The following is a 57,671-nucleotide window of genomic DNA, read 5'->3' on the forward strand; positions in this document are numbered from 1 at the left end:
GCCGCGGATGCGCTGGCCGTAGTTGTCGCCCACGTTGGAGGGGGCCTCGAACAGGGCCAGCTGGCTTGTCTTATTGGGGGCCTTGCTCACCGGGATGTCCTTTACATTGTGGCTATGCACGCCCTCCCAAAACTCGCGAATGATGGAGCCAGCAGTATAAGAGCCCGTGCTCACAGATGCAATTGGAGTAGTGGTTACATTTATTGTACCCATTGGGGATAGCCTGTTGCCGGCGATCGGTCGCTCCATGGTGCCGTTGGGCAGCTGCCAGCCCACGGCCAGGTTGTCGCCGCCGCCGCCCTCCAGGTGCAGGGCCTCGATGTAGTAGCGCTTGCCCGCCTCCAGGCTCACCCTGGCCGACTGCTGGGAGGCGTGCTTGTCCCACTCGCGGCTGTTGGTCCAGCTCTCTACGAAGGCGATGCGGCGCTTGGCGCCTGCCTCCTCGGAGGTGCTCAGGTAAAGCTCGGCCTTGTCGTCGGAGGCGATCCAGAAGGTGTACTGCCCGCTCACCGGCGCCGTCACGTAGCCGCGGATGCGCTGGCCGTAGTTGTCGCCCACGTTGGAGGGCGCCTCGAACAGGCTTAAGGTTGTCTGGCTACCTGGGGTACTGGCTGTTGGGATCTTGCTCAGGTCAGAACTGTGTACTCCGGCCCAAAACTCGCGTGTGATGGAGCCAGTGCCGGCAGGAGCCTGTGTCAGGGTAGGTGTAGCTATGGAAGTTTGTACCGAAACCTGCACATTGATGGCTGCAGATTGAGCAGACGCTCCTTGGTTGTCAAATGCTTTGGCTGTCAGGCGGTGGGTGCCAGCAGTGGCTTTGCTCCAGGTAAAGGTGTATGGTGCGCGAAGCGCCTCTCCAATCTTCGCTGTGCCCAGGTAAAACTCTACTTTTGCAATGCTGCCGTCAGCATCAGTGGCATTGGCCACAAGGGGTATGTTAGCGCCTAACACAAATGTTGCGTTGTCAGAAGGAGAGGTGAAGCTGATTTTAGGCTGCAGGTTTGCAGGGGCTGTAGTTCCTGAGCCACCGGGGCCAAGCTTCACACTGTGCCGCTGCAGCTTCTGTTGCCATCTGCCCAGTTCGTCTTTCTCAGACTGTACTGTAATTGGGTTTGGCAAATGTGTGTTGTTCTTGAAATCAGCATTCTGAGCGACCGAAACATCATTGCGGTTGTCTTTATACCCCCAGGCCACAATACCCACCACGTTATTGTCGATGGAGTTGGCGAAAGTAGTGTTCAGGTGATAATAGTCTTTGCTCCAAAGGCCTGAGGTATACATGTTGTACTTCGACCCGTTGCTGAAAGTAGCCGCGTTAATGGCTCTGTTGTGGTGGTAGCGGATGTTGTTGCCGCCGGCGATACCCATAGAGTAGTTGCCAAGCCCCACCAGGTGGTTCTCAAACGCCTCAATAAAAGCCGGGCAATCGTTTATACCTGCGTCACCGTCGGTAATAATACCGCCCCCGGAGTATTGCGTACCATTAGCACTGAAAGGAAAAGCACCCTGGATGTAGTTGTTATGGATACGGATAGGAGAGTCTATAGTACCGCGGGTGTTGTAGATGTTGATGTTATCCTCTACCAGCGATTTGTCTGCCTCATTCATCACTTCATTCCAGGCTATCTCTGCATTTCTGATTGCCCCCTTAAAGTTGAATTGAACAAACTGCGAATGCTCTTTAGCGCCACCATACACACGCCCATCGATGTTTTTGACGATGTTGTAACGAATGCGGATTGTTTCTTTCGTAGAACCGTCACCTTCGTAGCGCGTGCCGGCATAAATGCCTGCTGTGCTCTCCAGGTAGCAGTTTTCCACCACCAGGTTCTGAAAGTTATTCAATGTTACGAAACGACGCGGCTTCTTGTAGTTGCTGTAAGGGGTAGGCGTGAGACCATACCCCTTGGTGTGTCGCACCGTCAGGTTAGCAGAATAACCCCAGCTTTTGATCAGATACCCGGCACCGCGGATGCTTGAGTTCTCGATGATAACCGGCTCCGATGTCCGGATCTCTACGGCTGCCTCTTCTGAGTTCCTGGATTCCCAGTTACCGCTATAGGTTCCTCCCTTTGTAATAACCAAAGGGCCGCTGTAGCTCTGTGCCAGCGCGGATGATGTGAAACCCAAAAACAGGAAGAAAATAATGATTTGAGCGGACAAATTCCACCCAGCCCTGCTTTTGCAGAGCAAGTTTGATAATTTCATTTACTTCGGCTAAAAGTTGAAATTGTACTAATAAGGTGATTTATTACATTATTCTTAAGGGTAGGCATTCGTTGGCGCGACCGCAAACCCTAAGCAAAACAAGTAATATAATCGTTTGAAGTTGCTCTTTTTGTTAGAACTCTGATTATAAGTTATTGCAAATATAAAGATGTGATTTAAATAATAACCCTATACGTATAGGTATTTATGAAACAAAAAATAACTTTCAGGAATAATTATATGTCATTTTTTGATAAAACATTCTTTTAATCGTTCAAAAGGGAAATATAGTGCTCTTGAATAGGTTTCAAAAAAAAGAATTTTATTTGAAAAATTAAATTTTGTAGTTATAAGAGTCGTGTTGTTTAAATTGTATAAGCAGAGCAGATTAATTATGTGTGTCTCTTTGACTACTTAGTGCATAATAGGACTTAAGAGGTAAGAACGGATGCCTTCTAAGGTTATTGCATCTGAAGACAAAATAAATCAGCACGAGGTTATGTGTTGACAATAAGCAGGTTATGTGCTAGTTTGAGGTGAGGGCAAAAATAGCGTGCTCAAAATTAATTGAGGAGCAGCAAATCGTGCTTCAGAGAGCATTAGAAGGAATAGGGGTCAATTACGGGTAGGTGGTTTTAGTATTTGGGACCAGGTGTAATGCTGTGTCGCTTTAACTTCTGCTTCCAGCGCAAATACTCCCTCTCTTCCAGGTCTTTGGTGACGTCAGTTGCCAGGATGGTATTAGCAAAGGTATCGGCGGCCACAAAGGTGCTGTCCATGATCTCGTTGCGCCAGGTGCCATCCTTTCCCACAATGCCCAAGGTATTGTGGTGTATCTGGTTGGCAAAGGTGTTCCCTGTTTTGTAATAGTCCTTTGCCCAGACACCACTGGTCCAGAATGGATAGGGAGACTGGTCTTTGAAACAGGCTGCCACCAACGCACGATTATGGTGCATGTTAATGTTGTTGCCGCCGGCTATGCCTAAACAGTAATTGCCGAGGCCCACTAACTGGTTTTCATAAATAGCTATGTGAGCGGTGGCTTTCAGCGAGTCTGCCTCAGGGGAATCTGTAATGATGCCGCCGCCTGAATAGTTGGCATCGTGGACAGAAAGCGGGAAAGCCCCTTGTATGTAATTGTTGTGTATCTGGATAGGAGCGGTAGCGGTGCCTCTGGAATTGTATAAGCTGATGTTGTCCTCCACCGCTGATCTGCCCGGTTCGTTGATCACCTCGTTCCAGGAGATCTCGGCGTGCGGCACCTCCCCGCGGTAATTGAGCTGCACGAACTGTACCTTATCCTGCCCCTCAAAAACGCGCCCATCTATGTTCAGTACTTTGTTATACCGTATGCGGATGGTGTTTTCAGGGGTCTGATTTCCTACATAATCAACCCCTAGGTATATGCCGGCTGTATGCTCCAGGTAACAGTGCTCTACCACCACATTCCGGAAAACATCCACCGCCACAAAGCGTCGCGGCTTTTTATACTCCTTCCAAGGGGTTGGAGTGAGGCCATACCCCTCGGTGTGCCGCACAGTAATATCCGCTCCGTGGCCCCAGCTCTTAATCAGGTAACCTGCGCCCCGGATAACCGAGTGCTCAATAATCACAGGTTCTGAGGTGCGAATCTCAACCGCAGCAACTTCTGAGTCCCGGGATTCCCAGTTTCCGCTATAGGTGCCGCCCTGGGTAATAATAATGGGACCTTCAAAAGCCTTTTGAGGTGGCTCAGAAGCAAAAAAAGGTGTTTGCTGCCACAGGCTGAACACCGTAAAGGCAATAAGCACCAGCGCTGCCATGGCTAACCAACCTTTGGCAGCAGACGGGGAGAGGAATGCTATGGTATAACTGCCATGCATCTACTTTACCAAATACCCGATAATTCTGCGCGCATAGCCATTTGCCAGGTAATAGGGGATGTATGGCGGGGGACAGTTCTTCAGAGTGAAGCGGGTGAAATCACGAAGGTTTCCTCCGCCTTTAATGTCAAACAGGTGGTTGTAGAAGTTCTTGATGCTCTTGTTTTGCCTGTTTTTGCGCTCGCCACTTTCCTCGGGGTAGGTATAAAGCCTGGCGTCGTAGTTGCAGTACAGCTCAAAACCGTGGCGCAGGGCCGTATGCGTGAAATCGTAGTCCGCCACGTAGTGCGGGAACCTATCCTGATCGAACAAGCCAATCTTCTCGAACACCGCCTTCGGAATAAGAAGACCACGGCCTGGGAGCTGCGATACCTGGTGCAAGCCAACCTGTTGCTCTTTCGGAAGCTCCTGCAGCACATGGCGCACACTGTTGGTCTTAAAATCGATGATTTCACCGCCATAGGCTGGTTTACGGGTGGCGGCGTCCATCTCCAGTGCCCCAATAATGGCATCAGGTTTGGCGGCAATCCATTTGTAAGTGTTTTGGATGAAGTCGGGTGCTACCTCCAGGTCGTTGTTGAGCGTCATGACGTAGGAGGCGCCGGATTGCAAAGCATGCCGGATGCCGAGGTTCACGCTGGCGGTCCAGAAGAGGTTTCCCTCTGTTTTCAGCACGGTTACCTCCGGGAAGTCCTGGCGCAGCATTTCCGCCGTGCCGTCCGTGGAGCCGTCGTCCACCACGATTACTTTGTACTGCTGGTTGGTACCGCGTTGTAACGACTGCAGGCAGGCTTGGGTGAAATGCTTGCGGTTGAAAACAGGTATAACGATATAGATCATGTGATTGTAAAGACTTAGTTAAACAGTGAGTTCTTCAGGGCTTCGGCTTACCTGGGCGTATTTACTGTAGAACGCATGAATGTGTTGTGTTTTGCGCGACCAGGTTTGCGTTTTGGAAAAAGCATAGCCCGCTTGGCCCATCGCCCTACGTTGTGCCGGGTTGTCGTGCAGGTGCTCTACTGCGCGGGCAATAGCCTGTACTGTGGCCTCCGGGGTGCTGACAGGCACTTTGATACCGGCATCGTCGGGCACCAGGTTTTTGCCTCCGTGCAGGTCCAGGGTGATGATGGGCAAGCCATATGCCATGGATTCCAGGAACTGGGCAGCGCTGGAGTCGCGGAGGCTGCAGAACAGGAACAAGTCATTCCGGGTGTACTGCCGCTTGACTTCCTCCCAGGGCACCTGCCCTTTCCAGTCCACCTTACCCTGCAGCTTGTATTGCTCAATCCATTGGGGTATATAATCGTGCATGTGGCCGTCGCCAAGTACAGTTAACTCAAATGCAACATCCGGGCGCACCTGGCTCAAGGCCTCCAACACCAGCGGAAGCCCTTTGCGCGCAAACAATCGGCCTACCCACAGAATCTTCAGCACGGGCGCTTTCGGGCGTTCCGGGTATACCTCCGGGTAAAAGCTCTCCGGCAGGCTGGTGTCCAGGAACATCTGCGGATTGCGTGCTCCAAGCCCCTTGGCCATCTGGTATGTGTCTTCGTTGGTGGTGAGCACCAGCGAGGCGTGGCGCATGGTTTTGCGCACGTCTGGGTTCAGGGCCAGTAATACCTTGCTCGTCCAGGAACGGATTACCTCTATCCGCCACCAGTTGTAAAAATACCTTTTAAAAGCTTTGGGCGCTCCCTGGCCACCTCCGGCGGGGCCAAAGATCAACGGCTTGCGCAGGCGCCATAGGGCGGTGCCGAGCTGTAGGCTGCCGATCGTGGCATGGTGCACCAGGTCAAAATCAACCTCTTTGTCTAAGGCCTTGGCCTTGCGGTACGCATACTGCTGCCATGCAATGTAATGCAGGTAAAAACCCAGGTGGTACTCAAACGCTTTGTCGATGAGGCGCGGGACGTGCACAAACACAATGTGCAGGTTCGGAAGCTGGAGCCTTTCTACCTCTGCCTCGATGCTGGCCTTGCCTTCTATGGTAGTCAGGCACCATACCTCGTGGCCAAGCAAGGCGGTATTCAGCGCCCAGTTCCACCCGTTCCCCAGTTCTGTGCCCCGATGGGGCTCGCAGGCATACGCTGATAGAAGTATCTTCATGGATCTGCGGGGTTAAAGGCTGAAACTGAAGATGCTCTTTAGCTTGGCGCTTACCTTGTTGCGTAGCAGATAGTTGAAATTCCGCTTGTCCGATTCAATGTCGCGGATAACAAAGCGCGGATGCCGCAGCGGAAAAGCCATTTCCTGCTCCTGTACATAAGCATTCTTATCGTGCAGGTTAAAGGTATGGGTGGCGTCTTCGCCAAAGCCGATGTTACGCACCAGGTTAACCTCCGGGATGATACAAAGGCCGGAGTTGCTGTAAACGGTGAATTCCCATTGGTAGTCCCATACGTCGCCCTTCTGAATGTTGGCATAGGTTTTCTCTAGCTGGCCCAGGCGGTAGGCCTGCTCAAACTTGTTCAGGAAAAGGCCGTTGAGGTAGCCTTTCTCCTTTATTTCCGGATAACTCGCGATATTGAAGTCAAAGAGCTGCCAGGCGCGTCGCCAGGTGGCCCAACCCCAGGCATTCACCTTGTCGGAGAAGTAATAGGAGTAGTCCTGGTCGCGGCGCCAGCCGTTAAGGTAGTTGTTGCCGCTTACGTGCATGATGCGGGTATCGTGCTTGTAGCGCTCCAGCACCTCTTGGCAAAACCAGAAAAAGCTTTTGGAGGGCACACAGTCATCCTCCAGAATAATGCCGGTTTCCTCATGCTCAAAAAACCAGGAAATTGATTGGGAGGGAGCGATACCACAGCCTTGGTTCTGTTCGCGGAAAAGCGTTTTCACTTCGCAGTCCCAGTCCACCTGGTCGAGGATGCGGCGGGTTTCTTTGCAGCGTTCCTGGTCGGCGGCAACGTGTGGGCGCGGACCATCGGCGGCTACATAAAGTTTCTGTGGCCTCACTTGCCGAATGCGGTCAAAGACCTTCTGGGTGGTATGGGGCCTGTTAAATATGATCAACAACACCGGGGTGTGCAGTGGTTCTGTAGGAGTACTCATACAAGTAATAAGGGTTTGATATATTATAGTACTGCTATTCTCTGAAGAAGTTGTAGCTTATTTGTGCAAAAAAAGTTGGGACGCTGCGGCCTGCAACCGACGGGCGTGCAGGCGTTGGCCCGATAGGCGGATGAAGGATGGCGGAAGTACGCGCTCCTCCTCAATGGCGGCGATGCACCAGCCGAGCACCCCATAAAAAAACACGGGCAGCACATAAGAAACACCGAATACAAACCCGCTGCTGATAAACGAAACCAGTATGATCTGGTTAATGGTCAGGACGCGGGTGCGCATGGCTTTGATGATAGGGTATAGCGCCAGGAACAGGTATAGGATAAACCCTACCAGGCCGGCGTAAAAGAAAATCTCCACATAAAAGCTGTGGAAGTGGTGGCCGTTACCGTCCTCAAACACTGGGATATCCAGGTCGTCGCGGTAAAACTGTATGGGCAGCTCAAAGCCATCGAAGCGCATGCCCAGCAGAAAGTTTTCCTGGATGAAGGGCAGGTACGACATCCATTGCTGGTATCGCCAGCCACCCGTACCCTGGCTTTCAAAGTTTTCGATGTCGGAGAAGCTCTCCTGCACTTTCTCGATGATCTCGGGATGGATGGAAAGCACAAAGCCGCTGATGACTATACCCAGCACGGCCACAATGGTGGCGATAGGGAGCAGCTTGGTGACGAAGCTGATCGGTTTGTCGGTTTTCATGCGGATGAGCAGGTAGTATACTGCCAACACAAAAGCGGTGGAGATCCAAACGGTGCGGTGCTGAAAAAAGAAAATGGTGAACAGTACAAAGAAAGCCCAGAACAGGCTAACGAATTTCCCTTTGTAGAAATACTCACTCAGGAAAAACAGAAAAGGCACCACCAGCATGTATACCGAGGTAGAGTATACCCCGCGCTCATGGCTTGTGAAAGAGGAGATGCTAAGCGTATGCGGGTTGATAAGAAGCACGTTGAGCCAGAAACCTGCCATGATAAAGAAAACAGCATGCCCGAACTTTAAGTGATAAGAGCCTTTGTAGAACGTGTAGACAAAGTAGCTGTAATAGAAAATGAACACCTTCACGAACACGTGCGGGTAAATCATGAAGCTGCCGTATACGTATTTCGACTCAAACACCAGCGCCAGCACGTAAAGCGTGGTCAGGAAAAAGGCCAGCTTCATGAACTTGGACATGCGCCGGAAGTAGAGCAGGCAGTACACAAAGGAAATGCCGGCCATGCCTTTTACGATCAGGTTTAGCAGTGCGCCCTGGGCTTCTTCACTATTAGGCGCCATGAGTTCCACAAACATCTGGTCCATGATCAGGATGAGTGCCAGCGGAATCACAAACAAAAAACTATAGTTCAGTTTCATCGGTTGCTATTGGTTTACAGCCCGCACCCCCATCAGCGCATGCTCCTGCCGGATACGTGCAGTCGGTTGCAGCGGCTTTCCCATTATTTCAGCATAATATGCCAGGTGCTGCTCAATTATCACATTCTCGGAGTAGTTACCATACGCAAATGCATAGGCGTGCTCTAACAGGGTCTGGCGGAGGGCATCGTCGGAGAGAATTTTCAGCACTGCGTCAGCCATCTCCTCCACAGACTCCACATCGCATAAGAGGCCGGCCCGGCCCTGGTCAAGCAGGTAAGGCACGTAACCACTATGCTTGCCGCCTACAACCGGTGTTTTGGCCACCATCGCCTCTAGCAGCACCATCCCGAAAGACTCTTCCCGGGCGGGGTGCAGCAGCAAGGAGGCCGCCGCTATTTTATCCATTACCTGGTCGTGCGGTATAGCGCCGATAAAACGAACGCCCTGTGCTAAGTTATTGGCTTGGGCATACTGGTGCGCCAGACCCCCTTCCTCCGTTTCAGCGCCTACCAGGTGGTACTCCAGGTCTGGGTATTTTTTGCGGATGCTGGCAAAAGCCTGCAGCGCGGTACTGATGTTTTTTCGGTGCGAAAAACCCATGGCAACGGTTGTGATGTAGGGTTGCTTTTGCGCCGGGGTATGGAAACTCTGCTCGAAATCGGCTGGGAAGAAATTGTTGATGACACGCGCTTTTTTGCGTGTGCTGCGGTCTAGCAGGTTATAGGTATAGGTAGAGTTGGCCACAATGTGCTTTGCCCGCAACACTACCACGTAGTTCATCATCCAGCGTATCAGCCGGAACATGTCGCGGTGGTTGAGCAGGATCTGCCAGGCCACGTCGTGCAGGCAGACCGCCGTCGGGATGCCTGTAGCCTGCGCGGCCCAGGCAAACTCATACGACCAGAAAGCACTGATGAAGTCTGCAGGGTGCGCCTGGATCAGCTCCTTCATCTCCCGGATCTCGAAGCGGTAAAAGCGCCGGCCGGGCTGGGGTTTCTGCCTTCCTATACATACCTTCAGTTGTTTTCCTTCATAAACGAGCGGTTCCGATATGGTGCTTGAGTTAGTGTAAGCAATTACGTTATAGCCTCGTTTAAGCAGCGCATTGATAAATTGTGAGGTTAGCGGGAAGGCATTCGTTTCCGGAAAATCGCTTCCTTTCAATTCCCAATCCAATAGCTTCAGGTCAACGGGGCCGCATACTCCTATAGTCATAGTGATAGTCTTTGTGCACTTGCAGGAGCCCGTATCAGGCTTCCTTCAAGATGTGGGTTCGGTACTTGTGTATTATCTTGTTATAAGGGTTGTTCTCGTTATTGCCAAGGCCAACGCGCTGCAGAACGGTACGCAATTCGATCCGCAACAGTTTGTGCGGAAACAAGAGCGTCAGGAGCAACAGCAGCACAGCGCCCGTGGCTACCTGTGCTGTAAGGATAGCCCATGCCGGCAGTTCGGTACTACGCAGCAACGTGCTCACCAGATAAATGCCAGCCGCCACCAGCAGTCCGTTCATAACCCCAGGCACGTAAATAGAGAGCTGCTTCCGGTACTGCAAGTGCAATATCTGGTGCATTACCCGTTGGTACATGCCTATACGTACAAGCTCTCCTAAAAAGATAGCCCCGGCAAAGCCAACTAGTCCATATCCGCGCAGCAGGTAAAAAAACACACATATTGCCACGATAAAAACCGCCGTGAGCTTAATCTTGATGTTTAGAACGGCTTTGGCATCGCACACAATACCGGCAAACATGGTAATGAAGCTGAGCGGGATGGCCAGGCTGAGCACTTGCAGCACCGGCACTGAGTCGCCCCACTGCTCGCCCAGCAACAGCCGGACAATCTCGGGGGCCGCCACCATGATGCCCATACAGGCAGGTATCACGATGGCGGCCAGCAACGTGATGCTGGAGAGGTATACCCGGCCAAGCTTCTGAACGTCATTCTGGATCTTACTGAATGAGGGGAAAATGACTTTGGTAAGCGTGCGCGTGAGCATGTACATAGGCAGGTTAACCAGCATGTAGGCCCTGTTATAAATACCCAGGCTGTAGGAGCCCAGTACGCGGCCAATCAGAATGGTGCCCATCTCCTGGTGCAGAAACTCCATAAAGCTGATGAACGACATTTTGCTGCCGTAGTTAAACAAGGGCCTGTAGGGCTCCCACTGAAACAGGAACAGCACGTTGTGTCGGATAAAGAGGTATGAGCCCAATGCCATCAGCGTGGCTTGTGCCAAAGAGGCGTAAACCAAACTCCACACCCCGAAATCGAGGTAAGCCAGCACCACACCCACGCCCAGGTAGGAGATCACGTAAGATGCAGTCTCCAGGATGCTGACGTTTTTGAAGAGCATGTTTCGCTCCAGCAAACTCACTGAGGTAGCCGACAGTCCGTTGATCAGGAAAGAAATCGCCATGACCCGCACAATAGGGGCCACGTCGGGGTTCTCAAAAAAATCAGCGGCAAGCGGAGCCAGAAACCATGTTAGGACGGTGAAAAACGCACCGAGCAGTGCAGAAGACGTAAAGGCAGCCCGGATGTTTTCCTGGCTTAGCTCTTCTTTTTGCACAATGGCCTTGTTCAGGCCTAGGTTTGCAAAATAAGCTCCAAAGCGGAGAATGACGCTGGAAATCGCGATGAGACCGAAAGCCTCTGGTGCCAGCAGGCGGGCCATTGCCGAGGTATAGCCGATTTGCATTACGGCGTTCGCCACAGTGGCCGCCGACCCCCATTTCAATCCACTAACAGCTTTAGAGGCGATGTTTTTACTCATGTAAGGTAATCAAAGGGCTTTAAAAAAGGAGCTGAACAAACAGATGCACCAGCTCCTTTGGAAATTTAGTAGCAGATAGCGTATTCGGCTAAGCGTAATAATAGCTGCCTTTTTTCTTGTAGCCGTACTCGTATGTTTTGTTGTAGTTCAGGTCGTTGATAACGGTGAAGATGTTCTTTAGCTTCTTGTCGGCATACAACTCGTTCACTTGGCTCAGCATGTTGCGGTCGGTGTACTTGTGCTTCACCACATACAGGTTCACATCCATGTGCTGCATCAGCACGAAGTACTCAGACACAAACCCGATCGGAGGGGTATCGATCACCACGTAGTCATACTGCTCTTTCAGCTGTTCTATCAACATATGCATCTTAGGCTGCTCCAGCAACTGCACCGCACTGTTCGGGATAGGGCCACACGAGATGATATCCAGGTTTTCGACCTCTGTTTGCTGCACTACATCCTCCAGTTGCAGGTCTGAAGACAGGAAAGAGGAAAGCCCCTTTGCCTCGGATACGTTGAAGTACAGCCCAAATGTTGGTTTGCGCATATCAGACTCGATCAGAATTACACGCTTACCCGACAGGGCAAGCTCAGAGCTGAGGTTAACGGAACAGAAAGTTTTTCCTTCGCCCGATACTGATGAAGTTACTCCCAGCACTTTGAATTCCTTATTTGCCATCAGGTACTGCAAGTTAATGCGCAGGGACCTGAAGGACTCAGCGATGGCTGAGCGTGGGTTGTTAAGCACAGCCAGCTTCTGGCCTTTGTCGCCATGCGCCACCACACCCAGGAAAGGAATATTGGTGATGTTGCTCAGGTCCTCTTTTCCTTGTATGGTGTTATCGGCATTGCTCATCAGCACGATCAGTCCGGCAGGTATGGCTAAACCGAGCATCAGTGCCAGCAGGTAAATCATCTTGGGCTTTACATTCACCGGTGCATTGCCGTTCATAGAGGCATGGTCTACAATCTTTTTGTCGGTGGTGTTGGTGGCTAGCGATATGGCTGCCTCTGCGCGTTTCTCCAGCAAAAAGTCATACTTCTTGTCGATGAAGTCTGATTGGCTCTGCAGGTCGGTCAGGCGGCGCTCGTTCTCCGGCATCTGAGCAATGGCGCCCTCTATTTTGGTGATGCGATCGTTTGCGTCCGCAATGGAGATATCAGCAGAACGGATCAGGTTCTTGAGGTTGGCTTCGATGGCTTTACGCGTGCTGTTGATCTCGCTTTCCAGCTTCACCAGCTTCGGATTGTTTTCCGTGGCATTCACCTGTATACCCGCCTTCTCCTTGTTGAGCTCTGATAGTTGGATGAACAGGGTGCTGAGGATCGGGTTCTGGATGCCGGCTACAGAAGGAGACACTGACTGGGCAATGCCGTTTCCGTTCTGTACCTGGTCTAGTATCGTCTGGAAATAGGCCTTATCGGTCTTGAGCTTCGCCTTTTCAGACTCTAGCGCCGAAAGTTTCTCAAAATTGATGTTAGACTGCATGCCCACATCCGAGATGCGCTTGTTAGAGCGGAAAGAAGACAGGGCCTGCTTGCTCTGGTTAAGCGAGTCTGAGAGCGAGGCCAACTGGCTGTCGATAAACTCAAGGGTTTTCTGTCCGTTCTTGTTTTTCTCCTCTAAGTCGTTGGCCACGTACTCTGCCAGCAAGGTGTTCAGGAAGTTTGTCTGCTTCTCCGGGATACTTCCCTTTGATTTGACCAGCAGCATCCGTGACTCACGCTCGATAGGGCTCACCTGAAGTGTTCTTTTATATTGCCCCACCAGGCTGCTCAGGCTGTTCACCACGAAATAGTACTTTTTGCCCGGAGCCAAGTCAGCTGTATTGCCGCGCTCCAGGGTAAAGTTCATGTACTTGTCACGGTATGGTTCGCCAAACTTCAGCACTTTCGTGAATTTCACCTCCGGCAGTGACTCTACGATGGTATGGTTGCCCAGATTGTAACGGGCCACATCTTCGCCCTCGGCAGTCAGTTCGTATTCTTTGTCGTTGAGCACGCGCACCTGCAACGGCAAGTCGACCAACTGGAAAGAGCCTGAGTCGAGTTTTACGGTATAGGGAACCGCCTCATACTGCTCCTCCACAATCATGTTGCCGAGGTTGTTCAACCAATGGTCGGTTACTTTGTAATAGGCCACGGTATAGTCGAGTTTACGTAGCGCCTGCTTCACCATCTCATCAGACTGCAGTAAGCCAATCTCGTCCTCAACCTTAATGCCTTTGCTTTGCACCTGAAGTACTTCCAGTAATTCCTGCGCTTTTTTAGAGCCTGTCTGCTGGTCGCCGAGCAGCAGGGTGGCACTGAATTCATATACCCGTGGCGATGTTTTTACATAAACATATGCTGCTGCCAGGGCTAAGAGCGTAAATGCTAGAAAAAGGTACCAATTGGACCTGAATTTGAACAACCAGCTTTTTATATCAATCTCGTGTTCTTTCTTATTTCGTTTCATTCTTCTTTATTTCACAAAAAAGTTAACCAACAATGCTGCCGTAGAAATCACTCCTAATACTGCGCTCACAACCACCAGGTTGTCACGCTTTAGTTGTGTGTTGCGAGGCTCTACATACAACACGTCGTTGGGCTTCAGGTAATAATATTTTGATTGTACGAGGTTAGGGTCGGTCAGGTCTACCAGCACTACATCGGAGCCCTCGGGCGTCTGGCGAATGAGCTTTACATTTTGGCGGTTGGCCCCCTTGGTCAGGTCCCCGGCCATACCTAAGCCCTCCAGGAGGTTTGCCCGCTCGTTGTATACATAAAAGTAACCGGGCTTGGCTACCTCCCCTAATACGCTGATCTTGAAGCTGATCAGTTTTGCGATAACAGTGGCATCGTTTATATAACGACTCAGGCCACGCTGGATCAGGTCCTGGGCTTGCCCTGTCGTGAGGCCGGCTACTTTCAGCTTACCTACCGTTGGCAGGTTAATGTTACCTTCATCGTCAATTGAATAGCCACTCAGGAACATGCTGCCTGGGTCGGCCACACCGAATGCACTGGAGGGGTTGGTGATGTTGAACAAATCGGACATCTCCGGGTCTACGCTCAGCACTTTGATGGAGATTACATCATTAGCCTGCAGTTTGTAAGTGTCGTAAGGGGTGTTGAAGGAGGTAGGGGTCTGCTCTTTCAGGTTGTTGTTTTGCATATATACCAGCTCCTTTTTTGTAAGGCACGAGGTAGTGGTCACAAGCAGAAACAGGAGAAAATAACTTATACTTCTCATTTTTAGCAATTAAGGGTGAAATCTGGGCATGCACACGAAGTTGTGTGCTGATAACGGATACTATACGGGTTAACAACAATGACAGGTGTCAAAAATTTGTTTAGGCATATATACTTTTACTTGACTAAAAGGATACTGATTTGGAAAAATTATTTTGCAGAATGTATCCTGCGTTTTCTCCCTCAGGCGATACGCTTTACAACAAGGTGAGGTATGTTGTTGACAATGAGGAGACAATTACTGAAAGTGTATCAGCCTTTCATGAAAGCCACTGAGTTAATTGCTGCGGGAAAGGCTGTAAAAAATTGTGCTGTTTTGGAAAGAAGCGGGAAAGTAGTGAGCTCCGGGGCTTTGCAATTATAGCAAAATCTGGCTAACCTAGCGGCTGTTTATCGGCGGGGTTAAAGTTCGATGGGTTATGATGCAGGGAAGGAGTGAGGCTGTTATGAGCAGTTGCAAAAAGCAATTAAAAAAGCCATTTACAGGTTACCGTGGAGAATAACACTGAAAATGGCTCACACTTTGGCTAAAAAGTCTTCTATATCTGAGGACTACTCAATCCAGCGGGTGCGGCGCTGGCGAGCAGGTGCTTCCACAACTGGCTTAGCGCGTTGCTGCTGCATCCGCACTACATCTTTCGGGTGTCTGATCAGTTGCTGGGCATATCCATCCATGTGCTCTAAAATGGCTCCTTTCAGCTTCCAACCCTGAGGTATAAAGCTGGCTACTTCAGATGCTAATACTTCTAATGTAGGGGCGATGATGATGTTGTATTCCATGTAACTATTTCTTTACGATAAGGCTAAGTTAAGGAATATTAACATATGTTGTATGCCGTTGCTACGAAAAAAATAATATTTTGGCTAAAAACACCTAAAATTTGATAGATAAGCCTGATTTTTTGATCAAATAATAATTTTATACACGTTAAAAAATTGTTTTAATAAAAAAACAATAAGATTGTTGCGATGAGCTGTCAACTGTCTAGCCTTTTATGGGGTTCAAATAAAGGTTTTATCATAAAATTATTTAAAGTGCTAAAAGTTAACTGATTGCATCTTTCTAATCTAAGTTTTTTAGCGATTTATGGCGTTTAAGCGCCTCGATGTAATAGTAGTCGCCATAGGTGAGCGGCACATCTACTTCAGTGCCAGCAGGCAAGTGCCCAACACCGTGCAGCAATACAAAACCGCCGTTAGTACCCGGTGCTGCCCTGTAAGTTTCAGAGGAGAGGCTTCGGAGGATGGTTTCGGCTGCCTGGGTATAAGTGGCCGCCTGTGCAGGACTGACATAGCTGCGCAACTCCAGCAAGGCAGACGCAACTATGGAGGCTGCCGAAGCATCGCGGAGAGCATCCGGTATACCGGGGGCATTAAAATCCCAGTATGGCACTCTGTCAGCTGGCAAGTTAGGGTGAGTTAGTATAAAGTCGGCAATGCGCTGCGCCTGTTGTAGGTACTTGTCGTCTTCTGTTTCGCGGTAGGCAGCCACATACCCATACAGGCCCCAAGCCTGTCCTCGAGCCCACGCCGACTCGTCAGCCGCTCCCTGAGCGGTTTTCCGTTGCTGCACAGCGCCCGTCACAGGGTTGTAGTTTACAACATGGTAAGAGCTATGGTCGGGTCTGAAATGGTTTTGCAGCGAAGTGTTGGCATGCGTCACAGCAATGTCATAATATGAGGAGTCGCCGGTAACTTCTGTGGCCCAGAAAAGCAGCTCCAGGTTCATCATATTATCAATGATCACCACAAAATCGCCTGGAGCAGAGTCCCAGGAGCGGATGGCCCCAACCGCAGGGTTAAACCGGGTAGCGAGTGATTTGGCGCTATTCAGCAGAACCTGCCTGTAAGCCGGCTTCGGAGCCAGCCGGTTCGCGTGCCCGTAACTGTCGAACATCATGAAGCCCAAGTCATGGGTGCGGGTATTGTACTGTTCCTTCTCCAGCAAGGCCAGCGTGCGGAGGGCTTCCTGGTAGAGCGCGGAATCGCCGGTTTCCTCGAAGAGGTATAGCAGGGAGCCGGGGTAGAATCCGCTTGTCCACCACTCCGAAGCACTGGTTTCCAGGCTATCGTCGGCAGCGTGATAGGTTTTCGGCAACCTGCCCGCTGGCAACCGGGACATGAGTACCTTATACTGCGCAGCGGCATCGCGCAGCAGCGCATCCTCGTTTAATGTATTGTTCGCGCGCGTACTCACCGATTCCGGGGCGGTTTGATTAGAGCTGCTGGTGCGGCAGCCGGCAGAGAGGAAAAGGCTGCCGAGCAGGGCAGCAATGCTAAAGAACTTTGATGGCATAGCGAAGGCTTCGTGTGGTTTGATAAAATTTAAGGCATGGAAAGAACTGGGGCGAACCTGGCTCACTTTGGTATGCAAGGAACTGTTGAGCAAGGCTAACCAATAGCAAAACTCAATATACTGTTTTCTAGAAGCTTTGCGCAGGCGCAAGTGCTTTTTTTGATGATCAGCCTGTACAAACCCGGCAAAGACAAGGGCAGGAGCGTAGCACATTTCCGCCTATCTTTTATTAATTTGCCTCAAACCGTAATACTGAGCACATGACCTATAGCGAAAAATTGGCTGCCATCCGCAGCCAGATGAAGGGAGAAGGGATAGCTGCATACATTATTCCCTCTGCAGACCCACACATCAGCGAGTACCTTCCGGACAGATACAAATGCATTGAGTTTGCCTCGGGCTTTTCCGGCTCGGCGGGCACTTTAGTGATAACCGAGGACTTTGCAGGGCTCTGGACCGATGCCCGCTACTTTGTACAGGGAAAAGAGCAGTTAGCTGGCTCTGGGTATGAACTGGTGCCGCTGCAGCAGCAGCACGCGCCCGAGTACATCAGCTGGTTGGCGGATCGCTTGCCCGATGGGGCCACTGTGGCGTTTGATGCAAAGCTTATCTCGGTGGGGCTGGCCCAACTGCTGGAGCAGCACTTTAGCCCAATGGGCATCAAACTGAACAGCGACCGTGACTACCTGGACCCTATCTGGACAAACCGGCCTGCGCTGCCTGCGGCTCCCGCTTTTTTAGTGAGCGAAGACACGGTGGGGGAATCTCTCCACAGCAAGCTGGCAAGGCTGCGCGCTGCGCTCAAAATGCAGCGGGCAGAGTATCACCTTATTTCCTCGCTCGACGATATGGCCTGGTTGTTCAACATGCGGGGCGCCGATGTGAAGTGTAACCCGGTGGTCTTGAGCTTCGCGCTCATCAGCCAGGACAAGGCCATGCTTTTCGCTAACGCCACGAAGTTCAACGCCGAAGACCAGCAACAACTGGCGGCGGCAGGCGTGGAGTTAGAACCATACGACCTGATTGAGAAGGCTATCACGAACATACCTCCCGGTGCCAGCATTTTCATCGATCCTAAGCGCAATTGCTATGCTTTATATAAAGAGTTGCCTAAATCTGTGCGGGTGATTCAGGATACCAACCCAACCACATTCTTCAAAGCCATCAAAAATGAGGTGGAGGTAGCGAACACTCGCAAAACCATGGTGAAAGATGGCGTTGCCCTTACGCGCTTCTTTAAGTGGCTGGAGGAGAACATTGGCAAAACCCAGATCACGGAATTATCTGTGGCCGACAAGGTGCAGGCGTTCCGGGCCGAGCAGGAGGGCTTCGTTGGCGAGAGCTTCGACACGATTGCCGGCTACAAAGCGCATGGGGCCCTGCCACATTACCGCGTCACCGAGGAAAGCAATGCCACCCTTGAGCCAAACGGACTTTTTCTGCTGGACTCGGGCGGGCAGTACAAGACCGGCACCACCGATATCACCCGTGTGGTTTCGTTGGGCAACCTGACCGAGGAGGAGCGGGTGGATTATACGCTCGTGCTGAAAGGAATGATTGACGGTTCCACGGCCCGCTTCCCGAAAGGTACCCACGGCTACCAAATCGACGCCATCACGCGCAAACCACTCTGGGACCATGCCCGCAATTATGGCCACGGTACCGGGCATGGAGTGGGTTTCTTCCTGAACGTGCACGAAGGGCCCCATGTGCTGAACCCATCGCCCACAGCGGTAGACATTGAGTTGGGTATGATTTCTTCCGTGGAGCCAGGGATTTACCGCGCAGGCAGGCACGGCATCCGAATCGAGAACCTGGTACTAACGGTGCAGGATGAGCAAAACGAGTTTGCCGAGTTCTATACCTTTGAGCACCTGACACTGGCCCTGATCGACACAACCCCGGTAAAAAAGGAAATGCTTGAAGCGCACCAAGTCAAATGGCTGAATGACTACAACCAGCAGGTAGTGGCGCAGCTTGGGCCGCACCTGGCTGAAAGCGAACTTACCTGGCTGAAGGAAAAAGCCAAAGCCATTTAATATTGCTCGGCCAAATTGCTTTAACATCACCGGATCCCGCCAACCTGATGCAGTTGGCGGGATCCGGTTTTTGGCAGTATATGCTGATGGGGGGTAGGGGATGGAGTAATTGCTAAGCCAGCTTTTATACTTGGCTTAATTATCAGTATCTTAAAGCCGTGAGAGACTATTTGCTGTTTATAGATACTGAAACCACTGGTATCCCCCTCGATTGGAGTGCACCCTATTCTGACCGCGAAAGCTGGCCCTGCTCTGTACAGGTAGCCTGGGCCATTTATTCCAACGATGGGCGCGAGATAAAGTCGGAGAACTTTTATGTGCGCGACGACACTTTCCAGATTTCGAAAGCTTCCATGAAGATACACGGTATCACCCCGCAATTCCTACAGGAACATGGCATCCGGCGTGAGGAGGCTCTGGCACAACTGACAGCAGATCTGGACGCCTATCAGCCCTTGGTGGTCGCCCACTTTATGCAGCTGGATTACCATATGGTAGCGGCCTGTTATGAACGAGCCACGATGCCTAACCCATTGCCGGAGTTGCCGCTCTTCTGTACCCTGCTCGCCAGTACAGGTTTTTTGTTGCAGCCACATCAGCGTTACTTGCGTTTAGGGGAGTTGTACGAGCGCCTGTTTGGGGAGCCGCTGCAAAATCAGCATAATGCTATCTACGATGCCAAGGCAACTGCCAGGTGCTTTTTTGAGCTGGTGCAGCGCGGCGACATCAGCGATGACCTGATTGATAAACAGGAAGCCGTAAAGGTGCATACGCCTCAAATACAAACACAGAAAGGCTGCGGGCTCTCGCTAATGGCCATGGTGTTAGTTTCAATTTTGCTTAGCTACTGGATCTGATGGACAAATTAGAGTTTTTGAAAACAGTGAAGCCTTTCCATGAGCTGTCTGAGGATGTGCTGCTGGGGGTGGCGGAGTTGCTGGAGGAAGTGCGCTATACCAAAGACACGCCAATATATCACCAGGAAGTAACTAAAATGCGCGGCGTGGATATTATCGTGGCCGGCGAGTACGAAGCCTTTTTCTACGACAGCGAGCATAACAAACGGGTAATCGAGCTACACCATCCGGGCTATTGCTATGGTGGCGTATCGGTATTGCTCAACCGCAAAAAGTCACTCCGCTCAGTTATCGCCAAGAAGGGCACCGTGGTCTATTTCCTCCACCGGCGGCATTTCCGGGCACTTTGCCAGACCAATGAAGAGTTTTTCCAGTTTTTCACAGGGGAGTTCGGCAAGCGCATGATGGATGACGAATATTCCCATTTTGTAAAAAAGCCAACCAATTTTGAGCGGAATTACATTGCTTCCGATGAACTCTATTCCCGAAAAATAGAGAACCTGGAATACCGTGCCCTGGCAAGTTGCCCCGCCACTGCGCCAATTTTTAAAGCGGCACAATGGATGGCGGAGCAGAAGGTGAGCTGCCTCTTCGTAAAGGATGAGAAGGAAAAGATTGTGGGTTACGTGACCGACATTACGCTGCGCGACAATGTGGTGGCGCAACAGGTAGACGTGCACCAGCCCATCAGCAGCATCATGGACAACCCCATCGTGTCCATCAGCACGCAGGATTATGTGTATGAGGCTATCTTGCTGATGTTCCGAACCCAGACGCGTTATTTGCTCCTGGAAGAGGCTGGAGAATATGTCGGATTCATCAGTCGCAATAAACTCCTGAGCGAGCAGGCGCAGTCTCCCTTCATGTTCATACAGTCAGTGAAACTGGCCCGCTCGGTGCAGGAACTACGGAAGCGCTGGCAGAAGGTGCCAGAAATAGTGTACCAGCTGCTGAACAGGGGAGTGAAGCCGGAAATTGTGAACCAAGTAATCACCACCGTGTCCGACACGATCGCCTTAAAAGTGATTGAGAGTGTGATTGACGAGATGGGGACCCCGCCGGCTAAGTTTGCCTTTATCGTGCTGGGCAGCGAAGGTCGCCAGGAGCAGACCCTCAAGACAGACCAGGACAATGCCATTATCTACGAGGACAAAGCCAACGAGCAGCGGGAACTGGTGCGGGATTACTTCCTGAAATTCGCGGACCAGGTATCGGAGCGGCTGGATAAGATCGGGTTTAGTTTCTGCACAGGCGGATACATGGCCAAAAACTCTAAATGGACGCACTCGCTCTCGCACTGGAAGCGCAACTACGTGAGCTGGATGAATGAGCCGGACCCGGACCGGGTGATGAAGTTTGCCGCTTTCTTTGACTGCCGCTATATCTATGGCGAGGAAAGTATCATGGAGGAGCTGCAGGAGTTTCTGGACGAGGAGCTTCAAAAGCCGTTGGGGCGCTTCCTGTACCACATGGCCAACAACGCCATGCAGTATGAGCCGCCGCTTACGTACTTTAAAAACATCAAAACATTCACTGTCGGGACGCAAGAGGTATTTAACATAAAAAAAGCAATGACGCCTATTGTGGACCTCGTGCGGGTATATGCTTTGCAGAACCGGATTTTTAAGACCAACACCGGCGAACGCCTGGAGGCCTTGATGCAGCAGGGCGTGTTTAAGCCCCATGAGTACAATGAGCTGATGCAGTCGTACTATTACCTGATGAGCATGCGCCTCCGCAAGCAGGCCGTGCAGATTATCAACGACAAAGTTGCCCCCGAGAACTTCATCGACATCCGCAACCTGACGAAGATTGAACAGGTGACGCTCAAGGAGATATTCAAGACCATCGCCAATTTCCAGACCAACATCAAAGTGAAGTTCACTAATGCCCTGTTTGGATAGGACATGTTAATGCCGCACGGTTATAGGGAGCAGGGGTATAAGGTGGTATAAGCCTCAGATGCCCCTGCTTTTTTAGTAACCTTTTCACCTGAATTGCATAGAGGTAGTAGTATCGAAACCCTTTCTTATGAAAACCAGACAATTTCTACAGCTGCCCTTTTATACCTTGCTGGCAGCTATTATACCCTGTATGGCGCAAGCACAGGGCACCCCGCCTCCGGCTTCTGTTACAGTTAAAATAGATGTACCCGCAGAAATGCGGAATGCTCCTTTTAATGTGGATCGTTTTGCCACCGTGCCGCCAAACTTCGAGCTGGAGGTTTACGCCCGGGTGAGCGGTGCCCGCTTTATGGCAGTGGCGCCCAACGGAGACCTGTTTGTGTCGATGCCCTGGGATGGTAAAGTGCGTATACTGCGGCCGGACACAAATGGCAAGGTGATCAGCTACGATTTTGTGCAGGGGCTACAGCGGCCACACGACATCGTGTTTCATAAGATAGGGGAGAAGCAATACGTTTACATCGCCGAAAAGAACCAGATCAACCGGTATGAGTACACCAACGGCGATCTGCAGGGCCGCAACCGCGAGGTAGTAATCGCTAACCTGCCTGACGAGAGCCTGTCGGAGCTCAACGGCTCCTATGGCCATGTGCTCAAGAACATCGCCCTGGACAAAAACCACAAGCTATACGTCTCCATCGCCTCCACCTGCAATGCCTGTGCTTCGGATACGCAAAGCGACCCAAAGCGAGGGGCCATTTACATGTATGATGCAGACGGAAAAAACCGGAAGCTGTTTGCAGAGGGGATCCGCAACGCCGAAGGGCTGGACTTTGTGCCAGGCAGCACTGACCTGTGGGTAACCATTAACCAGCGCGACAACGTGGCATACCCCTTCGACGATAACACCGGGATGTATGGAAAGGTCGTGCAGTCCTATGTCGATAACAATCCGGTGGAGGGCTTTTCCCTGATCCGGGAAGGCGGCAACTATGGCTGGCCTTTTTGCAACCCCGATGCACGCGCGGGCATGGACAACATGCCGTTTGTGAAGGATTACCAGCTGAACCAAAACGGCGCCGTGGATTGCAGCACCATGGACCCTGTCAGCAAAGGCATACCCGCACACTCGGCACCTCTGGGTTTTAACTTCACACAAAATACCAAGCTGCCGGAGGCTTACCGGAACGGTGCGCTGGTGGCGCTGCATGGGTCGTGGAACCGCTCGAAGGCAACAGGCTACAAGATCATCTACTTCCCGTGGGTTAACGGCAAACCCGGTAACCAACTGGACTTAGTGGGAGGTTTCCTGAACAGCGACTCAACAGAAGCCTATAGCAGGCCTGTTGACGTGGCGATTGGCAATAACGGAGAACTGTACATCTCAGATGATGCGGCCCACGCCATTTACAAACTCTCTTACAACGCGCCGCTTGGCACTAAGAACGAAGCGCTGGAAAAAGCCATACAGGTATACCCTGTCCCGGCTACCGGAGGCAACCTGAGAGTAACCTGGGGCGGGCTGAAAGGCCGCGAAGTGCAGTTTGTGCTCACCAATGCCCAGTCCGCTAATGTGCTGGATGTGCGGCGGCCAATCCGCAGGGGCGAAGACGAATATGTGCTGGATACCGGCAACTTAGCTCCTGGCGTTTACTTTCTGCGCATCACAAACGGAGAAGCCCAGGTGGTGAAGCGGGTAGTGCTGCAGTAATTACTCTCAGGATTTTAAGGATGCGGGCCGTACCTTTAAGGCTATCAAAAGCTGCAACTCCCAGCCACATCATACATGAGTAGTCTCCTGTTGCTGATCGGGTGCCTGGCCTTGGGTATCGTGTTTCAGAAAGTGCGTGCGTTCCCCATCAACTCGCCACTGGTGCTTAACCAGTTTATTATTTATGTCTCGTTGCCTGCACTGGCGCTCTTCTATATTCCGGAGATAAAGCTGGATAGCACGGTGCTGCTGCCTGTGGGAGTGGCATGGATCTGCTTTGCTGCTTCTGCCGCTTTTTTCTGGAGTATAGGTAAACTACTGGGCTGGTCTGGTAAACTGATTGGTTGCCTGATCCTGACGGCCGGACTGGGGAACACCTCCTTCATCGGTTTTCCGGTGATAGAGGCTATTTATGGTATAGATGGCCTGAAAACAGCGATTCTAGTGGACCAGCCGGGTACGTTTGTGGTGCTTTCTACCTTTGGGATTGCGCTTGCGGCCCTGTTCTCAAAAAGGCAACCCAATGTTGGGGCCATTACACGGAGAATAATCTTCTTCCCGCCTTTCCTGGTTTTCTGCCTGGCGCTTTTGCTCAATGTGCTGGGTATACATCTGCCTGCAGCCGTGAGCGATGTACTGCAGCGCCTGGGCAGTACCGTTACGCCCCTGGCGCTGGTTTCGGTGGGGATGCAACTGCGCATAGAACGGCGTAGCAAGCACTGGCAATTCCTGGCACTGGGCTTGCTTTTTCAGCTGATGCTGGCCCCTCTGCTGATTTATGTGCTTTACATCAAGGTGCTGGGAGCCAAAGGGCAGGTAGCCCAGATCTCAGTTATGGAGGCGGCGATGGCCCCCATGATCACCGCCAGCATTGTGGCTACTTCCTATGGCCTCAAACCGCGGCTCGCTAACATGATGGTCGGATTCGGGATTCCGCTCTCCTTCCTGACTATGATGTTCTGGTACTGGATGATCCGTGGCATATAAGTGATGTTTCATATGAAGGGAATGCCCGCATCGCTTCGTGAGGATGGCATTGAAACATGTTAAGCCGTATCTCATTCTAAAAACGGGGCACACACACGGCTACAGATCATCCCGCTTTTAGAAAAATGAACAGCCGGAAACGATTAAAGGTCTAGCTTTATGTTCTCGATCAGGAGGTGGTTTTAGAAGGGGAAGAGGGGCGTTTCCATTTCAGCTTTTTTGGCCATGAGGGAGGTTACTTCTTCATCAGAGGGTTGGATCACAGGGCGAAGACGGTATAAACTGTCCTGAAGTTGGGGTATAGCTCCATCAATGTGCGCCTTCATACCTGGGGGCTACGCGGTAGCGACACTCTGTCTCGGTTCCTGAATATAGCGCCCCAGAAACTCCACCATGTGCAGGTATTGTTGGGGCGGTTCCAGGTGAAGTTGGTGTTACAGCGGCGTCAGCGGTAAGTGTTGCTCTTCCAGCCGTGCCTGTCCGTGACAACTCATGTCTTTTTCAGCATGGCTGCCCTTTGGCACTTCGGGCGGGTAGCCAATCGGGTGAGTGCTATCGGGCTCTTGTTCTGCCCTATGAACGTTTTGCTTCCCTGAGCCGCTTATAAACCCGGATGGCCAGCATGAGCATAGCTGAAAAAATAATAAGCCCTAAAATCCCCCACAGCATGCTAAGAGAGCTTTTGAGCACCACCAAGAACACGATGCTGATGAGGAAAAGCGTTGCTACTTCGTTCCAGATGCGGAGTTGGGTAGAGGTATACTTGAGTACGCCCTGCTGCTGCTGCTTAAAGATGCGATGACACAGGTAATGGTATACGTACAGGCCCGCCACAAAGCAAAGCTTCCAGACAAGCCAACCAGGTATGGAGCCGTATAGGTGCAGCATGGTCAACCCAAAAATCAGGGTAAGCACCGCCGATGGCCATGTGATGCCGTACCAGAGCCTTTTCTGCATCAGGGAAAACTGCCGCTGCAAAATAGAGCGTTCCGGCTCAGGCTTTTTGGAGGCCTCCGCGAAGTAAATAAAAAGGCGCACGATGTAGAACAACCCCGCAAACCAGGTCACTACAAAGATGATGTGCAAAGCCTTGACATAATAAAAGCTCATGGGCGAAAACACAGGTTTTTGCAAAGGTAAGCATTAAGCCCTAACAAGCACCTCCCTCCAGAAAATGGCAAAGCAAAGCTGCGTTTTAAACCTAAACGCCTACCAATAGTTCTATTTTTGATATGGCACGAATGCACGGGATTTAAGTTGAGGGCGCAACAATTGTTACCCGAAACATAACCATTTGGCGTGACTTTTTGGCTAAACCTGTGTAACTTCACAGAATTTGCCACAAAAACTGTGTTTTTGATTTATGAGATTGACCACACCAACACTACTACTGGATAAGAAGAAGAGCTTGAACAACATCAGCAGGATGGTGGAGAAAGCGAGGGGGAATGGCGTCCGGTTGCGTCCGCATTTCAAAACGCATCAGTCAGCGGAGGTGGGCGCGTGGTTTCGTCAGTTTGATATTGATGCCATCACGGTGTCGTCTGTCCGGATGGCGCGTTACTTTGCCAACCAGGGCTGGAAAGATATCATGGTGGCTTTTCCGGCCAATGTGCTGGAGATCGACAGCATGAACGAACTTGCTGCGCGCATCAAACTGCATTTGCTTGCCGTGAACGTGGAAACAGTGGAAGCCCTTTCGAGTGGCCTGAAGCACCCGGTGCAGCTGTGGCTCAAGATTGATACGGGCTACCGCCGGACGGGTGTGCTGGCCAACAACCACAAAGAGATTAGCCGGATACTGGATAAAATAAAGGCCAGCGACATGCTGGAGTTTGCGGGCTTTGTGGCACATGACGGCCATACCTACAAGCAAACCGATACCTATGCCATTCAAACCATACATAACACCACAGTCTATCTGCTGCAATTATTGCGAAAGCGGTACAATAAGCAGTTCCCGGACTTGCAACTCTCCATCGGCGACACGCCTTCGTGCAGCATCCTGAGCGACCTGAGCGGCGTTGATGAGATCCGGCCAGGCAACTTTGTTTTCTATGACCTGACCCAACAGCGCATCGGGTCCTGCAGCTTCGATGACGTGGCTGTGTGCGTGGCCTGCCCGGTGGTAGCCAAGCACCCTAAGCGTCGCGAAATAATTATATACGGCGGCAGCGTGCATTTCTCGAAAGATGCGCTGCCTCAGGAAGATAGCTCTGTGATATATGGCCGAGTGGTCGAATTTACTGCTGAAGGCTGGACTTCCCCTGTGAATGGCATCGACCTGGTATCGCTATCGCAGGAGCACGGTGTGATAAAAGCCTCGGCAGAGCAGTTTGAAAAATACCATATCGGGGATGTGATTGGCATCCTGCCCGTGCATGCTTGCCTCACCGCCGACCTGATGAAAGGCTACCTCACAACAGAGGGCGAATACCTGGAACACCTCTCGGGTTTGCCACAGCGTGAATTGGTTGTGCTCTAATGCTTTTGTAAAAACTGCCCTGCAACACGCAAGTCCCCATGAGCATACCGCCAAACTATCCGCCTAAGAAGGTACCCCTTTCAAAAGCGCCTGCTAAAGCCAGCCCTAAAACTCCTCCGAGGCCGAAGAAGAAGAAGAAACCGGTTAAAAAAAATCCTTATAAATTCTGGATCGGGGTAGGTGCGCTGTTTGTACTGGGCTTAGTGGTGCTCTACGTGGAGTTCTTTGCGGAAAAGCGGAAACTGGTCTGGCCAGAGGGGCATAGCATATACGGCGTGGACGTGTCGCATTACCAGGACAAGGTAAACTGGCAACTTGTACGGGAGAATGAGATAAGCTTTGCCTTTGTGAAGGCTACCGAGGGGAACACCTTAGTAGACAGGCAGTTTTCTCACAATTGGGAAGGCACTGGTAAGGTGGGGATTGTGCGTGGTGCCTATCATTTTTACCTCCCTTACCTCGAACCGGAGAAGCAGGCTGCCAATTTCATCGGTGCCGTGCAATTGCAGAAAGGCGATCTGCCGCCTGTGTTGGATGTGGAGGTGCGGGGGCGAAGGCCTCTGAAAGAGTTTCAAGCTGACCTGAAGGTATGGTTACACCACGTTGAGGAGGCATACGGCGTTAAACCCATCATCTATACCAATTATACCTTTTACAAAGATTACCTGGCTGGCGAGTTCTCACTTTACCCGCTCTGGATTGCCCACTACAAGGTAAAGAAACTGCGGCTGGAGAAAAGCGACACACTGCGGCTTGCCTTCTGGCAACACACTGACGGAGGCGCTATCAAGGGCATCCATGGCGATGTGGACTGCAATGTGTTTTACGGCAGCATGCGGGAGCTCAAGAGCTTTTGTGTGCAATAAGTGGTATAAAACAGGTATGGCGCAGCAATCTGCTGCGCCATACCTGTTTTATACGCAAAGTTTAGCTTACAAGTGTCTGCCATCGTAGCCACGCTCCGGGTTTCTCCTATCCCGGTCACGATCTACGGTGCGGCCCCGGTTTTCGCTCTCCAGGTAGTTTCTGTCGGAGCCGCCAAACCCGGATGAGCCGCTGCGACCGTATCCACCGCTGTAGTAGCCACTCATGCCATAAGGCTCGTCCTGGCCATAGTTGCTGCTTGAATCCCCGCCATAATAGCCGGAAGAGCCGTAGTTGCCGCGCGATTGCCGGTCGCCTCCTTCTGAGCGACGGCTGTAGCCACTGCCCATATAGCTGCCTTCGGAGCCGCCATAGTTTGGAGAGTTGTAGCGGTCAGCGCTGTAACTGCTTCCTCTTGAGCTATACCCGCTATCGCCACGGGAACCGCCCCGCCGCGAGTTGAAATCATCCTCGTCGAAGTCATACCTGCCCTGGTCAGAGCCCTGGAACCTTCTGGAGGCGTAGGAGCCATAGTTGCCTTCATCAGACCCCGAGCGGCCCCGGTTAGACCCGTGGCTGTCGAAGTCACTTTGATAACCGTAGCTGCGACCACCCGAGGATCCATAGCCGCGGTTGCGTTGCCCCATGCCGCTGTCGTAGTCATGGCGGTCATCCGAACCGTGGCTGCGCTGAGAACTATAACCGCCTCTTGCGCTGCCATAGCCCTGCGCACCACCGTAGCTGCCCATGTTGCCATAATTGCGCGAGGCACTGTAGGAGCTGTTCTGCTGATCACGGCCTTGCGTGCGCCGCGAGCCGCCCATTTCGTTGCCTTGGTTCCCCCAGGTGCCCGCATTGCCCTCGTTGCCATAGCCTCCCCGGGCTGAGGAGCCATAATCGTCGAATCTGTACTCGCTGTCCTGCTCAGGATGTCGGTATCGATCGGAACGGTGGGTGCGGAAATGACCGCTATCGCGGCCGGAGAAGTTACTGTTCATAGCTTTAGATTTAATAGGTTGAAACACAGTTTCTCTTTTTTAACGCACACAGTTGCGTGGGGTTAGGCATTTTGTAGCCTGTAGACCGGCGAGTTTGTGGTGATGGTCACACCGCTGCTTTAGAGCAGCCTCTCTAACGTAAATGCCACAGTTGCTGCTACTAAACACATGTATACATAAAATTGGATTTAAATAATCCGGAATAGCATTTAGGTGTATTCAAGGGGATAAAATGTTGTGTGATAGAGTTATTCCGCACAACAAAGGAACCCATATTGTAGTAAATGTTGGTTACGCACATGGGTTAGCGGAGTACAATTATGGGGGGGCGATAGCCGGGCTTTATTGTCTCATGCCCAAGAAGCAAGTTTTATACGCACCAGTTGATAGAACAAGAGTAGTATGGCAAAAGTAATTGAGATTAACGATGGCATCCAGCGGCAGGCGGCGCATGAGTTTTACCGTGAGACCCTGACACTGCTTTCCGGGAGCAACATCGATTTTTTGGTGGGAGGAGGGTTTGCGCTGCGCCTGTACACCGACCTCATGCGGGATACCAAGGACCTGGACATCTTCTGCAAGTCCGGCGACCTGCCCCGCATGCTGAAGCAGTTCCAGGACAACGGCTTCGAGACGGAACTGACGGATGCGCGCTGGCTGGCAAAAGCCATTAAAGGAGACCATTTCATGGACATCATCTTTAACAACCCCGGCAACCATTGCCACGTCGACGAGTCCTGGTTTGAGCGGGCGGTACAAAGTGAGATGTTGGGGATACAGGTGCAAGTTATACCTGCCGAAGCGCTCATCTGGTCGAAGCTATACGTGCAGAACCGGGAGCGCTACGACGGCGGCGATATCAACCACATCATGCTCCGTTACGGGCAGCACCTGGATTGGAAATGGCTCTGGCAGCATATTGAGGTGCACTGGCAACTGCTGTTGGCGCAGTTCCTCTCGTTTCAGTTCGTATACCCCTCCGAGCGCGACACCGTGCCTAAGTGGCTCTTCGATGAGCTGCTGGTACGGGCCAAGGAGCAGTACGATATGCCCTTGCCAAAAGAGAAGATTTGCCGCGGCCCCCTCATCGACCAGACCCAGTATGCAACCGATGTGACCGAATGGGATTATAAGGTAGTAACCATCAGATCAGTCTAGAAAATGGAAGAAAAAAAGCCAGCGCATAAACGACAGAAAACCAGGGTAGCAGCCATTGGGGATATACATGTGCGGGAGACGGACAGCGGGAAATGGAAAGACTTTTTTGCTCATGTGTCTGAGAAGGCGGATGTGCTGCTGCTGTGTGGCGACCTGACGGACACAGGCCGCACGTCAGAAGCAGAGATATTGGCAGAAGAGCTAAAGGCCTGCAGCATCCCGGTGGTGGCGGTGCTGGGCAACCACGACTGTGAGCGCGACCATCAGAAAGGTATCCGTAAGGCCTTGCAGAAAGTGAACGTAAACATGCTGGACGGCGACTGCGTGGTGTTTGGCGATGTGGGGTTTGCCGGTGTAAAGGGCTTTGGCGGCGGCTTCGACCGTGGGATGCTGGGGATGTTCGGGGAGCAGCAGATCAAAGACTTTGTACAGGAGGCGGTGGATGAGTCGCTGAAGCTGGACGGAGCCCTTGCCCGCCTCGAAAGCGAATATACCGACGTAAAGAAAATTGCGGTGCTGCACTATGCCCCCATCAAAGCGACGGTGGAAGGAGAGCCTGAGCAGATCTTCCCTTTCCTGGGGTCTTCGCGTTTAGCAGAGCCAATTAACCGTCGTGGGGTGGTCGCTGCTTTTCATGGCCATGCCCACATCGGTACGCTGGAAGGAGAAACCACCAAAGGTGTGAAGGTTTATAATGTATCGAAGCCAATACTGATGAGAGAGGGCTTTGACCCACCGGTATACATCTTAGAGGTATAAACAAGAGAGGTATAAACAAGAAGGAGCCGCAGGTTTAATTGCGGCTCCTTCTTGTTTATAGGGGATTCTAATGTCGAACTACGGCAGGCCCGACCAGCTGTTGATGAATAAAGTTTACAAAATCATCCAGCGTATAAACGGGCACTTCATCGGGTATGGTGAGGTGGTAGGTTTTCTCCAGTTTCAAAATCACATCCACCACATCCAGTATGGTCAGGCCAAGCGCGGTCAGGTCTCTTACCTTGGTCAACCGTTCGGGGTGCAATTTGGTGATGTTGCTGATCACGTTTACAACCTTTTTCTCTATGGTTTGCGGGGTTTGTATTGCTGTAGTTGTCATTTCAATAAGAGTAAGATTTTACTAATGTTGCTATCAACAAGATGTAGAAGGCAGATGTTTTGAAGAAAGCGAAGGCCAATGGCCCCCGCCTTCTTACTACCATATTTTACATTAAGAATTTATTATCAAACGAGAACTAATACGCGTGGCTCATTTTGGCCTCCTCCAGTTCCGCGGTTTCGCGCTCCAACTCCTCCATGGACTTATCCTCCAGCACGATCACGGTTTTCTTGTCCATACCAAACTTGGCCAGAACGCGGTCGAAACCATAGTAGATCACAGGCACCACAATCAGCGTCAGGAACATCGAGGAACTCAGGCCACCGATCAGGGCCCAGGCCAGGCCGTTTTTAGTAGCGGCTACGGAGCCTCCTGCCAAAGCAATCGGCAACATACCAATCACCATGGCCAGCGTCGTCATCAGGATCGGGCGGAAACGGATTCTCACTGCCTCGATGAGGGCGTCTTTCACATACACGCCCTCGTCTTTCAGCTTGTTGGTGAAGTCCACCACCATAATCGCGTTCTTCGCTACCAGACCAATCATCATGATGATACCCAGGATAGAGAAGATACTCAGCGTCTGGGCAGCCAGCGCCAGCGCCAGCAGGGCACCGATAATCGCCAGCGGAATAGAGAACAGCACCACCAGCGGGTATACATAAGAGTCGTAAAGCGCTACCATGATCAGGTACACGAAGATGATCGAGGCCAGCAAGGCAATGCCCAGCGTACCGAAGCCTTCGCTCTGGTTTTTCAGGTTACCGCCAAACTCAATGCTTACCCCGTCGGGCATGTCGATCGCGTCAACTTTTGCCTGTATGTCGGCACCTACCGAGCCAGACGGACGACCGATCACCTGCGAGTTCACGTTCACGGATGTTACGCGATTATAGCGCTCCAACTGCGACGGGCCGGTTGACTGGCGGATATCAGCGAACTGCGCCAGGCGCACTAGCTGGCCTCTGCTGTTCACAAAAGAAAGGTTGCCGATGTCAGTGACGCTGCGGCGGTCAAAGGCGTCCAGACGGATGTTGATGTCGTAGTCTTCAGTGCCGGAGCGGAAGGTCACGTCGGAGTTTCCGCTGAAGGCAAGCTGCATGCTTGCGCCCACGTTCTCCAGCGACAAGCCCACATTGGCCATCTTATCGCGGTCCACCACCACTTCGATCTCAGGGTTACCGCCCTCCACCGACATGTCCACGTCCACGGTTCCGTCCACGCCTTCTGTGATTCCCATCACTTTCTGCGCAAACGTCATCACCGAGTCCAGGTTAGCGCCTGAGATGATCAGCTGAATCGGGGCCTGCGCGGTACCTACCAGACCTACCGGAACCGGCGTCACTTCCACATCCGGCAATTTGCTTTCGATGTCTGCTTTGGCCTGGCGACTGAACTGGTCGGTGCTGAAGCTGCGCTCTTTTATATCTATCAGCGTCACCGACACATCGGCCTTGTACGCGGTGTTCTGGCCAGCCTGCGAGGAGGAGGTCGTGCCCACGGTGGTGAACACTTTCTTCACTTCAGGTATAGCCTCCAAGTATTCTTCCACCTGGCGGGTGGCAAAGTTGGTCTGCTCTACCGTGGCGTTTTTCGGTAACTCCAGCTGAAGGCTCACTTCGCCACGGTCGCCGGCAGGTATAAACTCAGAACCGATAAAGCCAAACGGCACCAGCATAAACGAGCCCACCAGCATAAGCAAGGTTACGGCCAGCGTGATCAACTTGTGGTTGAAGGCCCACTTCAGCGTCGCCGTGAAGCCGTCGATGATGCGATCCAGCAGGCGCTCGAACGCAAGTATAAAGCGGCCGAATGCATTATCCTTGGAAACGTGCTCCAGGCGCGAGAAACGGCTGGCCAGCAGCGGAATCAGGGTGAAGGCCACGAACAAGGAAATCATCGTGGCAATGGCCACCACCACCGCAAACTGACGCAGGATGTCGGACACGAGCCCGCTCGAAAGCGCAATCGGTATAAACACGACCACAATTACCAGCGTGATGGAGGTTACTGTGGCCATAATTTCGCGGATACCGTCGTAGGCGGCCTGCGCGGGTTTTTTGCCCATCTCCATGTGGCGGTGAATGTTCTCGATCACCACAATGGCGTCATCCACCAGGATACCGACCACCAGTGAGAGCGCCAGCAAAGACATCAGGTTGAGCGAGTAGCCCAGCAGGTACATGGCAATAAAAGTGGCCACCAACGAGGCAGGTATGGAGATCATCACAATCACAGCATTGCGCAGTGAGTGCAGGAAAAGCAGCATCACCACGGCCACCAGGATAATGGCAATCAGCAGGTCGTGCATCACGGAGTCGGCGGCTTCCAGCGTAAAGTCAGATGAGTCGGAGGCAATGTTGAAGCTCAGGCCCTGGGCCGCATAGCTTTGCTCCAGCTTGGCAAGCGCCTCTTTCGTCAGGCGGCTTACTTCCACGGCGTTGGCATCGGATTGCTTTTGGATGGTGATACCCACCGAAGGGGCTGAGTTTACGCGTGTCAGTACTTCGGTGTCTTTCTGTGTGTCCTGCACTTCGGCTACGTCGGCCAGGCGTACAATTCCGTTCTGGTCTTCCCGGATGATCAGATTATTCAGCTGCTCCAGCGACTGGAATTTACCTGCCAAACGGATCTGCGTCTGTCCGCTTTCCTGCTTGATCTTGCCGGTAGGGAAGTCAAGGTTGGAGTTGCGGATTTTCTGCTGCACCTGCAGGATAGACAGGTTGTAGGCCTCCAGTTTGTCAGCGTTGATGTTCACTTTGATCTCACGCTCCTGGCCACCCAGAATTTTGATGGCCGCCATACCCGGTACTCTGGACAGCTCCGGCTTGATCTTCTTATCGATCAGGTCATAGAACTCCGTCGGCGACATGTTGGCCGTGGCTCCCATCTTAATAATGGGCAGGTCGTCAAAGTCGAACTTGTTCAGTGTAGGCGAGTTGGCGTCATCGGGCAACTTCGACAGGATGGTGTTGATTTTTCGCTGTGCGTCCTGCAAGCTCAGGTCCACATTCGTGCCCTGGTTCAGCTGGATGGTGATGATGGAGAAGCTCTCCAGTGAGGTGCTCTTCATCTCTTTCACGTTCTCCAGCGACGACAGCGCGTCTTCTATCTCTTTCGTAACCGAGTTCTCCACCTCGTTTGGCGAAGCCCCCGGATAGATGGTGCTGATGGTGAGCACCGGCGGACTGAATTTAGGCAACAGCTCATAATTGAGCGATTGGTAGCTGACAACCCCGAGCAGCGTGAGGACGGTAAAAACCACCACCACCAGCGTTGACCGCTGTATGGATAATTTGGTTATATTCATTTTCTTAGTTTCTTAAAAAGAAGTTCTATTGTTTTAGCTGGCGCTTTTTCGCTTTGTCATCCCCCTGCCCCCTTGAAAGGGCAGGGCCGTTTCATTTTAACATTGCCTTCGCTCGCGTCTCGCGAGTGTAAAGTGTAATTGGGCCTCTGGCCCAGTCGAGTTGCAAACTCGACACCATTTTTAGACACAAGTTTGAAAACTTGCGCCAGTAAAGTAGAGAATGAAACGACTCCCTTCGAAGGGGCAGGGGGATGATTTATTTGCACAGAAATTAAAGCGTCTTCACTTTCATACCCTCGCGCAGGTTAATCTGGCCGCTTTGTACCACCTGTTCTCCGGCTTGCACACCTTCCAGTATTTCTACCTTGTCCTGTGTTACAGTGCCCACTTTTACCTGGCGCAGGTTCGCTATACCGTCTTTCACCACGTACACGCTTGGGTTCTGGATGCTGCCGACAATGGCTTCGCGCGGCAACAGCTGGGCGTCACGCTGGGCAGCGATGTCGAATAGGGCGGTGCCATACATACCGGCCCGCAGGTTGTTGTTGGCGGCGTTTTTCACTTCCACCTCCACGTCAAACTTCAGGGTCGGGTCGGCCTGGGCGGCGATGGCCGTAACGGTCCCCTCATACTCCTGACCGGCGCCAGCATCGGCTTTCACGGTCACTTTATCCCCTTTGCTGATCAGCAGCACTTGGCTCTCATTCACTTTCACGTTCAGCTTCAGCTTGTCCACGTTCACGATGTCGTAGAGCTTGGTGCCGTTGTTCAGGTAAGAACCTACTTCTATATACAACTCGTTGATCTCGCCGCTGATAGGGGCGGTGATGCGGGTTTTGCTCAGGCGCTGGCGGGCAGCTACCAACTGGCCTTGTGTAGACTTGACTGCCAGGCGGGCATCCTCCAGTTGTCTTTTGGTGATGGCATCACCGGCAGCCAAGTTCTCGAAGCGCTCCAGGTCTCTTTTGGCTTTCTCGGCGTTGGTTTGGGCGGTGGCCAGGTCAGCGGCCATAGTGTTGTTTTCCACCTGCAGCAGCAGCTCGCCCGCTTTCACCTTGTCGCCCTTGCGCTTGAGCACGCGCTGAATCTGGCCCTGCGTCTCAGACATCAGCGTCAGGCTTTGGATAGGTGCGAAGTTGCCCTGTGCCGTGAAAGACTTGTCGAGCCTGGCTGTTTCAACCTTCGTCACCGTCACCGGTATGGCATCGCTTTTTATTTCGGCCACGGCTGCCTTTGCGGCCATCTGCTCTTTGTTGCTCATCAGCTTAAAGCCGATTGCGGCCAATGCAACCAGTACAATTACGCTATAAATTACCTTCTTCATGTTCGTGTTTGGTGTGTTTTTTTACTTGATTAGTGTCTCGAGGTCTCCGGTTGCCTGCAGATAATTCAGCTGGGCGATTTTATACTTCAGTACTTCGTTGTTCAGGTTAGTCTTCGACTCACGCAGCGACACCTCAGCTTCCAGCAGGTCGGTGAGCGGGGAGAGACCCTCTTTGTAGAGCTGGTTGGTGGTGTCGTATACCTCCTGCGCCAGTGTTGCATTCTGCTCCTGCGCGGCAATGTTGTTCTGGCTCACCTGCAGCTGGCTGATGGCGTTCGTCAGGCTGGCTTCCGTGTTCTCGGTGAACTTGTCAAGGTCTGCGGCCAGCTTTTGCTGTTCCAGCTGCGCCTGCTTCACCTGGGCATCTTTCTTAAAGCCGTCGAAAATCGGAATGTTCACCTGCAAGCCCACCACGGAGGACTTGAAGTAGGGTACCGAGCTGTCGAACAGGTCGTTGCGCTGCGTCTGGTAGCCATACTGCCCGTAAGCCGACAACGTAGGGTAGTAACCGGCCTTGATGTTGCGCTCCTGCAAATTGGTGAGCTGCTTCTGGGTATTGAGGAGTTGGAACTGCGTTTTGCGGGTTGCGGCGGTGGCAACATCCACGGTGCCGGCCAGTTTCTCAAGCGAGATGACGGCGTCCTGCAATTCAATTTCCTGCTCCAGCGGCATGCCGATAAAGAACTTTAGGAAATTCTTCTGCTGCTCGAAGGCAGTGCGCAGGCTTTGCTGCTGGTTCTGCAGGTTCAGCCTGTTTACCTTGATGCGGTTCACATCCACCTTCTTCACCAGGTCGTTTTCATACTGCAGCTGCATGATGCGCTCCAGTTGCGTCAGTCGCTCCAGGTTGGCCTCCAGCGTGTTGAACTGCTCTTTGGTTTGCAGCGCCTGCAGGTAAGCCGACCCGATGTTGTAAATCACCTCCTCCTGCACCATCTCCTTGCGGAGCCGGTATAAATCCTGGGTGGTTTTGGCCGCCTGCAAGCCCACAAAGTAAGACTTGTTGAAGAGCAGCTGGTTAATTTGCACATTGCCCTTCACGTTATAGTCCTTGCCAAACTGCACTGGAATATCAGTGCCCGGCTGACCTGCCAGTTCACCTGGCAGAATCTGGGTCGGAAGGGCCGGAAAGTAGTCGAGGCCGCCACTGGCCGATACCTGCGGCAGGCCCACACTTTTGGTTTCGCGAATCAGCTGCCTGGCTATTTCCTCGTCGTAGCCAGCCTTCTTCACATCCTGGTTGTGTTCCAGCGCATACCGGATGCTCCCTTCCAGCGTAAGCGCCAATGCCTTACTGGCAACCGGGCCCTGTGCAAAGGAGGTGTGCAGCGAGAGAAGCATTAGTCCAATTAAAAAATAGTTCTTGATCACTTTGGGTATTGTTTTAAACTGTTTGTATTTTATTGTTTAGTTCTGAATTTAGAGAACTTGTAAGATCCAAAAAAGACTACTCTTCTTTTCTGGTAGCCTCCCAACGCTGCAGCAGTGCCGGAAACTCCTTGTACATAAACTGCAGGAAACTCGTGAACTCTTCTATGTTGCAGTTGAAGGTTGAGGTGGCATCTCCTTTTCTTAATTCAATTACCTCCTGCAGTACATGACTTATCTTTACCATACGCTCTGTTTCTTCATAAATCACTTCGCGCCAATTGCTTAGTTTTATCCGGAAGTAACGCTTGCGATCGCCTGGGAAAGTGGTATAATCCACGCGGCCTATGTGCATCAGCAGGTTAAGGGCCGTGCTGGTGGCGCTCTTGCTGATGTTCAGGGACTCCCGGATCTCATCGAATGTAAGTTCTGGGCGCGGGGAAACGTAGAGAAGCCCTATAATCCGGCCTGCAACGGGCTGAAAGCCTTTTTCCTCATGGGCAATCCCGATTTTCTCGATCAGCGCTTTCCTCTTGTCATCCAGTTGTATGTCCATAGGTCAGTAAGTATGTTCTGTTGGCGAACAGTGCAAAGATAAAGATAGTTCTTTTGGTTCTCAAAATAAAGAACCAAATTATTTTTGTTTTTATTTGCCCTTCCTGCTTCTGGGCAACCCGATTGCCGCGCGTGAGAAAGGCTGCCGGGATAATGCCTGCCTGACGGGTCATCTAACACCATTGAATATTCGTAGGCTTATATCTAACAACTAACAAGCAGTTAGGGTTAAGCATACCGCAGCGCCATCAGCGTTTGAAGAGGCAAGGGGGGAGAGGAGAAGGAAGGCGGCTGGTATGGATGGAATTAAATCGAATTTAAACCAACGAACAATCTTATATGGCTTCAGCATACAACAGATGGTACCACCCCTACGATGTAAATGAAAAGTATACCCGCCGTACAGCCTACTTCTGCATGGAGTTCGCAATAGACCAGTCCCTGAAGATATACTCCGGAGGCCTGGGCTTCCTGGCAGGCTCCCATATGCGCAGCGCCTACGACCTGCGCCAGAATCTGGTGGGCATCGGGATGCTCTGGAAGTATGGCTACTACGACCAGGAGCGCAACGAGGACCAGAGCATGCGGCCGCACTTTATGCAAAAGTATTATTCCTTTCTGGAGGATAGCGGCATTACGGTGCGGGTGGTGGTCAACAACCACCCGGTACTCGTGAAGGCGATGGTCCTGAAGCCGGAAACCTTCGGCACGGCCCCCATTTATTTCCTGACCACCGATTTGACGGAGAACGACCACCTGGCCCGCACCATCACCAACCGCTTATACGACCCTGAGCCGAATGCCCGCATTGCGCAGAGCATCGTGCTGGGCATCGGTGGGGCCAAAGTGATTGAGGCGTTGGGAGGCGCTGAGACTTACCACATGAACGAGGGGCATGCACTGCCGCTGGCTTTTCACCTGTTTCAGGAGTATGGCAAGAAAGAGGAGGTGCGCCGCCGCATGGTATTTACCACCCATACGCCCGAAAAGGCCGGGAACGAGGAGCATGACATCCAACTGCTGCACGACATGAGCTTTTTCAATGGCCTGGGGTTGGACGAGGTGCGGGAGCTCACCAGCACGCGCGGCCAGATGTTCAACCATACCCTAGTGGCCCTGCGCCTCTCAAAAGTAGCCAACGGCGTATCGCAGCTGCACGGCGAGGTATCGCGCGCCATGTGGTATGATAACGATGATATCTGCGAGATCAAAGCGATTACCAATGCCCAGAACGTGCCTTTCTGGATGGACAAGCAGCTTTGGGAGGCGCAGCTGAACAACAAGGACATGACGCTGCAGAACCGAAAAGCCGAGATGAAGCGCATTTTGTTTGACGTGGTGGCCGACCAGACCGGGAAGCTCTTTAAACCGGAAGTGCTCACCATTGTGTGGGCCCGCCGCTTTGCCGCCTACAAGCGCGCCGACCTGCTGGTGCGCGACCTGGACCGTTTCCTGAAGTTTGTGAACAGGCAGGATATGCCGGTGCAGGTTATCTGGGCGGGCAAGCCATACCCCTTCGACCATAACGCCGTGCATGTCTTCAACAAGCTGGTGTACATCTCGCAGAAACTGGAGAATGTGGCGGTGCTGACAGGCTATGAACTGGGCTTGTCGAGGAAGCTGAAACATGGGGCTGATATCTGGCTGAACACACCCCGCCGGCCACGCGAGGCCTCGGGCACCAGCGGCATGACTGCAGCCATGAACGGGGCCATCAACTTTTCGGTGCAGGACGGGTGGCTGCCGGAGTTTGCCCGCAGTGGCGAGAACAGCTTTGTGCTGCCCGTGGTAGACACCATGCTGCCCGACGAAGTGCAGGACGATGAAGACTATGCCAACATGATGAAGATGCTGGAGCAGCAGGTGGTGCCTTGCTATTACCGCGACCGGGAACGCTGGCTGCGCATCGTGAAGCAGAGCATGCGCGATGTAGTGCCGCAGTTCAACTCTGACCGCATGGCGCACCAGTATTACGATATGATGTATAACTACAACATGCGGAGCTAACACACCAAGCCAGCCGCTTTCGCAACAAAAACGCCGCGCTGTATCGTTACAGCGCGGCGTTTTTGTTGACATATAAATGGATTAAGCCTTTTCAGGAATGCATTGCAGCGTTTCCAGCAGGAAGCCCCAGAACTTCTGCACCGAGCTGATCTGCACTTTCTCGTCAGGGGAGTGGGCACCACGTATGTTCGGGCCAAAGGAAATCATTTCCATGCTGGGATAATTGGCTCCCAGTATGCCGCACTCCAGGCCCGCGTGGCAGGCATTCACGTCCGGCTCGCTTTGGAACTGCTGCCGGTAAAGGTCGCTCATCAGTTGGATGATTGATGCCTCTGGTTTTGGGGCCCAGCCCGGGTATGTTCCGCTCATCTCTACAGCGGCACCGGCGAGTTCCAAGGCGCATTGTATGCTTTTTGCCAAATCCATCTTTTCGCTGTCTACCGAGCTGCGCGTCAGGCACAGCACGCTGTAGCTGCCGTCCTGCAAGATTACCCGCGCCACGTTGTTGGATGTCTGCACCAGCCCATCGATTTCTGGGCTCATACGGAAAATACCGTTCGGGCACGCGTAAAGGGCACGCATCAGGGTAGAGGCAAATTCCTGCGTGGCAACCTGTGCTGGCAGGGCTGCCTGGTTCAAGGCAAGCGCCAGCTTCGGGTCTGTTGATCTATACTCCTGCTGCAGCACTGCCTGCTGGTCCTGTATATAACCCTCAAAGGCCTCCTTGTCTTTTTCCATAACTGCTACCAGTGCAAACGACTCGCGGGGAATGGCGTTGCGCAGTCCCCCGCCGTCGATGGTGCCGATGCGGAGGTTGAACTTCTCTGTTGCCCCGAAAAGCAAACGGTTCATCAGCTTGTTGGCGTTGGCCCGGCCCAGGATGATATCCATACCCGAGTGCCCGCCCGTGAGGCCGCTTATACTAAGTTTATATCCTGCCATACCTGTTGGCACGGCTTCCTGCTCATAGGTGCCGTTCGCCGTTATGTCAATGCCGCCTGCACAGCCAATCGTCAGCTCATGGTCGTCCTCGGTGTCGAGGTTTAAAAGGATGCTGGCATTTAGCAGACCGCCTTTCAGACCGAGGGCACCTGTCATACCGGTTTCCTCATCCACGGTAAACAAGGCTTCGAGGGCTGGATGGGCGATATCCTTGGCGGCGAGCACGGCCATGATAGCTGCCACACCCAGGCCATTGTCTGCACCCAGCGTGGTGCCGCGCGCTTTTACCCAGTCACCGTCTATGTACATGTCAATACCCTGCGTGTCGAAGTCAAAATCCGTGTCGGCATTTTTCTGGTGCACCATGTCGAGGTGGCTTTGCAAGGCTACTGTCTGGCGGTTCTCCATACCCGGCGTGGCGGGCTTTTTGATGATGACGTTGCCCGTTTCATCTTCTATCGTTTCCAGACCCAGGCGCTTGCCAAAGTCTTTCATAAAGCTAATCACACGTGCTTCCTTTTTTGAAGGACGCGGAACAGCATTCAGGTCAGCAAAACTCTCCCAAAGCGCTTTTGGCTCCAGGTTTCGTACTTCTGCGCTCATAATATGTGTCTTTTAGTATGTGGTGGCACAACCGTGGCGGCCAGCACAAAGGTACGTAAATATGCCCGAAAAGCCGGAAGTCAGCTATACTTGCCTGTTCCCTGCGCCGCAACGCATTCCTGGCATCAAAATTTAAGGATAGTGATAACGTGATAGAAAAGAATAATTTGCAACCGATTTCATAAAATGCTAAGTTTGGTATATCACAGCTGAAATTTAGTGATGCCCTGCAGCCTTGTAAACAGGTTATGATGCTGCAACTACTTTACATGTCATCTTAAAACAAATCATACACATGAAACACAGCTCCTATTTCAGGAAATCGTTATTTGGCCTATTGGCCGGTATGGCCCTCACCAGCGGCTGCCAGCAAAACACTGCTGACGGCGAGGCAGAAACCGCAGAGAATGCTGCCGCACAGGATAGTACGCAGGAAGACTCCCGCTACCTGAGCCAGCCCCTGGTAACCGACATATACACAGCAGACCCTTCGGCGCACGTGTTCGACGGGAAGATATACATCTATCCGTCGCATGACATAGACGCTGGCGTGACGGAGAAAGACGATGGGTCGCATTTCGACATGCGGGATTACCACATCTTCTCGATGGATGAGCCAAACGGCAAGATCACGGACCATGGGGTAGGCTTGGATATCAAGGATATTCCGTGGGCAGGCCGCCAGCTTTGGGCACCTGATGCGGCTTTTAAAAATGGCACTTATTACCTTTACTTCCCGGTGAAGGACAAGGAGGACGTGTTCCGGATTGGGGTAGCCACCAGTACTTCCCCTACTGGTCCGTTTAAGCCACAACCGCAACCGATTGCAAAAAGCTACAGTATAGACCCGGCTGTGTTCGTGGATGACGATGGCAGCGCCTATATGTTCTTCGGTGGCATCTGGGGCGGGCAGTTGCAGCGTTGGAGCAGTGGCAAGTATAACGCCAATGATACGTACCCGGCAGACGACAAACCAGCCCTGATGCCGAAAGTGGCACGCCTGAGCGATGACATGTTAAGCTTCAGCGAGGATGTGCGCGACGTGCAGATCGTGGACAAGGACGCCAAGCCACTGCTGGCCGGTGACAACGAGCGCCGTTTTTTCGAGGCGGCCTGGTTGCACAAATATAACGGCAAGTACTACTTCTCGTACTCCACCGGCGACACGCACAACATTGCTTACGCCATCGGCGACAGCCCGTACGGTCCGTTTACTTACCAGGGGGTGCTGCTGAACCCGGTAGAAGGCTGGACAAACCACCACTCTATTGTAGAGTACAAAGGCAAATGGTACCTGTTCTATCACGACACCCAGTTATCGGGCAAAACGCACCTGCGTAATATCAAGGTAACGGAGTTGAAGTATAACCCGGATGGCACTATCCAAACAATAACGGCACAGCAATAACGCTAATCAGTTTTGCGTGACACTTGAAGCCCTGCCGCCCTCCAAAGCGGTGGGGCTTTGTTTTTGTGGCGCTGGCCTGAAACTGTCCGCTGGTATGGGGGTGGTGTCCGTTTGGCCGTTCAAATCAGCCAGGCGCTGGTAAATGCTTTCGGCAGCCATCAGGTAGGGGAGCAGCACATCGTCGGCGTCGCATTGGCGCATCTGTACCGCAGATTTGGCATTGTAGGCCGTAACCAGCGCCTTGCCCTTGTAACCTTTTGCCCGCAAGTCCTTGATCATGATTTTGGAGAGTTGGCAATCGGGGACGGTATTGATGATGTGCTCAGCTGTCTGGAAGGGTAGCCTGCTCAACAGGCCAGGGTCCTCCAAATCGCCATACTCTACATTCATGCCCAGTTTACGGAAGCTTTTGATAACTTTCGGGTCGAAGTCAACGCCCATCACTAGTATGTCATGCTTCCGCAGGTGTTGGGCAATGGCGCCCCCAAACCGGCCTAGCCCAATCACAATCACCTTTACAGGGAGCGTCTCAGTTGTCTTGAATGCGGCCTCGCGGTAGGGGTTTCTTCGCTCAAACACCTGCAGCAGTGGGGCCATCCATTTGTATAGTATATGCGAGTAGATGATCATGTAGGTGGACAACCCAATGGTAATCAAACCCACTAACGTGATCAGGCCAATGATTTCAACGCTGATGTGACCGAACTCATACCCCATGCCAGCAAAAATGAGCGAAAACTCACTGATCTGCGCCACCGTGAGCCCTGCCAGGAAGGCCGTGCGCTTGGTATAGCCCATCACCCCCATGATGATGAGGACAATAATGGGGTTGCCGACAAGCACGAAAAACGAGAAGAGCAGCGCACTGGGTACCAAGGCACCCAAAGCGGAAAGATCGAGCGAGGCACCCAGGTTGATGAAGAAAAAAAGCAGCAGGAAATCCCGCAGGCTCACCAGCCTGCTGCTGATCGCCTCCCGGAAGGGGGTAGAGGCAAGGCTCATCCCGGCCAGGAAAGCGCCTACTTCGCTGCTGAAGCCCATAAACTCGCTGATGGAAGCAAGCAGAATAGCCCAGGCAATAGAGAAAAGCGTGAGAAGTTCCTGCGACCGGGCCAGGAACGCACTGGCATGCGGCAACACCCACTTCATCAGAGCTATCATAGCCACAGCCAGCACGGCACCGTTCAGGAGGGTATAAACCAATTTCTGGTAGAATGTATTGTCGCCCCCTTTGCCCAATGCTGACAGCGCCACCATTACCAAAATCACCACTAAGTCTTGTACGATCAGGAAACCGATCGCGATCTGCCCGTGCAGCGAGTCGATCTCTTTTTTGTCGGTGAGGAGCTTAACGATGATGATGGTGCTGGAGAAGGTTAGCGCCACGGCAATGTAGAGGCTGTGCAGCGACGTGAACCCCAAAAGTATGCCCAACAGGTAACCCGCCACCGACGTGAACAGGACCTGCCCGAGCCCGGTGAAAAGAGCGATCCGGCCGATGGATTTTATGAGTTGGAGGTCGAGCCTCAGGCCCACAATGAAAAGGAGCAGGGCAATGCCCACCTGCGCCAGCAAGTGAATCTGAGCTTCGGATTTGATGATGTTCAGCACGGAGGGGCCAATCAGAATGCCGAGCGCAATGAACATAACGATCAGGGGCTGGCGCAGCAACTGCCCGAGGCCACCCGCCGCTGCAGCCAGAAACAGGATGACGGCCAATTCAAAGAATGGGTCTTCTGCTATACTGGCCAGCCAGTTCATGTGGGTAAAATCAGCATGGGTAAACTGGCGTCGTGCACCAACTCGTCTACAAAGAACTTCCGGAACAGGTGGTCAGACAACGCGCGCGAGCCCTTCTGTACCACCAACACCCCATCTGTTTGCGCCAGCATGTGGGCCTTCACCTGCGCCAAAGGGGCATCCCCCTCGAAGAGGTGTGCACTAACCGAAGGGTGGTCCGAGAAAATGGTCTGCAGCTTGTCTAGTAGCGCAGCCGCCTTCTCCCGGTTGTCGTCTTCGGTACAGACGGTCAGAAAGGCCAGTTCCTTAATGTGATCGCCCATCAGGCCCAAGAATTTTTGGAGGGCGATGGAGTTAAAAGTATAGTGGTAGCTAACGCTGACATGGAGGGCCAGTTGGGTATACAGGGGTAAGTGTTTGGGAACGGAGACTACAGGCACCTCCACGTAATCGAGTAGTTTGAGCACGGTGCTTCCGGCCAGTAATCGTTTTAACAGGCTTTTGCCTTTCAGGCCGGCAAACACCAATTGCACGTCGTGCTCTCGAGTTATTTGCGCCAGGGAGGTGAACAGGCTCTTGGTAGAGACATGCACCTTGTCGGGGGCAATGGCTTCTCCGGTTTCCTCCAGGTGTTGTTGCATCAATTTTTCAAAGGCCTCCGACCTGGAAAGGGCATGCGCTACCTGCCGGGCTTCCTGGTCGGCCATGGCAGGCACATAACTCTCGTCTATGTTATGCAGCAGGTGCAGTTCGGCCCCCACCCAGGCACTCCACTGGTGTGCTACCAGCAGGGCCTGCCGTGCATAAGGCGAGAAATCACACAAGACGATGAAGCTTTGGGGCATGGGAGTCACGGGTATGAATCTGTTATGTGAAAAGTAATCCTCAAGTGTCTGTTGGTTCTAAAGTATACGGAAAAGCGCTTGTTTTATACCTTGTTTAAATTGGTTTTTAGTTGTTTCTGTACATGTTAGAACTTTAACCTTTAGCAAGCCACGGCTGGGATTTGGCTCAAAGCTTGGAATAGCTTAATTTGATTCATCCTTTTAAAACTAGATGGTATGACCTATACCCCCAACCCGGACCGATACGATAAAATGGAGTACAGGCGCTGTGGCAAGAGCGGCATTCGGCTGCCGGCGCTGTCTTTGGGCCTGTGGCATAACTTTGGGCATGTGGATGTGCTGGAGAATGCGCGCCAAATGCTCCGCGACGCCTTTGATGCCGGTATCACACACTTCGACCTGGCCAATAACTACGGTCCTCCGTACGGCTCGGCGGAAGAGAACTTTGGCCGCATTCTGGAAAGCGACTTCCGGGGCTACCGCGATGAACTGATCATTTCCTCGAAGGCAGGGTATGACATGTGGCCCGGCCCGTATGGCAACTGGGGATCAAAGAAATACCTGGTGGCAAGCCTCGACCAGAGCCTGAAACGCATGGGGCTGGATTATGTAGATATTTTCTACCACCACCGCCCGGACCCCGAAACACCGCTCGAGGAAACCATGGGTGCCCTGGACCTGATCGTGCGACAGGGCAAGGCCTTGTATGTGGGCTTGTCTAACTACCAGCCGGCTGAGGCGACCGAGGCGATGCGCATCCTGCGTTCGCTGGGCACTCCCTGCCTGATCCATCAACCCAAATACTCGATGTTTGTGCGCTGGGTGGAAGAGGAAGGGCTGCTGGATTTGCTGCAGGAGGAAGGGGTAGGCTGCATCCCGTTCTCGCCGCTGGCGCAAGGCCTGCTTACAGGCAAGTACCCGAAAGGCGTGCCAGCCAACTCACGTGCCGCCAAGTCAACCGGGCACTTACAGGAGGAGGATATCACAGAGGATAAGCTCGGTAGAATCAGGCAACTGCATGCCCTGGCGCAAGAACGGGGGCAGTCGCTGGCCCAAATGGCATTGGCCTGGCTGCTGAAAGATGCGCGGGTAACGTCGGTGCTGATCGGGGCGAGTTCTCCGGCGCAGTTGGCGGATTCACTGAAAAGCCTGGATAACAAGCATTTCAGCGAAAATGAATTAGCGCAGATCGAGCGAATATTGAGGTAGGGGTTGTGTCAGCGATACGTCAGTTTTATTTCGATTAATGGGAGAAACAGGGGGTAGGTATAAATACAGGTTTGTCCCGCTAACCGAAGTATATTATCCGGCATCTTCCTTTGTGAGCTACACTTGCGGGCATTTTCTGCCAATAAGATCGATTCCACTTACATCACTTGCAGCCCCACATCACCGCCAACCGGATAGCCCACGCAGGTTAGGGTAAGGCCCTTGGCCAGGTCCTGCTCTGTCAGCACTTCGTTATACGACATCCATACCTTACCACGGGTGCAACGGGCGGCGCAACTGCCGCACCTGCCTGCCTCGCAGCTGTAGGGCAAAGGGACACCCGCCTTGCGGGCCGACTGCAAAATAGTGGTGGGGTGCTGCACCTCTAATTGATAGATCCGATCTTTCAACTGTATCTGCACCTGATGTTTATCCGTGTCCGGGGGAAGCAGGGGAACGTGCACTTTGGCGGTACTGAAACTCTCCCGCCGGATGTTGTCGTTCGGTACACCCTTTTGGCGCAGCGCGTAGTAGCACATGCGCATGTAGGTGGCCGGGCCGCAGAGGTAAAACAGCACCTGTCGAAAAGGTGCCTCCACATACTGCTCTACGATCTGCTGCAGCAAATCTTTATAAAGCCTGGCCCGCGCCAGGTTAACCGAAACGCTGTACAAAAACTCCACCCTTAGCTGTTCCGGGAAGTTCTGTTGTAGTTGCTCTAGTTCTGCTTTGTATATGGTTTTGTCCGGGTAATGATTGCTGTAAATCAGCACCACTTTGATGCGTGGGTGGGCATGCAACAGGGTTTTCAGCAGCGAGTAGATGGGCGTAATACCCCTACCGGCGGCCAGCAAAAATACCTGCCGGTAGGGGGCTAACTTCTCAGGGAGTGTAAAGAGCCCGGTGGCGCCAATGGTATAAAGTGTGTCCCCTACTTTGGCCTCGTCCACGAGCTTGCGGGAGTAAAAGCCATTATCCACGCGCTTCACACCGATCGAGAGCGGCTCCTGCAAGGCCGGTGAAGAGGTAATGGAGTAAGAGCGGCGTACCTCCTGGTGGTTGCACTGGTGCACAAAAGTCAGGTACTGCCCGGGTTTGTAAGAAATGGCCTTGGCATCATCACCCTCAAAGTAAAACGATTTTACCCCCGGAATCTCTTCCCGGATAGCCGTGATTGTAAGTTTAGTGTAGAATTGGTTTGTGTCGTAATCAGGGATTGCCATATGGTTTGCCATACGCAGGACTTTAGCAAAAAGGTAGTGCGCAGTGCGCGCAACTGACCCATATAAACCGCGCAGCCCTGACTCTAAGGCTTTGCTTTAGCAATGATAACATCAGTGATTTAAGCTAGTAACCAACCATAGGAGCCTCTTGTTGAAGCCAGCTTATGGATGTTGGATTAGCTAAACTGCGTTTTAATGCAATTTAGGTTTAGTTGTCTTTCGTTATGTTTTTTAGCATACCTCTGAAAATAAAACCATGAAAAGGTAATACTGAGTACCAATATAGTCTTCCCAATAAACCTAAGGGTCTAAATGTGGCTGTCTGTTCAAGTCGATCATCTACGATCTTAAATTCTAGCCAAGCTTCTCCGGGTAATTTCATTTCGGCGAATAATAGTAAACGTCCGTCATTTTTATTGGCGTACAAAACTCTCCAAAAATCTACTGCATCCCCTGCTTTAATTGAAGTAAGATTAGTTCTTCCTCTTCTTAGTCCAACTCCACCTACCATTTTATCTAATAGTCCTCTTAATCTCCATAACCAATTGCCGTAATACCAACCCGTTTCGCCACCGATGCTCCAGATCTTGTTTAAGCACGTTTCGCGGTTGTCGAATTTTCTTTTTCGCTTGTCAACAAAACATCCAAAAGCCGGCACTTTTATAAAATCAGAAACATTGAAATTGATCCCACTGCTAGAATATGAATCTTTCCAGCTTGAGATAATTTCGTTACTTTCAATTTTATCGAATGCTTTCTTTAAAGCTTGCTTGTATCCTATTGGTTTAATTCCGAGAATAGAGTTAATGGTAGTATCGCGGCAAACTACTTCAATCTTCATGCTGTTTACAAGAGATACGGCAAGGTTGTAAGAGGTAGATGTCACAAAATAGAGCCAATAGGAAGACAATCTTGGGGTCATTACAGGTACAATAAGAATTGTACGCTTCAAATTCCTGGATTCAGCAAAACCTAGCAACATTTCTTTATAGGTGAGCACATCAGGACCACCAATGTCAAAATTTCTGTTATATGTTTTCTCGTTAAACAATGATTTAATCAAAAACAAGATCACATCAGATATACCAATAGGCTGACATTTTGTTCTTAACCATTTGGGTGTAATCATGAACGGGAGCTTTTCCACCAGATCTCTTATGATCTCAAAAGAGGCACTACCTGACCCAATAATGATTCCAGCTCTCAGGGTAGTGAAATTATAGTTTCCAGTTTCTAATTCGGATTCAACATTCCTGCGCGAACTCAAGTGCTCTGATAGTGCTGACTCGTTCACGATTCCACTGAGGTAGATGACGTGTTTGATATTTGAACCATCAAGTGATTTTTTAAAGTTGACGGCAGAGGTGTGTTCCAAGGATTTGTAGTCCTTGGACGAAGACATTGAATGAATTAAGTAATACGCTCCATCAATATCTTTCGGAACCCGATCTAGCGTTCTTTCGTCCAGGAAATCGATTTCATTTACAGATACCTTTTGTTTGATAGATTCAGGAGGATTGAACCTATTAGAATCGCGGACGCAGCAAACTACTTCATGGCCTGCTTCAATTAAAACAGGTAATAGTCTTTTTCCTATGTATCCGGTTGCACCGGTTAGAAGTATTTTCATGCTCTATTAAACACAACGTGCTGGTATAGCAGATAGCAAGGCGTAGCCGCAGTATACCTGCTATACTTTGTTGTATGGTGTTGTTCTTATTTTCCGTGTGTTAGTTTGACTATCTTACCGTCAGTTGAGTTGATTATTATAAGAAATTTTCCACCTACCCAATCTTTTGGCAATGTTCCAATAAGCACCCAATAACCATCTATCAAGTGGCTCTCGTAAGGTCGCTGTCTAACGATGTTATCTTTTCCGTAAATACTGAACAGCATTGCTTCTGCCACACTAATAGCTGTCTGTTTATTTTTGATAACTTTCTCTTCAAGAATCTGCTTCTGTGAAGGATTATTAAGTGCGTCAGCTAATTCTCGCTTAGCATATTGTTCTCCAAGCTTTGTTCTATCAGTTCCTTCTTGTGCAGTGGCTACAAAGTAGAAATGTAAGCTTATGAAGAGTAGTAGAGCTTTTTTCATTTATTTCTTTATTTGCTGCTTCTGAGAGACTGTTTTAAAACCTATTCAAGCGGGAAATTTGAATTCCATAAAAGTGGTTGAATGCTGTAGAAATGGCTTTTATGCCTATAGTCTCTGTTTCTAAAATGGCTCTCAAATAGGTTTTAAAACAGCCTCTGAGTATTAAACCAGCTCCATTTGTGGTAAAAAATACCATCGCTCCCCAGAAGAACCAGTCTTCACCCAGATGAGGCCTGAAGCGAATATGCCCGTGTGAACCTGCTGCCAGCATAGCGAAAGCAAAGAAAGCCAATGTTAAAAACACAATACCAACATACTTTCTATTCATAGATTTGGGAACAGGTCAAACTCGACTCTTTTTTCAATTTATAATTTCAATATCATACAACTACTGTATAGCAGGAGTACCTACTCCCACTAGCTGCACTATGTATCAAAACTGTTTTGTGTTCTTTGCTTTCCTCATGTAGTTCTGTTTTAATCGTGTTATAGCTTTTCCTTCAAGAGAAACAGATCTTAGTAGGTAAACTGATGTCGGGCTAAGCCTCATAGAATTCGAGGGGCAGGTTATCCGGGTCGGCAAAGAAGGTGAAGCGCTTGCCAGTGTGCTCATCCAGCCGGATCGGTTCCGCGATCACGCCGTGCTGTTTTAGCTCTTCCACGGCTACCTCCAGGTTCTCGACCTCAAAGGCCAGGTGGCGCATACCCGCTGCTTCCGGGCGCGAGGGGCGGGGAGGGGGAGCAGGAAAGGAGAAAAGCTCAATCACATACTGCCCGTTCAGGGCCAGATCCAGCTTATAAGACTGCCGTTCTTCGCGGTATACCTCCTGCACTATTTCCAAACCCAACACCTGGGTATAGAAATGCTTCGATTTTTTGTAGTCAGAGCTGATAATGGCGATGTGATGGATCTTATTGAGCTGCAGCATGGGGGCAATTACAGGTTTGATGAAGTTCCAAGATAAGCTTTTTGAGTCAATAAGGCTTACATCAGCTCAGCCCAGGTAAAAACCGATTACTGGATCAGCTTATACACCCGCACATAATCCACCTCCATCGTTTGGGGGTATACCGTAGCGTCTATGCCCTGCGCACCCCCCCAGTTGCCACCAACAGCGATGTTCAGCAGTAAATGAAATCGCTTATCAAAAGGCCAGGCCGCAAAGCCAGAACCCTCATTTTTGAAAACAAACACCAGCTGATCATCTATAAAGCCTTGGATGTCATTGGGTGTCCAGTCCACGCGGTACTGGTGAAAGGCCGTACTGGCAGTCTCAACATACTTTTTATTGCCTTTTTGGGTGCCCTTCATGTGGTTATACGCATCGGTGTGCACCGTTACGTGCACGGTATTCTGGTCGTAGCCTACGTGCTCCATAATGTCGATCTCACCGGAGCGGGGCCAGCCGCCATAAGCCCAGTCGGTGGGTAGCATCCAGATGGCGGGCCAGGTGCCCCGGCCGGTGGGTAACTTGGCCTTTACCTCTATTCTGCCGTACAGGAAGTCGCCTTTGTCCTTGGTAACCAGTCTGGCAGAGGTATAGAAGTTCTGCTCCTTGCGTTCTTTCTGGGCCGTTATCGTCAGCTTTCCATCGGAAACACTGGCGTTGCTTTGGTTGTTGGTGTAATACTGAAGCTCATTGTTGCCCCATCCGTGCCCACCAATATCATACCCCCATTTGGTTGGATCAGGCTGGCCTGTGTAGTCAAACTCATCTGCCCACATCGGAGTAGTCTCAAAGGTCCAGGTTTTGGCTTGCGGTGGCGTTGGAGCAGGGTTAGGTTTTGGCAAATCCTGTTCCTCCGAGGAAGAGCCGCAGGAAGTCATGCCAATTGCCAGGCATACCAGCAAGCCTAGCGAAAAGTGGAGAGTAGATGTAGCTTGCTTGATCCAGGACATACGAAGTGAGCTTAAAATTCTAAGGAATAGTAGGTGGCACTGATTTTTTTAGCTTCTTCATCACGCAACACCGAAAACGCTAAAGGAGTGCCTGCATATTAAACAAAAGGGGGGTACTTTTGTATTGTTGCTGTAATATAGCGAAGTTGCTTTGTATCGGTAGCGGCATCAGATTTAAAAGATCAGGAGAGAGTAGTGGAAGCCCGAGGCTGCCGGAAAGCAAATAAGCATTACCATCAACCTAAACAATGTGAAAGATAAAGCAGCATTTTGTGAGCGCAAGCCAGAACGGCGCATCGTCATCATCGGCAACGGTGTTGCCGGAGTTACCTGCGCACGCCACCTGCGCAAGCGTGATGCTTCCGCCCACATCACCCTGATTTCAGGCGAATCTGAGCACTTTTATTCCCGCACTGCCCTGATGTATATCTACATGGGGCACATGACTTACGGCCATACCAAGCCCTACGAAAACTGGTTCTGGGAGAAAAACCGCCTGAACCTGGTGCATGATTGGGTCACAGCCATCGACTTTGAGGCCAAAACCCTGCAGTTGCAGCAGCAGGCTGCGCTCTCCTTCGACATCCTGATCATCGCGACCGGTTCGGTGTCCAACAAGTTTAACTGGCCAGGGCAGGAACTCAGGGGAGTGCAGGGCTTGTACTCGCTGCAAGACCTGGAGCTGATGGAGGAAAGCACGAAAGATTGCCAGCGTGCCGTGATTGTGGGTGGTGGCCTGATTGGGATTGAAATGGCCGAGATGCTGCACAGCCGGCATATACCGGTTACTTTCTTGGTGCGGGAGGAAAACTTCTGGGGCAGTGTGTTGCCCGTGGAGGAAGCTCAACTGATAAACCGGCTCTTGCTGGAGCACGGCATCGACCTGCGGCTGATACAAGAACTGAAAGAGGTGCTGGATGACGGCACCGGTCAGGTGAAGGCGGTAAAGACAACAGCCGGCGACACGATACCGTGCCAGTTTGTGGGCTTAGGCGTGGGCGTGAGCCCTAACATTGCGCTGGTAAAAGACACAGCCCTGGAAACAAATAGAGGGATACTGGTAGACGAGTACTTTGCCACCAACATCCCGAATGTGTTCGCTATAGGCGACTGTGCCGAGCTGCGCAACCCCTTGCCGCACCGGCGTAGTCTTGAGCAGACCTGGTATACCGGCCGCATGCAGGGCGAAACGCTTGCCTGTAGCCTCACGGAGAAACCTGTGCCTTACCACCCCGGCGCCTGGTTTAACTCCGCTAAGTTCATGGACATTGAATACCAGACCTATGGGCTGGTACCGAGCACCTGGGGCAAAAACATGGACACGCTTTACTGGGAGCACCCGAACGGGAAGATTTGCTTCAGAGCTATGTTTGACGCAAATACAAAAACCGTCACAGGCGTTAATGCCTTTGGGATGCGTCTCCGGCATGTTTTCTTCGACCAGGCTATCCGGGAGGGCTGGACAATTGAGGAGGTGCTGGGGCGTTTTAACGAAGCGGACTTCAACCCGGAATTCTCTGCACGGCACCACCGGCACATTCTGGCGGCTTACAACCAAAAATTTGGAGCGTCCCTGCAGTTGATAAAGAAAAAAGGCTTGTTCTCATTTTTAGGATCTTAACTCAGTGCCATGAAGTTTATACAGAAAGCCGGGTTGGCGTTACTATTGGCGGCAATCGTTTTTTTCTCATCGCTGGTGCTGCTGGGCCAGTTCAGGCTAACTGAGGCCAGTCTAAAGGAGGCGGTTAAAGAAGAGCACTACCCAGTGCTGAAACAGGAATTAGCCCCGATGTTGGGCAAAACCTATACCTCTACCTTTGCCTTCGTCGGTGATTTCAATGCGCTGTTCGGGAAATACAACGATGCCCTGAAGCAGGACAAGAAATATGACACTGTTATCTGGGACGATTACGCTTTTGCCGTTACCAAGGCATCCAGCATCGGGTTTGTTGCCGAGAATAAGCTGCTATTGCTGCTGTGCACCGTTTTTGTCGGAGCTTTAGGCGCACTATTATATGTGTTGCCGCTGTTCCGCCATGAGCCGGAAGGTGTCAAGCACAACGGCATCATGTTCTCGTCGCTCAAGTCGCGGGGATGGGTGGGCATTTTGCTGGGCGGCTTCCTTATCGGGATTTATGTGCTGCTTTACTGGTTTCCGGCTTACCTCACAAACATTGTGCTGCTGGCCGATCCGCTCAGCATGGCCTTGTCGGGTAACCCCGCGAGCCCGTGGTTTATGTATGGCCTGATCTATACCTTGGCGATATTAGTGATGGGCGTGCGGATGTTCCGGAAGCACCGGGGCAATAAGTACCAGACCCTGCGCACCGCCTCGGTCATGTTTTTTCAGCTCTCCTTTGCCTTCCTCATCCCTGAGATCCTGGTGTTGCTCAACAAGCCCTGGCAGGACCTCAAGAACATCTGGCCACTGGATTATAACTTCTTCTTCGAGTACCGCATCGAGAATATGCTGAGCAGCGGGGCCGTAGGCATGTTTATGCTGGTCTGGGGAATCCTGCTGATTGTGCTGGGCGTGCCGCTGATGACGTACTTCTACGGCAAGCGCTGGTACTGCAGCTGGGTATGCGGCTGCGGGGGCTTAGCCGAAACCGCCGGCGACCCGTTCCGCCACCTCTCCGATAAGTCGTTAAAGGCCTGGAACGTGGAGCGCATTATGGTGCATAGTGTATTGGTTTTTGCTGTGGTGATGACCGGCCTGACCATTGCCAATTACTTTTCGGGGTATGAGATGCTTGGCAATGCCACCGGCGTGGTGCAGCAATGGTATGGCTTCCTGATTGGGGCAGCATTTGCGGGTGTGGTAGGGGTTGGCTTTTACCCTTTGATGGGGAACAGGGTATGGTGCCGGTATGGGTGCCCGCTGGCAGCTTACCTGGGTATTGTGCAGCGGTTCAAGTCCAGGTTTCGGATCACGGCTAACGGCGGGCAGTGCATCTCCTGCGGCAACTGCTCCACATACTGCGAGATGGGCATTGACGTGCGCTGGTATGCGCAGCGGGGCCAGGACATCGTGCGTGCCTCCTGCGTTGGCTGCGGGGTCTGTGCCACCGTGTGCCCACGGGGTGTGTTAAAGCTAGAGAACGGACCGACTCAAAACCGCATCACCGATATCCCGATTCTTACCGGCAACGACTCCGCAACGGTTTGGCAATAGCAAGAGGGGTATATAGAGGGGTTGCAGCGATGCACCGTGAATTTTGCGTTAACTTAAAGGAGATTGCTCATTATACTTGTTGATCATGATGCCAACCCTGCAGTTTGTATACAATGCGAAGACCGGGCTTTTCAACAAGCTCACTGATTTCGCGCATAAAGCCATCGCACCAAAAACGTATGACTGCAACCTGTGTGTCTTAACCTATGGCACCTTTGCGATGAAAGATGCGTGGGCAACTTACCTGAAAAGCCTGCCATTCCCAGCAGAGTTTATCTACCGCGACAAATGGAAGTTTCGGGATGGTAAACCCCTGGAGTTTCCATTGGTAGCCCTGCAAACAACCGAAAACCAGGTGGAGGTACTGCTGCAGGCCAGTCAGCTGAACAGGCTTCAAAGTCTCGAAGAACTAAAACAGGCCCTTAACCAGGCGCTCATTAAGTATAACGCTCATTCATAAACCACAGCCTCATGACGATCTTTGCTTATCTCCTGCTACTATTTTCCGTGATGGCCTGCAACACCGCTGACAGCGGGCAGGGGGCATCAGAACGGATCCTGGACAAAAGTGCCTTCAGTAAGTACTGGTACCAAGGTAAGGCAGAGTTGAACAGTTATGACCTGACACAGTACCGTTATGGAGAACCGCGCGAGGGCGAGGCCGTGCTGATCTTCGTGACAGAGGATTTTTCGAGGGTGAAGCAGGTAAAGCTCGACAGGCCAGACCAGAACAAAGCCGAAGCCCAGAAAGTGCTGAAGCTGAACATGACACGCAACTTCAAGACAGGCATCTACCCATACTCTACCATGGTATCGGTGTTTACGCCAGTGTATGAGCAGGAGCCTGCCGTGAAGCTCACCAGTAGTGTGCAGGAGTGGTGCGGCCATACCTTTACCCAACTCAACAGGAAAGCCGGAGCCTACACCGGGCAGCTTTTTTCATATTTCGAGGAGGAGGGTGATCAACAATTGCAGCTGCAGGCACGCGCCGAGGACGATCTCTGGAACCTGATCCGTTTAAACCCCAACGAAGTGCCTGTCGGTAAAGTAGCGCTCATTCCTGGTTTAACAGACCAGCGCTTTACCCATATCCCGCTGGCAGCACAGCAGGCAACAATCACCATTGCTCCAGCCAAACAGGCCCTCGCCGGCTTCGGCGCCAGCCAACTGATGGTGTGCACGGTTACGTACCTAGATTATCCGCGTGCGTTGCGCATCTTCTATACAGACAAGTTCCCTTATGAGATAGCAGGTTGGGAGGAAGTGCGGAAGCTGGAAAATGGGGAACAGGAGACAAGTCGCGCAACCCGCAAAGCCGTGCTTTTACAGGACTACTGGACCAAGAACAGCAATAAGTTTTCGCCTCTTCGCCAAGACCTCAAATTAAAGCCTTAATGCGGTCTGACACCTTTAGGAGGCGTATTTAATTAGCTGTATTAATATATAAAAATTCATGTAACCTTTTGTGGTTATATCTGTACATAAAAAAGCAATATGCCCGCTTATGCTTGATAGGTGGGCTTTTGTATGTCTAAATTGAGCGACAGATTGCCTACCCCATCCCGTATACGGACGTTTCGAGACTTGCAAGGCGGCGGCAATACATCTAAAATACGTCACCGCGTTTTCACCCATGGAAAAGACACTTTCAGGCAAAACTGCCATTGTAACAAATGCCGATGCAGGTATAGGACAAGCGGTAGCCATTGAGTTTGCCCGCCAGGGGGCCGATGTGGTGATCAATTATCTGTATGACGAAGACGGTGCCCAGCAGACTTTTCACCAGGTGCAGCGGCAGGGGCAGAAAGCCCTGGTCGTGCAGGCCAACATGATGGATGAGCGCCAGGTGGAGTCGATGTTTGAAAGTGTGGTACAGATCTTCGGGGATATATACGCCCTGGTGAATAACGCGGGCCTGGACACAGCCACGGCAGAGAGCCCTGCGCCTCCGCTCCCGGATGCCTATACCTACAGCACCAGTTACTTTATCGATCACCGCAGAAGGGCAGGCGGTAAGGGCAAACTGATTCAGATTATTCCAGCGCATCCCCGCATAGCTTTGCACACAACTGATGGTCTCCCGGAAAGTGGGGGTGAGGCAGTTAAAAGTTTCAGCCGGAGGTTGGCCTTAGAGGTAGCAGCACAAAAAATCAATGTCAATAATCTGGCCATAGGTCTTGTGCAGCCATCCGGGGAGCAAACCGGTTCGCAGCAACTACAGGAGCAGGACATACCCCTGAAGCGGTTCGCAAAACCACAAGAGGTTGCCAAGTTAGCGCTTTTCATGGCTTCCGAAGCAGCCGATTACTGCACCGGCACTACTTTTACCATGGACGGCGGCCTAAGCCTGCTTAACCAAAATTAATCCAAGTAAGCTTCTGCCACTTCCGTACACGCCTTGTATACTTGTATATAAGCTGCGTCTTTTCCGTATTTTTTCGTAGAAATACCCATTCTGCTCTTGGTTTCTTGCCACACTTGCTCGGTACTCGTACATATTACTAAGCAGCAAACTTGTAGCTGAGTAGAACTAGCGCTTACAGTTGGTTCTGGGTTATGGACAAAACAGAAAAGCTAGCTGACCTTTATCGGGTGCTGAGGGAGGTGCTTTTCTGTTTTGCCATCATCTGTTTGTTCAGCATAGCGTGTAGCATTTGTGTAACGTGAGTCAGTTGTGAAAAGAGCATCCAACCACCTATTTCCTGTAGTATGATTTTATGGAAAAGAGGAGTCGTTCAAGTTTACCAAAATTACAGCCATATTGAAGCGAGTGAGTCTGAACCTTTAGAACCGCTGCCACCCATCCGTGACTACCCCTTGCGGAAAGCAGTCATTGTCAAAGCGGCGGGTGCGGCGGTACAAGAAAAGAGCGCAACTAAAAAACTTGGAGGTTATACCCCCGTTGCGACATTGGCAAAAGCAGCAGACTCTGTACCTGAACCTGAGGAAACCTCCAACGAATACAGCGATTTCATGCATTTCAACTATGGAGCACCCAGCCGACGCTACCAAACACCATCCTCAGACCGGGAGGAGTAAATGAGAATGTCGGCTTTAGGTGAGCTGTT

General features: G+C 51.7%; 47 protein-coding genes. 18 read left to right on the top strand and 29 right to left on the bottom strand.

The window, feature by feature from the left end; translation table 11 throughout:
• From ACXYMU_RS18585 to ACXYMU_RS18640, 12 genes are all read right to left on the bottom strand, one after another.
• A partial coding sequence (locus tag ACXYMU_RS18585) for an Ig-like domain-containing protein (protein ID WP_458987918.1) occupies positions 1–2,208 on the bottom strand: 2,208 nt, incomplete at its 3' end.
• Positions 2,209–2,843: 635 nt separating this feature from the next.
• Positions 2,844–4,070: a right-handed parallel beta-helix repeat-containing protein gene (locus ACXYMU_RS18590; RefSeq protein WP_458987919.1), complete on the bottom strand. Its 1,227-nt coding sequence runs from the start codon at positions 4,068–4,070 to the stop codon at positions 2,844–2,846.
• Positions 4,071–4,910, bottom strand: coding sequence for a glycosyltransferase family 2 protein (locus ACXYMU_RS18595; protein ID WP_458987920.1), 840 nt, complete (start codon positions 4,908–4,910; stop codon positions 4,071–4,073). It lies immediately after the preceding gene.
• Between the two features lie 18 nt (positions 4,911–4,928).
• Complete coding sequence (locus ACXYMU_RS18600) at positions 4,929–6,176, bottom strand: glycosyltransferase family 4 protein (protein WP_458987921.1); 1,248 nt, start codon at positions 6,174–6,176, stop codon at positions 4,929–4,931.
• A 12-nt stretch (positions 6,177–6,188) separates the two neighbouring features.
• Positions 6,189–7,118: a nucleotide-diphospho-sugar transferase gene (locus ACXYMU_RS18605; protein WP_458987922.1), complete on the bottom strand. Its 930-nt coding sequence runs from the start codon at positions 7,116–7,118 to the stop codon at positions 6,189–6,191.
• 57 nt (positions 7,119–7,175) lie between these two features.
• Positions 7,176–8,483 carry an O-antigen ligase family protein gene (locus ACXYMU_RS18610; RefSeq protein ID WP_458987923.1) on the bottom strand — a complete coding sequence of 436 codons (1,308 nt, stop codon included), beginning with the start codon at positions 8,481–8,483 and terminating at the stop codon, positions 7,176–7,178.
• A 6-nt stretch (positions 8,484–8,489) separates the two neighbouring features.
• Positions 8,490–9,701: a glycosyltransferase family 4 protein gene (locus tag ACXYMU_RS18615; RefSeq protein WP_458987924.1), complete on the bottom strand. Its 1,212-nt coding sequence runs from the start codon at positions 9,699–9,701 to the stop codon at positions 8,490–8,492.
• Between the two features lie 34 nt (positions 9,702–9,735).
• Positions 9,736–11,262: a lipopolysaccharide biosynthesis protein gene (locus ACXYMU_RS18620; protein WP_458987925.1), complete on the bottom strand. Its 1,527-nt coding sequence runs from the start codon at positions 11,260–11,262 to the stop codon at positions 9,736–9,738.
• Positions 11,263–11,350: 88 nt separating this feature from the next.
• Positions 11,351–13,723 (bottom strand): GumC family protein, encoded by a 2,373-nt coding sequence (locus ACXYMU_RS18625; RefSeq protein ID WP_458987926.1) that lies wholly within the window; start codon positions 13,721–13,723, stop codon positions 11,351–11,353.
• Between the two features lie 6 nt (positions 13,724–13,729).
• Positions 13,730–14,422: a polysaccharide biosynthesis/export family protein gene (locus tag ACXYMU_RS18630; protein WP_458987927.1), complete on the bottom strand. Its 693-nt coding sequence runs from the start codon at positions 14,420–14,422 to the stop codon at positions 13,730–13,732.
• A 629-nt stretch (positions 14,423–15,051) separates the two neighbouring features.
• Entirely contained in the window at positions 15,052–15,279 is a 228-nt protein-coding gene (locus tag ACXYMU_RS18635; protein ID WP_458987928.1) for a hypothetical protein, read from the bottom strand.
• 283 nt (positions 15,280–15,562) lie between these two features.
• Complete coding sequence (locus tag ACXYMU_RS18640) at positions 15,563–16,795, bottom strand: glycoside hydrolase family 88 protein (RefSeq protein WP_458987929.1); 1,233 nt, start codon at positions 16,793–16,795, stop codon at positions 15,563–15,565.
• 260 nt (positions 16,796–17,055) lie between these two features.
• On the opposite strand from ACXYMU_RS18640, the gene ACXYMU_RS18645 reads away from it, so the two are divergent.
• The 5 genes from ACXYMU_RS18645 to ACXYMU_RS18665 all read left to right on the top strand — a co-directional run bounded on the left by ACXYMU_RS18645 (position 17,056) and on the right by ACXYMU_RS18665 (position 24,293).
• Entirely contained in the window at positions 17,056–18,834 is a 1,779-nt protein-coding gene (locus ACXYMU_RS18645) for an aminopeptidase P family protein (RefSeq protein ID WP_458987930.1), read from the top strand.
• Positions 18,835–18,992: 158 nt separating this feature from the next.
• Positions 18,993–19,691, top strand: coding sequence for a 3'-5' exonuclease (locus ACXYMU_RS18650; RefSeq protein WP_458987931.1), 699 nt, complete (start codon positions 18,993–18,995; stop codon positions 19,689–19,691).
• A complete protein-coding gene (locus ACXYMU_RS18655; RefSeq protein ID WP_458987932.1) occupies positions 19,691–21,595 on the top strand; it encodes a DUF294 nucleotidyltransferase-like domain-containing protein in 1,905 nt (634 codons plus the stop codon). Before ACXYMU_RS18650 ends, ACXYMU_RS18655 begins: the two co-directional genes overlap by 1 nt.
• Before the next feature lie 127 nt (positions 21,596–21,722).
• Positions 21,723–23,306, top strand: a complete 1,584-nt coding sequence (locus ACXYMU_RS18660; RefSeq protein WP_458987933.1) for a T9SS type A sorting domain-containing protein — start codon at positions 21,723–21,725, stop codon at positions 23,304–23,306.
• 75 nt (positions 23,307–23,381) lie between these two features.
• A complete protein-coding gene (locus ACXYMU_RS18665) occupies positions 23,382–24,293 on the top strand; it encodes an AEC family transporter (RefSeq protein WP_458987934.1) in 912 nt (303 codons plus the stop codon).
• A 182-nt stretch (positions 24,294–24,475) separates the two neighbouring features.
• On the opposite strand, the gene ACXYMU_RS18670 is transcribed toward ACXYMU_RS18665, so the two are convergent.
• Complete coding sequence (locus ACXYMU_RS18670) at positions 24,476–24,619, bottom strand: hypothetical protein (RefSeq protein ID WP_458987935.1); 144 nt, start codon at positions 24,617–24,619, stop codon at positions 24,476–24,478.
• A 247-nt stretch (positions 24,620–24,866) separates the two neighbouring features.
• Entirely contained in the window at positions 24,867–25,403 is a 537-nt protein-coding gene (locus ACXYMU_RS18675; protein WP_458987936.1) for a CopD family protein, read from the bottom strand.
• A gap of 253 nt (positions 25,404–25,656) precedes the next feature.
• On the opposite strand from ACXYMU_RS18675, the gene ACXYMU_RS18680 reads away from it, so the two are divergent.
• Both ACXYMU_RS18680 and ACXYMU_RS18685 read left to right on the top strand, forming a co-directional pair.
• Positions 25,657–26,778: an alanine racemase gene (locus tag ACXYMU_RS18680; protein WP_458987937.1), complete on the top strand. Its 1,122-nt coding sequence runs from the start codon at positions 25,657–25,659 to the stop codon at positions 26,776–26,778.
• Positions 26,779–26,816: 38 nt separating this feature from the next.
• Positions 26,817–27,644 carry a glycoside hydrolase family 25 protein gene (locus ACXYMU_RS18685; RefSeq protein WP_458987938.1) on the top strand — a complete coding sequence of 276 codons (828 nt, stop codon included), beginning with the start codon at positions 26,817–26,819 and terminating at the stop codon, positions 27,642–27,644.
• Between the two features lie 66 nt (positions 27,645–27,710).
• Here the strand turns inward: ACXYMU_RS18685 and ACXYMU_RS18690 are convergent, their stop codons facing one another.
• Positions 27,711–28,640 (bottom strand): hypothetical protein, encoded by a 930-nt coding sequence (locus ACXYMU_RS18690; protein ID WP_458987939.1) that lies wholly within the window; start codon positions 28,638–28,640, stop codon positions 27,711–27,713.
• A 402-nt stretch (positions 28,641–29,042) separates the two neighbouring features.
• Between ACXYMU_RS18690 and ACXYMU_RS18695 the strand changes: the two genes are divergently transcribed.
• Both ACXYMU_RS18695 and ACXYMU_RS18700 read left to right on the top strand, forming a co-directional pair.
• Positions 29,043–29,798: a nucleotidyltransferase gene (locus ACXYMU_RS18695; RefSeq protein ID WP_458987940.1), complete on the top strand. Its 756-nt coding sequence runs from the start codon at positions 29,043–29,045 to the stop codon at positions 29,796–29,798.
• Between the two features lie 3 nt (positions 29,799–29,801).
• On the top strand, positions 29,802–30,557 hold the full coding sequence (locus ACXYMU_RS18700; protein ID WP_458987941.1) for a metallophosphoesterase family protein: 756 nt from the start codon (positions 29,802–29,804) through the stop codon (positions 30,555–30,557).
• Between the two features lie 67 nt (positions 30,558–30,624).
• On the opposite strand, the gene ACXYMU_RS18705 is transcribed toward ACXYMU_RS18700, so the two are convergent.
• The 5 genes from ACXYMU_RS18705 to ACXYMU_RS18725 all read right to left on the bottom strand — a co-directional run bounded on the left by ACXYMU_RS18705 (position 30,625) and on the right by ACXYMU_RS18725 (position 37,455).
• Positions 30,625–30,897 (bottom strand): acyl carrier protein, encoded by a 273-nt coding sequence (locus ACXYMU_RS18705; protein WP_458987942.1) that lies wholly within the window; start codon positions 30,895–30,897, stop codon positions 30,625–30,627.
• 136 nt (positions 30,898–31,033) lie between these two features.
• Positions 31,034–34,207 (bottom strand): efflux RND transporter permease subunit, encoded by a 3,174-nt coding sequence (locus ACXYMU_RS18710; RefSeq protein WP_458987943.1) that lies wholly within the window; start codon positions 34,205–34,207, stop codon positions 31,034–31,036.
• 271 nt (positions 34,208–34,478) lie between these two features.
• Positions 34,479–35,531, bottom strand: coding sequence for an efflux RND transporter periplasmic adaptor subunit (locus ACXYMU_RS18715; RefSeq protein ID WP_458987944.1), 1,053 nt, complete (start codon positions 35,529–35,531; stop codon positions 34,479–34,481).
• A gap of 21 nt (positions 35,532–35,552) precedes the next feature.
• Positions 35,553–36,902: a TolC family protein gene (locus ACXYMU_RS18720; RefSeq protein ID WP_458987945.1), complete on the bottom strand. Its 1,350-nt coding sequence runs from the start codon at positions 36,900–36,902 to the stop codon at positions 35,553–35,555.
• A gap of 76 nt (positions 36,903–36,978) precedes the next feature.
• On the bottom strand, positions 36,979–37,455 hold the full coding sequence (locus tag ACXYMU_RS18725; RefSeq protein WP_458987946.1) for a GbsR/MarR family transcriptional regulator: 477 nt from the start codon (positions 37,453–37,455) through the stop codon (positions 36,979–36,981).
• A 338-nt stretch (positions 37,456–37,793) separates the two neighbouring features.
• Here ACXYMU_RS18725 and glgP point away from each other — a divergent pair, with 338 nt between their 5' ends.
• Positions 37,794–39,461, top strand: coding sequence for an alpha-glucan family phosphorylase (glgP, locus tag ACXYMU_RS18730; RefSeq protein ID WP_458987947.1), 1,668 nt, complete (start codon positions 37,794–37,796; stop codon positions 39,459–39,461).
• A gap of 81 nt (positions 39,462–39,542) precedes the next feature.
• Here the strand turns inward: glgP and ACXYMU_RS18735 are convergent, their stop codons facing one another.
• Complete coding sequence (locus ACXYMU_RS18735; RefSeq protein ID WP_458987948.1) at positions 39,543–41,006, bottom strand: aminoacyl-histidine dipeptidase; 1,464 nt, start codon at positions 41,004–41,006, stop codon at positions 39,543–39,545.
• A 295-nt stretch (positions 41,007–41,301) separates the two neighbouring features.
• Here ACXYMU_RS18735 and ACXYMU_RS18740 point away from each other — a divergent pair, with 295 nt between their 5' ends.
• Positions 41,302–42,414: a glycoside hydrolase family 43 protein gene (locus ACXYMU_RS18740; protein ID WP_458987949.1), complete on the top strand. Its 1,113-nt coding sequence runs from the start codon at positions 41,302–41,304 to the stop codon at positions 42,412–42,414.
• A gap of 6 nt (positions 42,415–42,420) precedes the next feature.
• Here ACXYMU_RS18740 and ACXYMU_RS18745 read toward each other — a convergent pair whose 3' ends face one another.
• Positions 42,421–44,175, bottom strand: a complete 1,755-nt coding sequence (locus ACXYMU_RS18745) for a cation:proton antiporter (RefSeq protein WP_458987950.1) — start codon at positions 44,173–44,175, stop codon at positions 42,421–42,423.
• On the bottom strand, positions 44,172–44,999 hold the full coding sequence (locus ACXYMU_RS18750; RefSeq protein WP_458987951.1) for a universal stress protein: 828 nt from the start codon (positions 44,997–44,999) through the stop codon (positions 44,172–44,174). The genes ACXYMU_RS18745 and ACXYMU_RS18750 overlap by 4 nt, the downstream gene beginning before the upstream one ends.
• 216 nt (positions 45,000–45,215) lie before the next feature.
• On the opposite strand from ACXYMU_RS18750, the gene mgrA reads away from it, so the two are divergent.
• On the top strand, positions 45,216–46,208 hold the full coding sequence (mgrA, locus tag ACXYMU_RS18755; RefSeq protein WP_458987952.1) for an L-glyceraldehyde 3-phosphate reductase: 993 nt from the start codon (positions 45,216–45,218) through the stop codon (positions 46,206–46,208).
• 158 nt (positions 46,209–46,366) lie between these two features.
• Here mgrA and ACXYMU_RS18760 read toward each other — a convergent pair whose 3' ends face one another.
• The 6 genes from ACXYMU_RS18760 to ACXYMU_RS18785 form a co-directional block, all read right to left on the bottom strand.
• Positions 46,367–47,431, bottom strand: a complete 1,065-nt coding sequence (locus ACXYMU_RS18760) for a 2Fe-2S iron-sulfur cluster-binding protein (RefSeq protein WP_458987953.1) — start codon at positions 47,429–47,431, stop codon at positions 46,367–46,369.
• Positions 47,432–47,639: 208 nt separating this feature from the next.
• Positions 47,640–49,061, bottom strand: coding sequence for an SDR family oxidoreductase (locus ACXYMU_RS18765; protein WP_458987954.1), 1,422 nt, complete (start codon positions 49,059–49,061; stop codon positions 47,640–47,642).
• A gap of 86 nt (positions 49,062–49,147) precedes the next feature.
• Complete coding sequence (locus tag ACXYMU_RS18770; protein WP_458987955.1) at positions 49,148–49,528, bottom strand: NTF2 fold immunity protein; 381 nt, start codon at positions 49,526–49,528, stop codon at positions 49,148–49,150.
• Between the two features lie 34 nt (positions 49,529–49,562).
• Positions 49,563–49,856 carry a hypothetical protein gene (locus ACXYMU_RS18775; protein WP_458987956.1) on the bottom strand — a complete coding sequence of 98 codons (294 nt, stop codon included), beginning with the start codon at positions 49,854–49,856 and terminating at the stop codon, positions 49,563–49,565.
• A gap of 211 nt (positions 49,857–50,067) precedes the next feature.
• Positions 50,068–50,457, bottom strand: a complete 390-nt coding sequence (gene gloA2 / locus ACXYMU_RS18780) for an SMU1112c/YaeR family gloxylase I-like metalloprotein (RefSeq protein ID WP_458987957.1) — start codon at positions 50,455–50,457, stop codon at positions 50,068–50,070.
• Between the two features lie 86 nt (positions 50,458–50,543).
• The gene (locus ACXYMU_RS18785; protein ID WP_458987958.1) at positions 50,544–51,428 is read right to left on the bottom strand and encodes a glycoside hydrolase family 16 protein; all 885 of its coding nucleotides are present in this window, start codon (positions 51,426–51,428) and stop codon (positions 50,544–50,546) included.
• Between the two features lie 250 nt (positions 51,429–51,678).
• Between ACXYMU_RS18785 and ACXYMU_RS18790 the strand changes: the two genes are divergently transcribed.
• The 6 genes from ACXYMU_RS18790 to ACXYMU_RS18815 all read left to right on the top strand — a co-directional run bounded on the left by ACXYMU_RS18790 (position 51,679) and on the right by ACXYMU_RS18815 (position 57,642).
• On the top strand, positions 51,679–53,049 hold the full coding sequence (locus tag ACXYMU_RS18790; RefSeq protein ID WP_458987959.1) for an NAD(P)/FAD-dependent oxidoreductase: 1,371 nt from the start codon (positions 51,679–51,681) through the stop codon (positions 53,047–53,049).
• Positions 53,050–53,058: 9 nt separating this feature from the next.
• On the top strand, positions 53,059–54,603 hold the full coding sequence (locus ACXYMU_RS18795) for a 4Fe-4S binding protein (protein ID WP_458987960.1): 1,545 nt from the start codon (positions 53,059–53,061) through the stop codon (positions 54,601–54,603).
• 85 nt (positions 54,604–54,688) lie between these two features.
• Positions 54,689–55,063: a hypothetical protein gene (locus ACXYMU_RS18800; protein ID WP_458987961.1), complete on the top strand. Its 375-nt coding sequence runs from the start codon at positions 54,689–54,691 to the stop codon at positions 55,061–55,063.
• An 11-nt stretch (positions 55,064–55,074) separates the two neighbouring features.
• Positions 55,075–55,998 (top strand): hypothetical protein, encoded by a 924-nt coding sequence (locus tag ACXYMU_RS18805; RefSeq protein WP_458987962.1) that lies wholly within the window; start codon positions 55,075–55,077, stop codon positions 55,996–55,998.
• Between the two features lie 238 nt (positions 55,999–56,236).
• On the top strand, positions 56,237–56,968 hold the full coding sequence (locus ACXYMU_RS18810) for an SDR family oxidoreductase (RefSeq protein WP_458987963.1): 732 nt from the start codon (positions 56,237–56,239) through the stop codon (positions 56,966–56,968).
• A 344-nt stretch (positions 56,969–57,312) separates the two neighbouring features.
• Entirely contained in the window at positions 57,313–57,642 is a 330-nt protein-coding gene (locus ACXYMU_RS18815; protein WP_458987964.1) for a hypothetical protein, read from the top strand.
• The last annotated feature ends 29 nt before the right edge of the window (positions 57,643–57,671 follow it).

It is taken from the genome of Pontibacter sp. CAU 1760, assembly GCF_054482735.1.

What these genes read in the sequence shown, in the direction of transcription:
- ACXYMU_RS18590 (WP_458987919.1), bottom strand. Translation starts at nt 4,070, where the DNA reads ATGCATGGCAGTTATACCATAGCATTCCTCTCCCCGTCTGCTGCCAAA.
- ACXYMU_RS18595 (WP_458987920.1), bottom strand. Translation starts at nt 4,910, where the DNA reads ATGATCTATATCGTTATACCTGTTTTCAACCGCAAGCATTTCACCCAA.
- ACXYMU_RS18600 (WP_458987921.1), bottom strand. Translation starts at nt 6,176, where the DNA reads ATGAAGATACTTCTATCAGCGTATGCCTGCGAGCCCCATCGGGGCACA.
- ACXYMU_RS18605 (WP_458987922.1), bottom strand. Translation starts at nt 7,118, where the DNA reads ATGAGTACTCCTACAGAACCACTGCACACCCCGGTGTTGTTGATCATA.
- ACXYMU_RS18610 (WP_458987923.1), bottom strand. Translation starts at nt 8,483, where the DNA reads ATGAAACTGAACTATAGTTTTTTGTTTGTGATTCCGCTGGCACTCATC.
- ACXYMU_RS18615 (WP_458987924.1), bottom strand. Translation starts at nt 9,701, where the DNA reads ATGACTATAGGAGTATGCGGCCCCGTTGACCTGAAGCTATTGGATTGG.
- ACXYMU_RS18620 (WP_458987925.1), bottom strand. Translation starts at nt 11,262, where the DNA reads ATGAGTAAAAACATCGCCTCTAAAGCTGTTAGTGGATTGAAATGGGGG.
- ACXYMU_RS18625 (WP_458987926.1), bottom strand. Translation starts at nt 13,723, where the DNA reads ATGAAACGAAATAAGAAAGAACACGAGATTGATATAAAAAGCTGGTTG.
- ACXYMU_RS18630 (WP_458987927.1), bottom strand. Translation starts at nt 14,422, where the DNA reads ATGCAAAACAACAACCTGAAAGAGCAGACCCCTACCTCCTTCAACACC.
- ACXYMU_RS18635 (WP_458987928.1), bottom strand. Translation starts at nt 15,279, where the DNA reads ATGGAATACAACATCATCATCGCCCCTACATTAGAAGTATTAGCATCT.
- ACXYMU_RS18640 (WP_458987929.1), bottom strand. Translation starts at nt 16,795, where the DNA reads ATGCCATCAAAGTTCTTTAGCATTGCTGCCCTGCTCGGCAGCCTTTTC.
- ACXYMU_RS18645 (WP_458987930.1), top strand. Translation starts at nt 17,056, where the DNA reads ATGACCTATAGCGAAAAATTGGCTGCCATCCGCAGCCAGATGAAGGGA.
- ACXYMU_RS18655 (WP_458987932.1), top strand. Translation starts at nt 19,691, where the DNA reads ATGGACAAATTAGAGTTTTTGAAAACAGTGAAGCCTTTCCATGAGCTG.
- ACXYMU_RS18660 (WP_458987933.1), top strand. Translation starts at nt 21,723, where the DNA reads ATGAAAACCAGACAATTTCTACAGCTGCCCTTTTATACCTTGCTGGCA.
- ACXYMU_RS18665 (WP_458987934.1), top strand. Translation starts at nt 23,382, where the DNA reads ATGAGTAGTCTCCTGTTGCTGATCGGGTGCCTGGCCTTGGGTATCGTG.
- ACXYMU_RS18670 (WP_458987935.1), bottom strand. Translation starts at nt 24,619, where the DNA reads ATGAAGGCGCACATTGATGGAGCTATACCCCAACTTCAGGACAGTTTA.
- ACXYMU_RS18675 (WP_458987936.1), bottom strand. Translation starts at nt 25,403, where the DNA reads ATGAGCTTTTATTATGTCAAGGCTTTGCACATCATCTTTGTAGTGACC.
- ACXYMU_RS18680 (WP_458987937.1), top strand. Translation starts at nt 25,657, where the DNA reads ATGAGATTGACCACACCAACACTACTACTGGATAAGAAGAAGAGCTTG.
- ACXYMU_RS18685 (WP_458987938.1), top strand. Translation starts at nt 26,817, where the DNA reads ATGAGCATACCGCCAAACTATCCGCCTAAGAAGGTACCCCTTTCAAAA.
- ACXYMU_RS18690 (WP_458987939.1), bottom strand. Translation starts at nt 28,640, where the DNA reads ATGAACAGTAACTTCTCCGGCCGCGATAGCGGTCATTTCCGCACCCAC.
- ACXYMU_RS18695 (WP_458987940.1), top strand. Translation starts at nt 29,043, where the DNA reads ATGGCAAAAGTAATTGAGATTAACGATGGCATCCAGCGGCAGGCGGCG.
- ACXYMU_RS18700 (WP_458987941.1), top strand. Translation starts at nt 29,802, where the DNA reads ATGGAAGAAAAAAAGCCAGCGCATAAACGACAGAAAACCAGGGTAGCA.
- ACXYMU_RS18705 (WP_458987942.1), bottom strand. Translation starts at nt 30,897, where the DNA reads ATGACAACTACAGCAATACAAACCCCGCAAACCATAGAGAAAAAGGTT.
- ACXYMU_RS18710 (WP_458987943.1), bottom strand. Translation starts at nt 34,207, where the DNA reads ATGAATATAACCAAATTATCCATACAGCGGTCAACGCTGGTGGTGGTG.
- ACXYMU_RS18715 (WP_458987944.1), bottom strand. Translation starts at nt 35,531, where the DNA reads ATGAAGAAGGTAATTTATAGCGTAATTGTACTGGTTGCATTGGCCGCA.
- ACXYMU_RS18725 (WP_458987946.1), bottom strand. Translation starts at nt 37,455, where the DNA reads ATGGACATACAACTGGATGACAAGAGGAAAGCGCTGATCGAGAAAATC.
- glgP (WP_458987947.1), top strand. Translation starts at nt 37,794, where the DNA reads ATGGCTTCAGCATACAACAGATGGTACCACCCCTACGATGTAAATGAA.
- ACXYMU_RS18735 (WP_458987948.1), bottom strand. Translation starts at nt 41,006, where the DNA reads ATGAGCGCAGAAGTACGAAACCTGGAGCCAAAAGCGCTTTGGGAGAGT.
- ACXYMU_RS18740 (WP_458987949.1), top strand. Translation starts at nt 41,302, where the DNA reads ATGAAACACAGCTCCTATTTCAGGAAATCGTTATTTGGCCTATTGGCC.
- ACXYMU_RS18745 (WP_458987950.1), bottom strand. Translation starts at nt 44,175, where the DNA reads ATGAACTGGCTGGCCAGTATAGCAGAAGACCCATTCTTTGAATTGGCC.
- ACXYMU_RS18750 (WP_458987951.1), bottom strand. Translation starts at nt 44,999, where the DNA reads ATGCCCCAAAGCTTCATCGTCTTGTGTGATTTCTCGCCTTATGCACGG.
- mgrA (WP_458987952.1), top strand. Translation starts at nt 45,216, where the DNA reads ATGACCTATACCCCCAACCCGGACCGATACGATAAAATGGAGTACAGG.
- ACXYMU_RS18760 (WP_458987953.1), bottom strand. Translation starts at nt 47,431, where the DNA reads ATGGCAATCCCTGATTACGACACAAACCAATTCTACACTAAACTTACA.
- ACXYMU_RS18765 (WP_458987954.1), bottom strand. Translation starts at nt 49,061, where the DNA reads ATGAAAATACTTCTAACCGGTGCAACCGGATACATAGGAAAAAGACTA.
- ACXYMU_RS18770 (WP_458987955.1), bottom strand. Translation starts at nt 49,528, where the DNA reads ATGAAAAAAGCTCTACTACTCTTCATAAGCTTACATTTCTACTTTGTA.
- ACXYMU_RS18775 (WP_458987956.1), bottom strand. Translation starts at nt 49,856, where the DNA reads ATGAATAGAAAGTATGTTGGTATTGTGTTTTTAACATTGGCTTTCTTT.
- gloA2 (WP_458987957.1), bottom strand. Translation starts at nt 50,457, where the DNA reads ATGCTGCAGCTCAATAAGATCCATCACATCGCCATTATCAGCTCTGAC.
- ACXYMU_RS18785 (WP_458987958.1), bottom strand. Translation starts at nt 51,428, where the DNA reads ATGTCCTGGATCAAGCAAGCTACATCTACTCTCCACTTTTCGCTAGGC.
- ACXYMU_RS18795 (WP_458987960.1), top strand. Translation starts at nt 53,059, where the DNA reads ATGAAGTTTATACAGAAAGCCGGGTTGGCGTTACTATTGGCGGCAATC.
- ACXYMU_RS18800 (WP_458987961.1), top strand. Translation starts at nt 54,689, where the DNA reads ATGATGCCAACCCTGCAGTTTGTATACAATGCGAAGACCGGGCTTTTC.
- ACXYMU_RS18805 (WP_458987962.1), top strand. Translation starts at nt 55,075, where the DNA reads ATGACGATCTTTGCTTATCTCCTGCTACTATTTTCCGTGATGGCCTGC.
- ACXYMU_RS18810 (WP_458987963.1), top strand. Translation starts at nt 56,237, where the DNA reads ATGGAAAAGACACTTTCAGGCAAAACTGCCATTGTAACAAATGCCGAT.
- ACXYMU_RS18815 (WP_458987964.1), top strand. Translation starts at nt 57,313, where the DNA reads ATGATTTTATGGAAAAGAGGAGTCGTTCAAGTTTACCAAAATTACAGC.